The following is a 57,671-nucleotide window of genomic DNA, read 5'->3' on the forward strand; positions in this document are numbered from 1 at the left end:
AGGATAGCCTGGGAGTTAAAACATACTCTTAAACTTGGGTAAAACACATCAAAACGCGCTGCTTGCTGGCGTTTAAAGGCACCGCTTTTATGTTTGATCGGTTGCATTAATAAACAAGTAACTAAATCACCACCGAGAAGTGAAGGAGAAAACAAGGAGCAGTGACTAACCATTACTCGTGTTTGCTTGTTGAGCTCGGTAGTGAAATACAAGTAGCTTAGCCCTGTTCACTTTGGCTTCTCATTTACTTCTCATTTTCTTCTCTTTGTGCATTACGGTTTTAAAAGCCAATTACTGACAAAGTGGTTAAGAGGCGCTGCGCTTTTAGAGGATAGCGTGGGAGTTAAAATAACAAAAAATAATGAGACTTTGCGCTTCTAACGTCGACAAGCCCGAGTCTACAACAGATGATTTACGGTTGCTAAGGCATAAAAAAAGCCGCATAAAATGCGGCTTTGGAGGTTAGTCTCACTTCACTTTGGGCGTGTCTCCAAAACTTAGTGAATACGTTACCAAGGAACTGTTTGCTAATTTAATTCAATTGCTATGATTAGATAGACTCTAATGCAATTTTAACCATTTCGTTGAACGTGCTTTGACGCTCATCGGCTGGTGTTGCTTCGCCTGTAATTACGTGGTCACTTACTGTAAATAGAGCCATTGCTTTAGCGCCATATTCAGCTGCAACGCCATATAAACCGGCTGTTTCCATATCTACTGCTAGCATACCTAACTTATCTAAATCTTTATAGAACGAGTCATCCGCTTGATAGAATGTGTCGGTTGTAAATACGTTACCTACTTTTGCTTTAATGCCTAGCTCTTTAGCAGCGTTTACGCCATTTAAAAGTAGGTCAAAGTCAGCAATTGCAGCAAAATCACAACCACGAACACGTGCACGGTTTACGTTTGAATCGGTGCTTGCACCTTGTGCAAAAATTACGTCACGAATTTTAATATCTGTGCCAATACCGCCACAGGTACCAATGCGTATAATATTTTTAACGCCAAAGCTTACAATTAGCTCACGTGCATAAATAGACATTGATGGAATGCCCATGCCTGAACCCATAATGCTTACTGGTTTACCTTTGTAAGTACCAGTAAAACCGTACATGTTACGAACGCCTGTTACTTGCACTGCATCATCTAAAAAGTTTTCAGCAATATATTGCGCACGTAGCGGATCGCCAGGCATTAATACTGTTTCGGCGAAATCACCTACGTTTGCACTGATATGCGGAGTACTCATTAATTGTTTTCCTTTTTATTTGGCATTATTAGCTCATTTAAAAAGCTGTCGCCGTAATCAAGCGCAGATAAGTTAAACCACTGTGCCAGTGTTTGACCTATATCTGCAAAGCTGTTGCGCTCACCAAGTGGTGTGTTACGCATACCTGGTTTGTATGCAATAACCGGTACGTATTCACGTGTATGCTCTGAACCAGGAAAGGTTGGGTCACAGCCGTGATCTGCAGTGATCATTAACACGTCATCTGCGTTTAACTCATTCAGTATAGTTGGTAAATAGTCATCAAATTCTTTTAATGCTTTTGCGTACCCTACTGGATTACGGCGATGACCAAATTTTTCATCAAAATCAACTAGGTTAGTAAATATTAAGCTGCGATCTGGCGCGCTTTTCATTACTTCGCTGGTTTTTTCTAATAATTTAATAAGCCCAGGTGCTTTATGCTTTTGGGTTATGCCTTGGTGGGCATAAATATCTGAAATTTTACCTATACTAATTACTTCGCCGCCGTCTTTTGCGAGTACATCTAGCAATGTTGGTGCTGGCGGAAGTACTGAATAGTCTCGACGATTACTCGTTCGAGCAAAGTCTTGACTATTTGAACCCAAAAATGGCCGCGCAATCACTCGCCCTATATTCATTTCATCAAGTAGCGCCCGTGCGATTTCGCAAACTTGATAAAGCTTCTCTAGGCCGAATGACTCTTCATGCGCGGCTATTTGAAACACGCTATCAGCTGAGGTGTAACAGATTGGTTTACCTGTTTTTACGTGCTCTTCACCTAGCTGCTCTAAAATGGTTGTTCCTGAGGCATGGCAATTGCCTAAAATGCCAGGAATACCGGTACGAGCTATAAACTCGTCTATAAATTCTTGTGGGAAACTTGGTTGTGTTTTTGGGAAATATCCCCAATCAAATAACACCGGTACACCGGCCATTTCCCAATGACCTGATGGCGTGTCTTTTCCGCTAGAGATTTCTTTAGCGTAACCCCAAGCACCTTGAGGAGCTTGGCGGTCTGAAATTAAACATGGTTCGCCACCGGCCGCTTCACAGGCATCAACTAATCCTAGTTTTGATAAGTTAGGAAGCGATAATGCTGCGCCTGTTTCGTCATAATATGCTTTTAGTAAGTGAGCGAGTGTATTAGCCCCAAGATCGCCGAATTTATCTGCATCTGGTGCTGCACCGATTCCTAGGCTATCTGCCATTAAAATAATTGCTCTTGCCATTTTGACCTCACTTTGTTTCTAGGTGCTTACTTTATCCGCTCTTTGAATTTTCCGTACAGGACAAAAGTCCTGTTTCATAAAACCTAAACATTATAAATTTGCATTCTTGAGCGAAGCAAAAGAGATTAATCGTGTCTTTTTTGCTATTGTGATCTACCAACAATATATCCTTCTGTGTGGGTGAGAACTTTAGTGACACGAACTACTATTATAGCCATTGCGGGCGCATCTGCGTCGGGCAAATCTCTTTTTAGCCAAACTATATATAACGAGCTGGTTAACGAACTTGAACCTGGCGCTATCGCCATTATTGAAGAAGATGCTTATTACAAGGATCAGTCGCATTTGCCTATGGCTCATCGTACGCAAACGAATTACGACCATCCTGATGCATTTGAACATGCGTTAATGCTTGAGCATTTAACGCAACTTCGTTGTGGTAATTCTGTTGAAGTACCCACATATGATTATGCCCAGCATACACGAAGCGAAAAAACTCGCCGAGTACCAGCTGCAAAAATACTCATAGTTGAAGGTATTTTATTATTGAGTGATAAAGCGCTTAATAAAGAATTTGATATTAAGGTGTTTATAGATACACCCTTAGATATTTGTTTAATGCGTCGTATGCAACGTGATATGGAGCAACGAGGCAGAACGTTACAATCTGTTGTTGAGCAGTATCAAGCAACTGTTAGACCGATGTTTTATCAATTCATTGAGCCTTCGAAGCATAACGCTGATTTAGTGGTGACTCGAGGCGGCATGAATCGCGTTGCGATTGATATAATAAAAAGTAAAATTAAATATTTACTACAAGAATAACAACGGGAAACATTTGTATGACAACATTTATGAGCTTAGTGGGCATGTGTGTGCTGCTGAGCATTGCCTTTGCTGCGTCAACCAATCGCAAGGCAATTAATTTAAGAACCGTTGGTATAGCGTTTGCGATGCAAATTGTTATTGGTGGTTTTGTCCTGTTTTTTGAAGCAGGAAAAAATATGTTAACGAGCATGTCATCCGCCGTTTCGTCGGTTATTGGTTATGCTAATGATGGTATTGGGTTTTTGTTTGGTCCACTTGCATCACAAGACACATTAGGCTTTATTTTTGCAATTCAAGTTTTGCCCGTTATTGTGTTTTTCTCAGCGCTTGTTGCTGTGTTGTATCACCTTGGTATTATGGATTGGATAATCAGGATTTTAGGCGGTGGTTTACAAAAATTATTAAAAACCTCACGCACAGAATCACTTTCAGCAACAGCTAATATATTTGTTGGTCAAACTGAAGCACCGCTTATTGTTAAACCATTTATTGCAACGATGACAAAATCGGAATTATTTGCAGTAATGGTTGGTGGTTTAGCCACTGTAGCAGGCTCTGTAATGGCCGGTTACGTTATTATTGGTGTAGATCTTAAGTATTTAATAGCAGCGAGCTTTATGGCCGCTCCAGGTGGTTTTTTGATGGCCAAGATGATTGTGCCAGAAACTGAAACACCTAAAGATAATTTATCTGATTTAGATATAAATGACGACGATAAACCCGTTAATGTAATTGATGCAGCTGCATCAGGTGCAGCAAACGGTATGCATTTAGCACTTAATGTAGGTGCTATGTTACTTGCTTTTGTCGCGTTGATTGCATTATTGAATGGTTTATTAGGCGGTATTGGTGGGTGGTTTGATTATCCTACTTTAACGCTTCAAGAAATATTAGGTTATGTATTTGCTCCAGTTGCATGGTTACTTGGTGTGCCATGGGATGAAGCAATTATAGCCGGCAGTTTTATTGGTCAAAAGATAGTAGTGAACGAGTTTGTTGCTTACTTAGACTTTATAAATTATCGCGATACGTTAAGCGCGCACACACAAGCTATTGTTACTTTTGCTTTATGTGGGTTTGCTAACTTGTCATCGATAGCCATTTTACTAGGTGGGTTAGGCGGTATGGCGCCTAGCAGGCGGAAGGATATCGCACGCTTAGGGCTCAGAGCAGTGTTAGCAGGATCTATGGCTAACCTTATGAGCGCAGCAATTGCTGGGTTTTTCCTCTCGCTAGCTTAGAAACTTATTGAGATGAACACCGGTGTTGCAAAACAAGAGGATAGCGCTTTAAGGGGTTAAAGCTCTATCTGACTTGAACGATACTTCACCAAGGGCCGCAAGGCCCTTTTATCGTTTTAGGGCTTAATTTTTTAGCCACAACGACTTCAAACCTCAAGCTACTTATCTATTTAACCTTCTTTATGGTTATACATAACTTAAATAAACCAATATCTTAGTAACAAGTTCACATAAATAATTTTTGTGTTTTTCATATTTTCAGCCACACTTATTTTACCCAAACTAACCGAATGACGATTCGCTATTGTGAAATATATTCTTTATTCTCTTTTTTAATTTGCTCTGTGTATGTTCAAGCAAAGGAAGCCCTGCTTGTTGTTACAGAGTTAGCACCACCAAACCAAGTATTGATTAATGGCGAGGTAGCAGGTGAAGGTACTCAGTTTATTAGAGATATTTTTGCCGAGGCCAATTTAACTCCTGATATTCAAATGTATCCTTGGGCACGTGCTTATAAAATTGCTGACGAGTTAAAAAACACCTTTATATACAGCATTGCACGCACTGTAGAACGAGAAGACAAATTTTATTGGATTGGACCAGTGGGACGATTTGAGCTGGGATTTATCGGCTTATCAGAGCGAAATGATTTTATTATAAATAATACTGAACAAGCCAAAGTGTATAAAATTGCAATGCAACGCAATGACTTTTCAACACAAACCCTCACTGAACTTGGCTTTGAAGTTGTTTTAACCTCTGATATTCAAAAATCATACTCTTTATTACTAGCTAAAAAAGTAGATTTAATTGTAGATGATCCTTTATATATGCAGCAGATGAGCGACTATTTAAAGCTCAAACCAGCACACTTAAGGTTTATTTATAAAATAGATGAGCTAACAATTAATGCTTATTTAGCGGCGAATAAAAAAACTGACATACGTTTAATTGAAGTACTACAAGCTGCATTTTTAAAAATAAAGCAAAATAAAGGACTGCCTTATGAAAGATAAATCATTGGAGGTAAGCATGTTTATAAGTGGCAAAATCATCTTTCATTTTTAACTTTTTATACTCTTGGTTAAATCGCTTTATAATATGCCCAGGTACCGATTTGTTAAATGCGATATAATTGCCAGCAAGCTTAGGAAGCGGTAATGCTTGCAGCTTCACCACGTCATCGACTTTATATCCAAAAGGTTCTAGCTGATACTTTATTGTAAATTTTGAGCCTAAAATTAGATCTATTTTTCTTTTTAAAAACAAATCCATATATTGCTTTTCGTCTCCAAACATTAGTAAGTTTTCGCCCGCTTTAAAACCAATTTCATTTACTAATGACTCGTATATATCACCCCTTACAATTCCTAAAGAAAACTGCTTTGCATCTTTTAAATTATTTACACTCACTTGCTTATTAGATTTGAGCTTATAAAAAAAGTTTCGCTAGATGCCAACGGTCCAATCCAATTAAATAGAGGTTCACGTTCGGTGTTTTTAGCTATCGAAATAATGCCAGAGTGAGGGTCTTTTTGAACTAAGTTATAAGCACGTTTCCAAGGAAACAATTTAAACTCGCAGGTTATATCAATAGCTGTACAAATATCTTTTACAATATCGAGATTAATTCCAACAAGCTGATCGTTGTCGTTTTTAAAATTATAGGGAGAGAAATTATCGGTATAAATTACAAGCTTAAACTCACTTGCATTAGCACAATGACTTAGAAGAATAAAAAAAATATTAGTAGTGACTTAATAATAGCAATACCATTTAGTTAATTTACATTAATTATATGCGTTGCTTAGTTTGAGTCAAATTTCAGACACAAAAAAAGCGCCATAAGCGCTTTTTTTTATTTTACTTTAAAAAAGTAAAATTATACAGCTGTGATGTTATCAGCTTGAGGACCTTTTTGACCTTGTGAAAGAGTAAACTCTACACGTTGGCCTTCAGCTAAAGTTTTAAAACCTTCGCTTTTGATTGCTGAGAAATGTGCGAAAACGTCTGGGCCATTTTCTTGCTCGATGAAACCAAAACCTTTAGACTCGTTAAACCACTTAACTGTACCTGATACGATGTTAGACATTGTAATATCCTGATATAAAATAAAAATATGCTCATAAGAGCGGGTGTAGCAAAAAATGAGATGGTACTTTAAAAACTTCAGGACGGTACTACAAGTATTACTTATACAACATCGAAATGGAGATTTATAGCTTACATGCTTTCTTTCTAGCTGCAGCCCACTATATAGAATTAGAAAAATATGTCAAGTACTTATCCATTATAGAACAATAAACAACCAAAATAGTTTTATACTCACTACTAAAATTCAAATTCTAAAGCGAGCCTAAAGCTATGATTTTTTTCAGATTGACTGACTTCTGTAATAAAACCCGCTTCCCATTTTAATTGTTTTTGCCCATCAAAACGCTGTAAACCTATAAAGCCAGGGCCAATTCCTACAAAGTCTTCGCCTACAAAAACTTCAATAGAAGGTTGAAAAGCAGAACGATAACGGTATCTATATTGCGCTCTAAACTCACTTTCCCATTCGTTTTGAATATCCTGTCCCCATTCGTATACTAAAAAAGCATTCATGGTTAAGCTGGTTTTACCAAACTCTTTTTCAAGCACAAAACCTGTAGTCGCTTCGTATACATCGTCATCATGTTGTTTTTCTAACTCAAACAACGCCCCCCAATCAGCCCATAATTTACCTTGTTCAATCAGCTGCCAACGCAGCTCAATTTCATAAGCTTGAAGGCCGAAATCGCCGTTATCATCGCGCTCACCAACTAAATAACCCTCTATTGCCATTGTATCGTTAATAGCACCACCGCCACCTAAACGCTGAGCCAGTATATTGCCACTATCAGTTTGGTGCGACACTAATCGCCATTCAAACTCATGCTCAAAAGGTAAAACATAGGGGTGATATACCTTATCGACAACAATACCGTCAGCATTTGCTTGGGTCGGGAGTAACAACAAACAAAAAGCGATAAAACTAAGCGCTAAATATAGGTTGAGTGCTTTCATACACGTTCCTTAGTTATTAAAGCTGGAATAAAGTAACAAAATAATAAAAATAACAGGCTGCTTGTACTGTATATAAGTACACTCATTAAATCAGGCGTGGCCTCGTAACCAACAAGAGCACGCAGTACGCGGCCGAGCTCGGAGTTTTCACTTAATAAATCCCGTAAATCCCATACTGTGGTGGTATTTGTTATTAAATCAATTTGGCTTGCGAAATCCAGCGCGACCAATAACTTAGCCGCACAGTTTAAAGCAAGCAAAGTTAAAAGTGGGTACATGCCAAAGCGGTGCTTGATTGCGTTCATTAAAAAGTACAGTAATACACTAAAACTTAAACAAATCCCGACACCTAATAAAGTACCAATAAATAAGCTTTGCCCTGCATCATTATTTTGCCAAAAGCTGGTGAGATAAATAATATAATGGCTTAAATACAATGTTATTGTGCTTATAACAGCGATATAAAAAGCCGCTGATTTTTGCCTAATAGCAAATACTAATACAGCAATAAATATAGTGATACATAGCCCCATTTGTGAATACTCTAACCCTTGGTGTTCAAACCACTGGCTGATCCACGACGCACTTTGCATGTACAAAAACGACATTACCGCGCCGACTATTAAAGCAGACCATATTCGCAAAAAGCTCTGTTTTTTAACTACTTGTAGTAATACTAATAAAATAGCCACCGGTAATAATTGATTAAGGCTCATGACTAAACTAGTTATCAGCATGCTGCCCCTCCTCATCGCTAACTATTACAACGCCCCTTGCTGTATTTGGCGAAAACTCACCAAAAAATTCGTAATGCCCTTTACTTAGCGGTCCTATATAAATAATGCTTTTACGGTTTGGGTAGAGTACTTTTTCTCTGTTTAGATCAAAGCTATCAAACTCTTCTGGTGTGCTATCTTGATTTTCTATCAATAGTTTTACTTTTTTATTCACTGGGATAATAATTTGTGAGGGGTAAAACAAGTGATCTTTTAAAACAATAAGATACTCTTTGCTTGTTGCGTTAAACGACAACAATAATAAAAAGCACATACATTGATTTAGTAAGCGTTTAATCACATTTTACTCCAGCAAAAGTAACGTTTACTCTTAATCCACCAAGAGGGCTATCTGCTAACTTTATTTTTGCATTATATATAGCAATTATATGCTGTACGATTGCCATGCCTAAACCGGCACCTTGCTCTCCTGACGGATGCTGATCGCCACCCACTCGATAAAAGCGATTAAATACCCTATCTTTTTGCGCTTCAGTCATGCCCGAACCTGAATCATCGATTTGCCAACTATAGCGGTGACTACTTGATGCTAATTTAATAATGATTTGACCATTGTTGGGGGTGTACTTAATGGCATTGCTGAGTAAATTAGAGATAAGCGTGGTTAATGTAAATTCATCACCATTAATAACAAAATCATCACCTTCGAGGCTAATAGTTTGGTTTTTTCGTCTATTTTATCGTATTGTTCAGACACAGCCTGCTGAGTAATCGCTAGTAATGATTGTTCACTAAACTGCCTCTGCCATTGCTCTGGTTGAGTGCGCCCTAAAATTAGCATTTGTTCAACAATATTACTTAAGCGGTTAATGCCTTGCGACATGGCTTGTAGTTCTTGATGATTTTGCGGGTTGCTTTGCTTATTAGCTAAATTATGTACATTAATTTTTAAACTACTAAGTGGAGTACGCAACTCATGTGCTGCATCTGAGGCAAAAAAGCGCTCTCGTAAGTAGGCGGTTTCTACTCGTTTAAATAAGTCGTTTAAACGATTAATAACAGGTTTAATTTCTTCGTCGGTTACTTGCCAGTTGATAGGCGTAAAGTCGTTAGCTTGGCGAGTAGCCAGCTGCTTAGATAATCGGGTGAGAGGTGTTAATGCGTATTTAACAAAAAAACTTATAAAAATAGCAAGCAGAGGGACAGCCCATAACATAGGTAACATTGCAGATAAAATAACGGCTTCAGCTAATTGAAACCGCTTTGCCATAGGTTCAGCAACGATGACTTTGCGAGTATTTTTTCTCATCACAAACACTCGCATGCGTTGCCCTGCTACATTTGCAGTTTGAAAGCCTTCGCTAAAATCAACTTGGTTGTTTGATAAACTCGATGAGCCGCTAAGTAGACTATTATTTTGCCAAATTTGATACAACAACTGAGCACTGTTATTGCTTACTTGTAATGCATTAGTTGTTATTGCCAGTGGTTGTTCAATTAAAACGCCAGCCACTATTTTAAGCTCATCATCAAGCAAGTTTTCGCCGTGGTGCATGCTTTTTTGATAGCCTTTTACTAATGCTAAAAAACAAGTTAGCACCATCATTGAAAGTAAAATAAGCGTAAGGCGTTTACGAATAGACATTTTCAACCTCGAAAAATAAATACACCTTAACGCTTACCAACCACGTAACCAATGCCACGTAAGGTTTTAATAAAATCGCTAGGGAATTTTTTACGAAGATGATGAATATGCACCTCTATAGCATTGGAGCCGACTTCCTCTCCCCACTGATACAGCTTGTTTTCGAGCTGTTGTTTGGATTGCACCCTTCCCTGATTTTCCATCAGTGCTTTTAAAAGCATGTATTCTTTACGCGGCAATGTAAGTGATTCCCCACTAACTGTCACCGTATGCGCTGAGCTGTCTATTACGACTTCCCCGTATTGCAACAAACTAGATTGAGTTTGATTAACACGTCGACTTGCTACACGTAGTCGAGCAAATAACTCAGCAGGATCAAACGGCTTTGCAAGGTAATCGTCAGCGCCCATGTCAAGCCCTTGGACTTTGTCATCAATACTGCCGCGAGCAGTTAAAATAACCACCGGAATAACTTTTTTTTGCGCTTTAATATGCTTTAAAACTTGCGAGCCGTCGCCATCAGGTAATCCTAAATCGAGAATAACAAGCTCAATTTCACCACTAGAAAGGCACTCTAAGGCGTGTTTTACTGTGCCACTATGCTCTACGCTGTAGCCCTCTTGGCGCAAAGAGCGAATAAGCCCTTGCGCTACTAAATGATCGTCTTCAACAAGTAATAAATGCATTATGTGTTTATCTTTTTAGTTTTTTGTCTACTTTTGCTAAGAGCTGGCTTATTGCCTGTTGGCGATATTCATCTGCTTTTGCACGAGTATCACGAATGCCTGCAGCTTGTGCTACAAGTAGTCGAGCTCTCGCTTCTTTATAATCGCCTTCATCATACAAGTATTCACCGTATAAGTAATTAGTATCAATGCCTTCGAGATTAAAAGCGAGCGCTTGTTTAAATAATTTCTCAGCTTTGTCGTCATCACCAAAACCTATTGGCCAGCCAGGTACTTTACTGTAAAGCGTTGCAAGGCTTGCGTAAGCTGATCCATTTAATGCAGTGCCATCAATTGAGAGTGCATTTTCGAGTGACGTTTTTGCCTCTTTTGCTAAACCAAGTGCACCCAACCCGCCTTTTGCGCCAGCAAAACTGGCTAACACAATACCATTCCAAATATGTGTTTGTGCTGAGTTTGGGTAGTTTTTAACAAACAATGCACTTTGCTCACTTAGTTGTGTAAACGCATCTATTTGCGCATCATCTTCAAGTTCGTAGTTAGCAATTGCCCACTTTTGTTGAATAGAGGTTAAGTCTTGTGTTTCATCTGCGTGTACGGCGGTTGCAAATACAGTCGTTAGTACTAAATAAAATGCGAGTGTAAATTTATACATAATTTTGCCCTTGTGTGTTTGTTAACTTAAAAAGCGTTTAATTTTAGGAAGTTGTTTTGCAATAGCGTTATCAACAACGCTTGGGAATGCGCCATTTATGCGTGCAAATAATTTTTCAGGAAAACCAATAAAACGCCTTGTTTGATTCGAATTTATAAGCACTAATAACTCTTGAGCAACTAATTCTGGCGAGTCCATTTTATTACCGAGTTCTTTATTCATTGCACGCGCTTTACTGCTATTAATGGATGTATCTGTTGCTCTAGGCGCTAAATAGGTCACTTTAACGCCTGAGCCGTTAAGCTCACGCGAGAGCGCTTCTGTAAAACCACGTAAACCAAATTTACTGGCGCAATAAAGTGTTTGAAACGGGTAACCAATACTGCCAAACGATGAGCCCACGTTAACAATGGTGCCTTTGGTATACTGTAACTGCCCTAAAAATAGCTGGCATAATTTAATAGGCACCGACAAATTAGTAACGAGCATATTGTCTATTTGCTCAGAACTTGTGTGTTCTAAGCTTTGCATTGTATTTATACCGGCATTATTAATAAGTAACTTAACGCCACCGAGTTGCTTGGCTTTTATTGCTAAGTTAATGCGTGTTGTATCGTCGGTTAAATCGCCAGCAAATATCTCACTGTCTGGGCATGCACTACTGAGCTCTTCAAGGGCTTGCTTATTTCGCCCTACAAGCAGTAACTTCCATCCTTTTGCATGTAGAGCTTTAGCAATAGCTTGCCCTATTCCGCCGGTTGCACCGGTTAACACACATAAAGCGCTACTCATGCTAATTTACCTTGTGCACTTGCTTTAAAAAACGGTTCGTCATCGAGTCCACGAAATATATCGCCGTACAAACGATAAAAGCACTTTGCTCCATGGAGTATGGCTTGTTGATCCGCCTCGTCCGTTATTTGGTTCATTAGGTTTTCAAAAAACTTTACATGCTCTATATCAAGTGCGCCGTGAGAGGTTAAATAACTAAATGCTTTTTTAGGTAAGCCCACCGCATTTGCAATATTAGATGCGGCACCATCAGCAAGTGCTATAGAAGTGCCTTCAAGCACATGCACCATGCCAAAAAAGCTCAGTGGGTTTTTACGTGCAATACTGTCGTACGCATACGACACCATCATTTCCGTAGCATATTGCGGCTGACTGCGACGTACTGTTTCTTTGTCAAAACCACAAGCTGCAATATCATTAAGTACCCACTCTTGGTGGCCTATCTCTTCTTCAATATATTCTGCAACGGCTTCGCGCAGCCATTCTTGATCGTCAGTTAATCGTGCACCAACCGACATCATTAATGGCACTGTGTGTTTAACATGATGGTACGCTTGCGCTAAAAACGAGGCGTATTCCTCAAGTGATGCTTCGCCTTTAAAAACACGCTGAATAATAGGCGCTGCAAGCAGGTAGTTTTGTTCTTGTTTAGTTTGTTCTTTAAGGGTGTTAAAAAAATTACTCATTAATTACTTCTCCAAGTCGGTAAAATTGCTCAAACACATCATGGTACTGCTTACCTATGGCATCTCGTTTTGGGCGATTATTTGTTGTTAACAACCCTTGTTGCACACTTAATGGAGCAGCTAAACGATGCCATTTTTGAATACGTGCATAGTCGGGTAGTTGTTGATTAATTACGTTAATGTGTTGTTCTAACAGCGGGTTACTTAGCTTTAAATCAGCGTAAATAATGGCGGTTAAAAAAGGTCGACCTTCACCAAACACAACGGCTTGTAAAATACCGCTTTGGCTTAGTAATAGTGACTCAGGCCATTCGGCATTAATATTGCGACCCATGCTGGTAATAATTAGGTTTTTTAATCGGCCTTTAATAAATAAAGTACTTTGACGCTGCTCAACTAAATCACCGGTTGCATACCATTGGTCTTTGTCATGTGGTTGATGATTTAAGTATCCTAAAAACAAATCGCCTTTTATAAAAAGCTGGTCATTTTCAATTTTGGTTTGAATATGAGGTAACACAGAGCCAGCACTGTGCAGGTTATCGTTTGTAGGCGTATTTAAACTCACTACAGATGCCGCCTCAGAAAGACCATAACCTTGGTATACCGGTAAATTAAAGTTACGCGCTTTTGCTATTAGCATTTCGCTGACAAGCGCACCACCTACTGCAATAAACTGTAACGAACTAGGCGGCTGCCACCCTTGCTCAGCAAAAGCAACTAAGCAGGCTAATAGTTCAGGCACTAAAATAAGCGTATTTGGCTTAACGTTATCAATAGCAGAAATAAGCTGTGCGGGTTGTTTTAATACAGACCCAACAAAGCCTAATTCATTTAACGGCGTTAAGTGCACTGTACCGCCACTTTTTAAAGGGGCATAAACACCGGCTATATTTTCAAGCAATACAGCAAGCGGCAATAAACACAAATGAACAGGCTTTTTAACATTAATTTTGTCGCAAAGAGATTGAGCCACCTGCATTTGACTCTTTACAGATAAACACACGCCTTTAGGCTGCCCAGTCGAACCTGATGTAAATGTTACTTTTTGAGTTTCTGGAAAATAACTGACGGGTTTAGCTACAACCATTTCGTAAATATATAACGTATAAGATTCAAACAAAGTAATAGAGGCAGTCGGTTCACCCAGTGAGCGGGTCGCTGTGTCGCTAATAAATAAATTAGCTGCGCATTGCCCCAATACATACTGCGTTTGCTGTTCACTAAAAAAATGAGCAATAGGAACAGCCACTTTATTAGCGGCGATTGTTGCTGCATCTAAAGCTAACCATGCTGGTGTGTTATCTAATTTATAAGCAACAACATCGCCATTAAATGTTTGTAACAAATTAACTAGTTTTTTTACTTGTTGATCCAGCTCTATACCGCTAATTTTTTGTGCTTTATTATCACAGTAGGCAACAATAACAGGCGCACTAGTTTGTATATCATAAACACTCATACATTCACCAACGCATTCACAAGTGAGTTAATTTCAGCATGGTTTTGCTGCATTAAACTATAAAGCATTGGCGTATTTAATACTTGCTGATGTGCTTGCTCTAAGCTTACAACGCATACTGTTGGCTGATTAGCGTAGTAGCTACCCCAATTTAATGGATGCTCTACAACAAAACTATTTGCTACAGCAATTTCAATACAATTAACGCCTAATAAACGCAGTAATGCACGTACTTTTCTAGTGGCGCAAAAGACTAAATGTTTTGCTCCTATACTTTGCAGCGCTTCATTAACCACAATAAAATGGCCAAGAGTTGCTTTGCGATGTGTTGAGCATAAATTGCCAAGTTCAAAGACTTTATTACGTTGTGTATGCTCTGGTAAAAAGTGTTCGATAGGTTCAGCTAAATACTGCTCTATAAATAAAGGTGCAGTAGCTTGCCTTAAGCCTAAAGTACATTTTCCTTCACTAATACTGTACTGGCTAAGGAGTGGCATAAAAGATGTAAGCTTTGCGTTATAAGCGACTAAAAAACCTTCTTTAACAGTATCTTCTAGCGCTTTACGGTGCTCATCATTGAGCACTGCACTAACAATGCGTGATTTTTTTTGGATATAATCAGGTGATGAAGGTAATTGTGCTAATAACATAAACATCGCTCATATAAAGTGTATGTTTAGAATTTAGCGAGCGAAACTTAAAGAAAACTTAAGAAAGTGAATTTTAATAAAATAAAAAAGCCCCTAAATAAATTTAGGGGCTTTTGAAATCGATTTAATTAACCTATTTGTGCTACAGCGCACTGATTTCGGCCATGTTCTTTAGCATGGTACAACGCTTTGTCGGCACATTTATAAACTTGATCTATGTCGTTACTATGCTTAGGCCACGTTGCAATTCCGATTGAAACAGTAATAAACCCAACAACTTCCATATTTGTAGTCTCAACAGTTTTACGTAATCGCTCTGCTATTTTAAATGCACTTTCACTATCTTCGTTAGGAAGTACAAGTACGAATTCTTCGCCGCCAATTCGCGCAACGATGTCATCTTTTCGAGAGAGCGTTTTGATTATATTGGTAAGTGATTTAAGCGTTTCATCACCTTTATCGTGGCCAAAAGTATCATTTACACGTTTAAAAAAGTCGATGTCTATCTCAAGAATTGCAAAAGGGGTTTGTTTAAGCATTAATTGATTAAGTAACCCATTTAAGCTTCTTCGATTATGAATACCCGTCAGGGGATCGGTTTGTGCGTCATGGCGCAGTTGCCCTATCTGTGTCTGTAAAACATTTACCCCATGTAGCATGGCAAGTTTTAGCTTTTGACTTTCAAAATACCACGATTTAATACCTTTCAATCTTTCAATACTGTGAGGCTCATCCAAAGTATTAGCAATTGTTGAAAGTTGCTTTAATGGACGGGAGATAAAATGAGCAAACACGGCTATAAAAATAAATATCATAATAGCCATAGGTAGCGTCTTTTTAAACACTTCCATAATAAGCACATCCAATGACGCCAGCGTTGATTTAACAGGTCGTTGAGCAACGATCCCCCAATTGGCGTACTTCACTGGCGCAAAGCCTGCGAGCATTTCTTCATTTTTACTATTTATTACTGCAACTTGACCCGACTGCCCCGTTATAACTGCATTAATAACGGGATTATTTGTTACTATTGTCCCTATTCGCCCACTATCAGGGTGAAAAAGTATTTGCTTGTTTGCATCAACCACATAAATATATGAGCCACCTTCGTAGTAATGCTGTTCTAGCAAATCACTCAAAATATTACGTTCTTTTAAATATAAAGTGCCACCTACATACCCTAAGTAACCGCCCTTATTATCAAATAGTGGGTTTGAAATAAAAATAATTAAATTATCTGCCGCAGACATATAGGGCATGCTAATAAGGGGCTTTTTTTCTTCTAATGCCTGTAAAGCACCTGACGATGAAATAGATTGGCCGTTTATTTGAGGCATATTAGGGGACGTAACAGCAATTACGCCCAGTTTGTTAACAATAACTGAGTTAAAACTATTAGTCTGAAGATTTAGTCTAGTGACTTCTTTTTGTAAAAAAGCGTCGTCATCAATGTTGTTTTCAATTTCTTTTGCCGCATACGCTAATTGCTGTAAAGCCGCCTCTAAAAAGTTGTCGGTCGCAGATGCAAGCTTGTTAGCATACGCGTAATTACTTTTTAGTGTATAGCTCATTAGCTGCTCTTTTTGCACTTGATAAGTAGAGTAAAAACTACTGATAAACGTGGTTAAAGAAGCCGAAAATGCTAATAATAAAATAAGTAGCCTTAGGTTTAGCGCGGGTAGTAATCTGTTCAGCAAAAGTAAATCATCCACAGTACACAGCGGGTAAAGCGAGTACTCTTATTCTATATTGTGTCAATAATTATACCTGCTTAAAAACGTATTATCTAATCTTTAACCACCTTAAAATTAAACAGCTTAAGTTTTTAAATACCTAAATTGTATATTTAAAAATTTCATTTATTACAATGTGTTAAATATTATAATAAAGAAACCATTTTTGCAGTTACAGAAAAAAATAGATAAGCTGCATGTTCTTATTTGTTTTATTTAGCTATGGAGTGTGTTTTGCTAAATAAGTGTATTGTATCGTCTATCGTTTTTTTATCTGGGTGCTTAATGCCATTACAATCCTCATTTGCCAAACCAACGCTTACCCTTGAACAACAACTTGGGCAAAAGCTAATACTCGACTTTCGTTATTTTTGTCATCAAGGAGTAAGCAAAAAATGCAGAACCCCAATGACCGAGTTACCAAATGAGTTGAGCGCCGCTATTGCTAAATACGATATAGGTGGGGTTATTTTATTTTCTGAAAACACTCAATCTATAGAGCAAACAATTACGCTTAATAGCCAATTGCAAACAGCTGCAAGTAAGTCCAGTAGTAAGCTGCCGCTATTTATATCAATAGATCAAGAAGGCGGACGTGTAGCACGTTTGCCTCGCGATGTTGCCACCTCATTTACTGGTAATATGTCTATTGGCGCAACCTATGAAAAACACGGAACTAACTTTGCAATCAAAACGGCAACAGTTATTGCCAAAGAACTAAGATCGCTCGGTATTAATGTTAATTACGCTCCCACCGTTGATGTAAACATGAATCCGGACAACCCCGTGATAAACGTGAGATCGTTTGGTGAAAACCCGGCTTTAGTTTCTAAGTTAGGTGCGGCACAGGTTGCGGGGTTTGAGAACAACAGCGTTATTACCTCGTTAAAGCATTTTCCTGGTCACGGCGATACAAACGTAGATAGCCATACGGGTTTGCCTAAAGTTACTCATTCAAAAGAGGTTATTTACGAGCAAGATTTAGCACCGTTTAAACACATTATCGCCAAACAAAACCCTGGTATGATCATGACAGCGCATATTCAATATCCCGCACTCGATAGCACAACGTTTGTAAGTGTTAATGGTAAAACCATGATAAAGCCAGCAACAATGTCGCGTGCAATCATTACTGATATTTTACGTGGTGAGCTTAATTACCAAGGTGTTGTAGTAACTGATGCACTGGATATGGCTGGCATTAGTCATTTTTTCACACCAACTCAAGCGGTAATAAATACATTTGCAGCAGGGGCTGATATTGCCTTAATGCCCATTGAAATTAGAACACCGGATGATTTAAACAAGCTCGATGACCTCATTAAAGAGCTTGTTGCAGCGGTTAAATCAAACCAACTTGATGAGCAAGAAATAGCACAATCGGCGATGCGTATAATTACGCTTAAAAATAAATTTAGATTAAGCACTAATTTTGACCCTATTACCGCGCTCATAAATGCAAAGCAAACAATTGGCAGTGAAGCACATCGTGAAATAGAAGCGCAGCTTGCTGTAGAGGCAATAACGCAGGTTAAAAATAATAACAGTACTTTGCCGCTTAATTTAAAAGCAGAAAGTAATGTTCATATTATTATGCCCGACACGCGTAAATGTATGGCAATGCAGCAAGCGATTGAAGCTATCAGCCAGCAAAAAATTAACTATAGCTGTAGTAGCCTACAAGGGTTCGACCCTGCACTCGCAAAAGCACAAATACAGGCTGCAGATTTAGTTGTAGCAGGCAATGCAACACCTAATCAAAGTGCGGTCGAAATTGGCGGTATGGATGATTTAAAAGACGATTCAAATTTTGCACTTAATAACGCAGAGCAACCAAAAGCACTTGAGTCATTATTAAATATGGCAAAAGAGGAAAATAAAAGCACTGTGTTTATTAGCCTAAGAGCACCGTATGATATTGCTAAATTTGGTCAGTATGCAGATGCCGTACTTGCATCCTATGCATATAATATTGATGTAGATAAAAACGATATTGTATCTGGACCTGCTTTTACTGCACTTGCAAAAGTGTTACTAGGAGAAGCGCCGGCTAATGGCGTATTGCCTGTTACTATAAAACCGCAAAAGGCGCACTAATATGAAACTCAATTGTGATTTAGGCGAAAGCTTTGGCGCGTGGAAAATGGGGCTAGACGATGATGTTATGCCGCATATAGATATGGCTAACATTGCGTGTGGGTTTCATGCAGGTGACGCCGACGTAATGGCAAACACTCTTGTACTTGCCAAGCAACATAACGTACAAATTGGTGCTCACCCAAGCTACCCAGATAAGCAGGGCTTTGGCAGGCGCTCAATGGTACTTAGCGAAAAAGAGCTTACAAATTGCCTGCATTATCAAATAGCCGCAATTGAGGGCATGGCAAAAGTACAAGGTTTAACACTTAGCTATGTAAAACCCCATGGCGCACTTTATAACGACATGATGGCTGATGAGCAAATATTACAAACGGTTATAAGCGCTGTTGCTAACTACCCAAGTAATTTGAAATTAATGGTGTTAGCGACTAAAAATGCCAATAAGCACATTCAAATAGCTAAAAACTCAGGAGTTGAGCTAATACTCGAGGCATTTGCCGACAGACAGTACAACGACGACGGGCATTTAGTGTCACGAACACTTGAGGGTAGCGTTCACAACAAAGCTGTATTACTAAAACAAGTAACTCAGCTTTTATCCGATGGTAGCGTGACAACACGAACTGGAAAAAAACTAACGCTCAACGCCCATAGCTTATGCGTACATGGCGACAACGCTGATGGCATAGCACTTATAAAAGATATTAAAGCCCTGTGTAACTCAGCTAACTAAACTTTTACACAACCACAAATAGAAGCTGTAAACCCCCTTTACAGCTTTAACTCATAGAGTTAAATAAGAGCTTCATCGCATCCTACTGTTAATTTAATAATCCCTAACATATAACTACTTAGCAAATTAAAAAAAGTAACAACAGGGATAAAAATGAAAAAGCTTTTAACACTTAGCCTCATTTTAGGCTGTAGCAATTTAGCCTACGCTGAAACAAATACACTACAACTGCAAGACGTGTTTAATTTAGAATATGCTAATCAAATAGATATAACCGAAGACGGTAAAACTGTATATTTTGTGCGTAACCGCATGGATATAAAAACAGATCGCAAAGTTGGTAATATTTGGTCTGTTGATTACAAAACCAAACAAATGCAGCCATTAACCTCTGGCGTGCATATGGATTATTCGCCAGTACTCTCTCCTGATGGTCAACGCCTTGCGTTTATATCAACCCGCGATGGCAGCAGCCAAATATATATTAAATGGCTTAAAACAGGTGCTATGGCAAAAATTAGTAACTTAACGAGTAGTCCTCGTGCGATTACATGGAACCCTGATTCTAACCAATTAATATTTAGCATGTTTGTTCCAAGCGCAACTTCAGCGCCAGTGAGCTTACCGGGAAAACCAAAAGGAGCAACATGGGCCGAGCCTGCTAAATTTATTGATGATGTTTACTACCGTTCAGATGGTGGCGGTTACACACAAAAAGGTTTTAGCCAATTATTCACGATTGATGCTAACGGTGGTAATGCCAAACAACTCACTCATGATGAGTTTGATAACGCGGGCGATGTAAGTTTTAGTAACGATGGTAAGTTGCTTTATTTTTCAGCAAACAGGCACAAAGATAATCAGCTAAAACCTACTAATAGTGAAATCTATCAACTCGACTTAGCTTCGCAAAATATAACCGAAGTTACTGACCGAAATGGTCCTGACGAGCAGCCTAAAATCTCTCCCGATGGTCGCTACTTAGCTTACACAGGTTACGATGATAAACGCACTAACTACGAAAACACTCAGCTTTATATTCGTGATTTAAAAACAGGTAACACAACAAGTTTAACGCCTAATTTTGACCGCAGCGTAGGTCAAATAAAATGGAGTGCCAATTCAAAAGGCGTGTACTTTAGCTATTCAGATCAAGGCCAAACCGCCCTTGCGTATCAACCACGCAGCGGCAAGCGTAAAATAATAACAACCCAAATTGGCAGTGTTGCCTTTGGTCGCCCTTATTCTGGTGGCGACTTTGATATAAGTAAAGATGGCGAAATAGCCTTTACCCTTGCCGATACTCAGCGCCCTGCCGATATCGCAATAATTAAAGGCGGTAAAGCGCAGCGCTTAACATCACTCAATCAAGACGCTCTCGGTAATAAGCAGTTGGCTAAAGTGGAAGAAATTTGGATTAAATCAAGCCATGATGAGCTACCTATTCAGGGATGGATTGCCTATCCGCCAGAGTTTGACAGTAGTAAAAAATATCCGCTAATACTAGAAATACACGGCGGCCCTGTAGCTAATTACGGTCCACATTTTAGTGCTGAAATTCAACTCTTTGCAGCCAAAGGCAATGTTGTTTTATACATGAACCCACGTGGTAGTGATTCATACGGTAAAGAGTTTGCACAAACTATTCATCACAATTACCCAAGTAACGATTTTGATGACTTAATGACGGGCGTTGATGCGCTAATAGGTAAAGGCTTTATTGACGAGTCTAAATTGTTTGTAACCGGTGGCTCTGGCGGCGGCGTACTAACAGCTTGGATTGTAGGTCATACAGATCGCTTTGCTGCGGCTGTAGTTGCCAAACCGGTTATTAATTGGATCAGTTTTGTACTAACTGCCGACTTTTATCCGTTTTTTGCTGATTACTGGTTTCCGGGTAAACCGTGGGATCACATTGAGCATTACATGAAACGCTCACCAATTAGTTATGTTGGTAATGTTAAAACGCCAACAATGCTTCTTACTGGTGAATCTGACTTTCGAACACCCATTTCAGAAACTGAGCAATTTTATCAAGCACTAAAACTGCAAGGTGTTGATACCGCAATGGTCCGAATCCCTAATGCGTCACATGGTATAACAACTCGTCCATCTAACTTGATGACAAAAGTTGCCTATATTCAGTGGTGGTTTGATAAATACACTAAGTAACATACAACATATTAGATTAAATATAAGTCACTTTTTAGTGGCTTTTTTTTGGTCATAAAACTGTAAAGGGGGTTTACAGTTTCATTATATAAATTAATTTAAATAAGTATGGGCTTAAATAGTAGATTTGAAAAGTAGTTGAGTTGGTAAAATTTCGGTTTATAGCATTTTATAAGTATTGAGTTAGTAAAAAATCGGTTTGAGCCACTGTTTATGGTCTTTCAGTTAGTAAAATATTGTTTTATAGGAGAGTCAAGTTAGTAAAAAAACGGTTTATTATCTAATTACTTTACCGTCAAAAACTTAAAATCAGTGACTTATCGTTAGTTTTTTGACTAAAACCCCTAATTTACACTGTAAACGGAGCCAAAAAGGGCCTTTACAGTTAGGTTGGTTAAACTCTGATCCCTAATTTCTATATGCTAGTTAAATAGTGATCCGTAACTTAAAAGTTAGTTAAAATCTGATCTGTAGTTATAACTTAATACTTTCACATTGTTCACATCAATAAAAAAGGGCCTTTCGGCCCTTGCGTAACTCTATCTAGTTAGGAATTAAAATTGGTTCATGGTGTTATCTTCACCACCGGCTTTTAACGCGTTATCACCAGAGAAATATTCCTTGTGCGTATCGCCCATGTTAGAACCCGCTAAATCCTGGTGCTTAACAGAAGCTTGTTCTCGACGAATTTCTTGGCGCTGCACATCACGTACATAAGCCAACATCCCCATATCCCCAAAGTAACCTTCTGATAAAATATCAGTGCTTAGCGCAGCTGTATGGTATGTAGGCAAAGTAATTAAGTGGTGGAAAATACCTGCTTCACGTGCGCCATCACGCTGAAAGTTTTGCACGAGTAAATCGGCTGCTTGCGCAAGTTCTGTTGCATCCATCTCTGGTGCCATAAAACCTTTATTATCGCCAAGGCTTGGGTAAGCACTAAGGTCACGACCTGCTTCTTCCCACTCTTGATACACTTGCTCACGAAATTTAAGCGTCCAGTTAAACGAAGGCGAGTTGTTGTATACCAGTTTTGCATTTGGTACGTGTTCTTTTACACGATTTACCAGTTCTGCAATTTGTTTAACATGAGGTTTTTCTGTTTCAATCCACAGTAAATCAGCGCCCGACTGCAAGCTCGTAATACAATCTAATACTACGCGGTCTTTTTCAGTGCCTTCGCGGAATTGGAATAAACCGTTATCTAGGCGAGTTGGTTTACATAACTGGCCATTAATTTTCATTGCCGTATCGCCTTCGTTTAAGTCATCAACACCGTTAATTGGGGTGGTTTCTAAAAATGCATTGTATTGGCTTGCTAAGTCACCAGGTGTTTGCGACACAGGTACTTTTTGAGTAAGGCTGGCACCTAATGAATCTGTACGTGCCACAATGATACCGTTATCAATACCGAGCTCTAAAAAGGCGTAACGTACCGCGTTAATTTTTGCTAAAAAGTCTTCGTGTGGAACGGTAACCTTACCCGCTTGGTGGCCACATTGTTTTGCATCAGATACTTGGTTTTCTATTTGAATGGCACACGCACCGGCTTCAATCATTTTTTTAGCCAGTAGGTAAGTTGCTTCTTCGTTACCAAAACCTGCATCAATATCAGCAATAATTGGCACAACATGAGTTTCAAAGTTGTCAATTTTATCTATAACGGCTTGAACATCACCGCCATTCGCTTTTGCTGCATCTAGGTCGTTAAACAAGTGGTCTAGTTCGCGTGCATCAGCTTGCTTTAAAAACGTGTAAATTTCTTCAATTAGCGCAGGTACCGATGTTTTTTCGTGCATGCTTTGATCTGGCAGCGGACCAAATGCAGAGCGAAGTGCTGCAACCATCCAGCCACTTAAGTATACGTAACTACGTTTAGTTGTTTTTTGATGGCGCTTAATAGCCATCATCATCTGCTGCGCAGTAAAACCGTGCCAACACCCTAAAGATTGCGTGTACAGGCTTGTATCAGCGTCATATGCAGCCATATCTTCACGCATAACATCTGCTGTGTATTGTGCAATTTCAATCCCTGTACGAAAACGATTTTGTAAACGCATACGGCTTGCATATTCAGGGTTAATTGCGTGCCATGCGCTGCCTTGTGATTGGCAAAGAGTAGAGAGTGTGTCTGTTTCGCGTTGATATGTTGTCATAATAAAATCCTTCGAACGGGTGTGTAAATAATTTTAGTGTTGTGAGAGTGGCTAGGAGTGTGTGCTCCGTATCGCTTGCATAAACATTAGGCTTATTTTTTAGATTTAGTAAATTTATAGTTGTTATTACGGCTATACATTTTGTGAATGACTAAAATACACTCAACATTGCTTTTTTGCGCTATTGTTGCCTAACGCACACGTACACAACAACACAGCGACCGTTTAAGGAAGGCAATTATGACCCACACTCTCACACACTCAGGTTTAAGCGTAGATACTCAACTCGCTGACTTTGTTAAAAATCAATTACTACCAGGCACTCACTTAAGTGAGCCGCAATTTTGGCAACGCTTTGCACATATCGTTCAAACACTTACCCCTATTAATAAGGCACTGCTTGAAAAGCGAGAATTGCTTCAACAGCAAATAGATGACTATCATCTCGCTAATAAAGCGTGGGATAGCGCTAAATATCATGCCTTTTTGCACGATATTGGCTACTTGGTAAAAGAACCTGCCAGCTTTGAAATCGAAACCCAAAATGTAGAGCCCGAAATAGCTCTTACAGCAGGCCCTCAGTTGGTTGTTCCGGTAAGCAACGCACGCTTTGCACTTAATGCCGCTAACGCACGTTGGGGCTCGTTATACGACGCCTTATACGGTACAGATGTGTTAAGCGAAGATGACGGAGCTGAAAGAGGCAATACCTACAATTCAGTGCGTGGTTTTAAGGTAATGGCCTACGCTCGCCAGTTTTTAGATAAGGCATTGCCGCTGACTAATGGCTCGCATATAGAAAGCACTAATTACTCAGTGGTTGATGGTGCATTATCAATCACTTTACGTGACAGCTCTCAAACCACATTAGCTAACCCATCTCAGCTTATTGGCTATCAAGGTGAAGCACAGAACCCAACTGTCGTGTTATTAAAAAATAACGACTTACATATAGAACTACACATTGATCATCACCACCTTATTGGCCAAGCAGATAAAGCAGGCTTAAAAGATGTGGTGCTAGAGGCTGCTCTTACCACCATTATGGATTGCGAAGATTCAGTAGCTGCGGTAGATGCAGAGGATAAAGTACAAGTTTATAAAAATTGGCTTGGTTTGATGCAAGGTAACTTAGTTGAATCGTTTAAAAAAGGCGATAAAACCATAGAACGAACGCTACAAAGTGATAAAACTTATACTGCACTCAATGGTGAGGCTATTACTTTAAAAGGCCGAAGCATGATGTTTGTAAGAAACGTTGGCCATTTAATGACGAATCCCGCTATTACCGATGTGAACAATCAACCGGTATTTGAAGGCATTATGGACGCTATGTTTACAGCTACTGCAGCCCTGCATGACCTAAATAAAAAAACAGGTATAAAAAACACCAGTGCGCACAGTATTAATATAGTAAAACCAAAAATGCATGGCCCTGAAGAGGTTGCGTTTACTAATACTTTATTCAGCTTAGTAGAGGAAGCGCTAAGCTTGCCTAAAAACACCCTTAAAATGGGCATTATGGACGAAGAACGCCGTACATCGGTAAACCTAAAAGCGTGTATTCATGCTGCTAAAGAACGTGTTGTGTTTATAAATACCGGTTTTTTAGACAGAACAGGCGATGAGATTCATACCTCAATGCAAGCAGGTATTGTACTGCCAAAAGCACAGATTAAGCAGCAACCATGGATACAAGCATACGAAGATCGTAACGTGGATATTGGTCTTGCCTGTGGTTTAAGCCATAAAGCACAAATAGGGAAAGGTATGTGGCCAATGCCAGATCAAATGGCATTAATGATGGAGCAAAAAATAGCGCACCCTAAATCGGGGGCAAATACAGCATGGGTGCCCTCTCCCACTGCCGCCACATTACACGCAATGCATTATCATGATGTTAATGTATTTACTGAGCAGCAAAGTATAGCAAAGCGTACTATTGCAAACCTTAGCGACTTACTTACACCGCCATTAATAACTGATGCTAAAACGCTATCAAAAGAAGATATTCAAAGTGAGCTTGAAAATAACGCACAAGGTATTTTAGGTTACGTTGTACGCTGGATAAACCAAGGTGTGGGCTGTTCAAAAGTTCCTGACATTAACCACATTGGATTAATGGAGGATAGAGCAACGCTGCGTATTTCAAGCCAACATATGGCTAATTGGTTGCTTCATGGTGTTTGTAATGAAGCTCAAATTAAATCAACCATGGCTAAAATGGCTAAGGTGGTTGATGGCCAAAACGAACACGACATAGCATACACACCAATGGCAACCGATGAGAAAACACTGACGAATAGTATTGCGTATAAAGCGGCACTTGCGCTGGTTTTAGAAGGGGTAACACAACCTAGCGGATATACTGAACCATTATTGCATAATTACCGTATAGAATATAAGGCACAACATTGTTAATACACTCCAAATGTTTAACACGTGCCTGAGTCGTTTTTTCGTGTAAAACCAGCCTACGGGCTGGTTTTTTATTGCCAGAGATTAAAAAAGCAGCGCTTGTATAACGTTTTAAAGCTATATAGATAATTAGCATGAATACCTAGCATTTATTCAAACGTAAAAAGCGTGTTTTGCATACACAAAACACGCTTTTTTAGAGTGTTAACAACTAAAATTTAATTTTTTATAATGGCATTGTGATAAATGTTTTGCACATCGTCACAATCTTCAAGCATAGTTATAAACTTATCAAAGTTAGCAATAACTTCTTCGTCTTCAATTTCAATATTTACTTGAGGAATAAACGTAATTTCGTCTACTTCAAAGTTAATGCCTTCAAATGCGTCTTCAAGGGCTGTTTTTGCTTTAAAGTATTCTGTAGGCGGTGCAAATACCGACACTTTTCCATCCTCAGCTTCAACATCGCTTACATCAACATCAGCCATCATTAGCGCTTCTAATACAACCTCGTCGTCATCTCCTGCAAAGCCAAGTACCGCATAATGATCAAACATATGCGCTACACAGCCGGGTGTGCCAATTTTTGAGTCCGTTTTAGTAAACGGCAAACGAACATCTTTAATAGTACGATTTGGGTTATCGGTTAAACAATCAACAATAACCATGCAGTTACCGGGACCGTATCCTTCATATCGTGCAACAGAATAATCTTCCCCTGCTCCACCGGCTGCTTTCTCAATTGCCTTTTCGATAACGTGTGCGGGTACTTGATCTTTTTTAGCTTTTTCGATTAGGCGGCGCAATGTTTGATTTACTTCTGGATCGGGTTCGCCATTTTTTGCAGCAACGTAAATCTCTTTACCGTACTTTGAGTTTACTTTTGTTTTTGCATTAGCCGTTTTTATCATAGAACTTTGACGAACTACAAATGCTCTGCCCATTTTGTGCCTCTAATGAATACGTTACGTTTTGCAGTATTTTATCAACTCGCAACGTATAGGGCTAGATCAACAATGGGCAAAATTTAATTAATAAAAACTTTTATAACTACATCCTAATTTCAGAATAAATTAAATAACACGCTATTTAACATAACTCTATTTTTTCAGAGTAACTATCCACTAATCCCACTAATTCATAAAAGTCATGTAATACATAATCAGCTTGATCTGCGTAAGCAGGTGTTACATCTGGAGCGTATAAACATGCGCGCATGTTTGCATTATGTGCAGCTTGAATATCGTAAAGATAATCGCCCACATACAATAAATTGCTGGCGTTAATATGCCATAGCGTAGCAATGGCATTTAAAGCACTCGGATCTGGTTTTGCAGGTGCATCACTTCTTGTTAAAACCGTATTAATAGGTAATGGGTTATTTTGCAGCTTAATTGCAGCCGCTTTATCAAAATTACGAGTTACAATCGCCATAGGGATCCCTCTGGCTTTCAATGCATCTACTGCATCAAGTACGCCCGGTAAAAGACTTGCGTGCTGAGCATCTAATAGTTCATGTTGATGGACTATATTCATGGCCTCTTCTCGCATATAGGGTGAGGGTAATTGAGCTATATAATCAAGTAAGTCTTGATCGCAAGGACAACCTATCTGTTCTTTTATAAGAGAAAAATCGAGTTCAGACGATACCAGCGTACCATCCAAATCAAAAATAACACCGTGAATAGCCTCTACCTGAGTTGTCATATCATTCCTTGGTTGTGATTATAATTAGTTAAACGTACTTTAAACATAAAATTCTCTACTGCTTATACTCAAAATTTAGAGATAAATGACACCAATTATATTTAAATTAATAATGCGTAAAACACATCAATCTACTGATAACAAAGCAAAAACAAAAAGCTTAGCAGCTATCTCTAGAATGCGCAAAACAAGGTAAATATACAACATAACTTAACAACTTTTACGAAACTTTACATAGTAAAGATCAATTATGAATGTATCTTAAAAAAAGGGGAATACGCGCACATTAACTTTTGTGCGCGTAGTGTTGTTGGAAGGTATTATTTAAATAATAATTAACTTTAATCGAAGTAGGCTTTAAGCCAAGTATCGTTTTGAGCAAAGTTTAAGGTTTTAATTTTACCCTTGCCCTCAACATTAACCATATTTACTTGAGCTGGCCACAAATCTCGCAGTGCACCATTACTCATTTTTAATCCCTTCAATCCCTTGTGGAATAGGTGCTTCTTGATAGACCCAAAAGAATTTACCATCAACTTGTGCCCCTACAGAACTAAGTGGTATAGGTTCACCACTTAGTGTCTGTAGAGCAACATGCGATTCAACATACTTAGCAAAACGCTGCTGATCGACCTTATTACTAATAATATCGATTTTGCCTTCAAATAATGTTCCTACGGCATGTTCGGTATCGTGTAAATAAAAGCGATGCATTAACTCAACATTATTCGTTCGTTTATTAAAAAGCACGGTTGTAACTGATGATTTTAATTGATGCGCCTCAATCGGCGCAGCAACTAAAAGGCAAACAATAATAAGCAAAAAGCGCATTATTGCGGCTCCCCACCGTCATCTTTTTCGTCTTTCTTCTCATCAGTTTTAAGCTCAGTTTTAATATCTTGCATGATATCGCGACTTACTTTAGCTTTGCTTTTTTCCTTTTTAAACACTTCAATACGTGAAGGAATAATACGACGAGGGTAGTTGTTATTCTCAACGTCTACGTCAGCTGTTTCCCAACCTGGATCAACGGTAACTGATACAAGTGGCTTGTTTTTATCTGTAACAATCAGCTTTTGAACGTTTTTATAATTACGACGCCAAATTTCAGCAGGAATATAACGCTCTTCTTTACTACCATCTTCATAGGTTAGCTCTAATAAAATAGGCATTACCAAACCACCAAGGTTTGAAAATTCCATAACGTAGTAGTTTTTATTTTCCTCTAGAGCACGCTCAAGCGTTTTACGCTCCCACGGCTCTAAGCCTTTTAAAAACTTATTGTATGCGTTACGTTCTTTATTAGTTACAGTAAAGCGATCGTTTTCGTCATAAAAATCGGTAATATCTGGGTTTTTCTCAACCCATGTTTTTTTACCCTGTGCGCGATTACGCTCAACAAATAACGATGTTGGTTTGTCGGCTTCAATGTCGCGTAAACGACTGTAATCAATATCAGGATTCTTAGTATCTAAACGCAGTTGATACACTTTATCTACAGAGATATCTACATGGTCAGTGGTGTAAAACCAGCCACGCCAAAACCAATCTAAATCAACACCTGAGGCTTCTTCCATTGTACGGAAAAAATCAGCTGGAGTAGGGCGCTTATATTTCCAACGCTGAGCATACTCTTTAAAAGCAAAATCAAATAAATCACGACCTAAAATAACTTCGCGTAAAATATTAAGGGCTGCTGCTGGTTTTGTATAAGCATTAGGACCTAAACGTAATACACTGTCTGACTGAGTCATAATTGGGACTTGGTTTTGAGACTTCATGTAGCTCACTATATCGCGAGGCTCTACGCCCCAAGGAATAGTAGGATCCCACTCACGACCGGCAACGCCATCTAAAAAGCTGTTTAAGCCTTCATCCATCCACGTCCATTGACGCTCATCCGAGTTCACAATCATCGGAAAGTAAATATGACCCACTTCATGAATAACCACACCAATTAAAAAGCGTTTTTCTGATTGAGAGTAAGTACGTGTTCCATCATCTTGTAACTTAGTACGCGGGCCATTAAAGGTGATCATTGGGTATTCCATACCACCTACCGGACCATTAACAGACTGCGCAGTTGGGTATGGGTAGTCAAAAGAATACTTAGAGTACACTTCCATGGTGTGCACTACTGATTCAGTAGAGTACTTCTCCCATAAGTCACCACCTTCTTTAGGGAAAAACGACATTGCCATAACTAAAGGCTGAACGTCACCACCTTGCTGATAACCTTTAGCATCCCACATAAACTTACGAGACGACGCCCAAGCAAAGTCACGTACGTTTTGCGCTTTAAAGTGCCACGTTTTAGTTTTGTCGGTGCCTTCTTTTTCGTTTTCTAGCGCTTCTTCTGCGTTAACAATAAACACAGGACGCTTAGATGTTTCAGCTTCTTTTAAACGTTTACGCTGAGTACTTGTAAGTACTTTACTCGCGTTATCAAGTTTACCTGTTGCCGATACAATGTGATCTGCCGGAACAGTAATCTCTACATCGTAATCACCAAACTCAAGTGTAAACTCACCAGAGCCTAAAAACGGCTTGTTTGTCCATGCTTCATAATCGGTATAAGCAGCTAGACGAGGAAACCACTGAGCAATTAAGAATATGTCGTTGCCATCTTCTTCAAAGTGCTCGTAACCAGAACGTGCACCCACTGCATCTTCTTCAACAATGTTGAAGGCAAAGTTCATGCTAAATTCTACTTCTTTACCTGGTTTTAATGGCTCGTTTAAATCAATGCGCATTAAAGTATCAACTACAGTTACGCGTAGCTCTTTACCATCGTCATCTTTTACGCCACTGATTGTATAACCCAGTTCGTTGTCGCTCATAAATTGCTGACGACGTAAATCACCTAAACTTAATTTAGCCGGTTTTTGAGCCGGTAAGCTTTCTAAAGTGCTTTTAAATGTTTTTGTTGTTTCAGCAATAGAATCACTTTTAAAAATATTTTGATCTAACTGTAACCATAAATATTTAAGCGTATGTGGTGAGTTATTTTTATATTCAATACTTTGGCTTGCGGTAATACGACGCTTTTTTTCATCTAATTTTACGTCAATATCGTAATTAACACGTTGCTGCCAGTATTTTTCACCTGGTTCGCCGGCTGCACTACGGTATACATTGGGTGTTGGAAGCGCTTCATCTAGTTGACGAAACTTATCAACGTAAGCGCCCTTTGTTTGCTCTACTGAAGACGCCATAACGCCTGTTGACATTGCCAATGGCAATACAAAAGCGCTCAGCGTAAGAACTGTTTTTTTCATTGTTAGTCCTGATAGGTTTTAGTTATTGTACTGTGGCAAAATAATAGATTTTGTTCAATAAATTAACGATAAAGTGCAGCTTTTATAAGGTGGTATTCACTAAACCCTTACAGTACTTTTTTATGATTATAAATATAGTTAAAATGAACATAGGTAAAACTGTAAAGGGGGTTTACAAAAAATAAAGTTTGAGGATTTAAAAAACTCGAATTTAAAAGAGATTATCTCTAATTACTACAAAAATACACTAGCAAGTAGCTAGCTTGAGTTGCAATAACATCGAATTACATTAATAAAATACCTAAGACTGCTTTAAAGTTTTAATTATTAAGCAAACCTCTCAGTTATGCACAAAAATCACTCATTAAAAGTATCAAGCTAATACTATGTATAAATATTATTTCGCTATTCACTAAAACGATTTAAAATCATTCAAAAAGTAATAAAAAACAACTTATTATTGGCTCAAATATTGCCAGATTTCATTGATACTCACTATTTGTACGATAAATGAAAAATAATGCAACTTTAGGTTGATTTTTGGTGCTATTTATATTTAAAATCGCCCACCTTTTTATTTGAGGCAAATAAATTAGTCACATTTATCCTCAAATTAATATCGATTACTAGCAAGAAATGCGGTGAGCTTATGGATTTTTATATCCTAAAAAAACAACAAGAACTAATTGCTGTCCCAGCAACTGAAAACAACTGCAAGCGGTATCTTGATCTGGGTTACTTTTATATTGATAAAATTGCAGCATGTAATGAAAAAAATGCACTAAAAGCACTACACGCAAAGCAAACAAAAACGTTAAAAATTCCATTATTAATTGCACTTTTAGCATTACCGGTTCTTTTTTCGGCTTGGTACAGTTTAACCTAACGTAATGCATACCTTAGGCTTGCATCTTTAACTGCCTTGGGTATATTGGCGCTCTTACGGTTTAATTAAGAGCGCGACATGAAAGTCCTCCACACCTCAGATTGGCACCTTGGCCAACAATTTTACGAACACGACCGCCGTGTTGAACATCAAGCCTTTTTTACATGGTTATTAGCCACTCTTGTTGAACAACAAATAGACTTACTTTTAGTTGCTGGCGATATTTATCATACAGCGACTCCAAGCGCTAGCGCCGAAAATCAGCTTTACCAATTTATTAAAGACGCCAAAAAAGCATGTCCACTATTACACGTAGTAATTATTGCGGGTAATCACGACTCTGCAAATCGTATTTTGGCAGCTCAGCCATTACTAGCGCAATTTGATACACACGTAGTAGGGCGCTTTGATGTCGCAACACCTGATGAAACTGTTATTACCATAAATACCAATGGTAAACGCGCTGTAATCGTCGCTATGCCATTTTTACGTGCAAGCGATGTAAGTTTACTTAGCCAAACCGAAAGCGGCCCTAGTTATGCTCAAGGCGTTTCAAAAGCTTACGAGCTTGCACTAGAACAAGCTCTTAATGAGAATGAGCAAAACTCACCATTAATAGTAATGGGGCATTTACACGCAAAAGGCGGGGATATCTCAAGTGATTCTGAGCGTAACTTAGTAATAGGTGGGGAAGAGTCTATTTCAGCCAATGTATTTGGTAAACAAGCAAACTATGTTGCCCTTGGGCATTTACACAAAGCGCAACAAGTCGCTAAAAGCGATATTATTCGCTACAGCGGCACACCTATTCCTATGTCGTTTTCAGAGCGTAACTACACGCACCAAGTAAATGTTGTTGAGTTTATTACTGATGAAAAAAACATATTAGTACAACTGTAAACCCCCTTTACATTCCGCGCTCTGCCGATGTAATTATTTTACCAAAAGGGGAGTGTGTAGCATTAAGCGAACTATGCGAGCAAATTAAAGCGCTCGACACCGCACAAAATACAATAGCGCCTTATTTACGTGTAAGGCTTAAATCAAGCGATACCGACACCACCTTCAGAGAACAAATAGAGCAAGCACTTGAAGGCAAGCATATTAAATTTTGTGGTATTGAACGTGTACGTGAGCAATCGACTCAAAATGACGACAACACCGTATTTGAAGATTTAAGCGAAGTTGAAATGCTCAACCCACTAAACCTATTAGAACAGGCATTCGCAAACGATAAAGACATGGCAGGGCAAAGCGTACCCGATGAGCTAAAAGCACTTTTAAGTGACGTGATAAACGAACTTACGGAGCAAGAACAACTATGAAAATAACCGCAGTTCGTATTCATAATTTAGCCTCAATAGTTGACGCTGAAATAGATTTTACTCAAGCTCCATTAAAAGATGCAGGCTTATTTGCGATAACAGGCGATACAGGCGCGGGCAAAAGTACCTTTTTAGATGCGATATGTTTAGCGCTTTATACTAAAACAGCGAGGCTACGCGGTGATAAAGGTAACTTAATTGAGTTTAACGGCGACAGCATTAAGCTAAATGATGCGCGAAACTTACTACGCAGAGGTACGTGGGAAGGCTACGCCGAGGTCGACTTTTTAGGGCAAGATAAACAGCTTTATCGTGCGCGTTATACAATTGCACGCACCCATAAAAAAGTAACAGGCAAACTTAAAGTAGCAGAGCACACTTTATTAACCCTGCCAGACGAAACCCTTATAGCTGACAAAAGCCACACAATAAAAGAAGTCGAGAGTAAAATAGGGCTTAACTTTGAGCAGTTCTCCCGTGCCGTACTTTTAGCGCAACATGAGTTTGCTGCATTTTTAAAAGCCACTGGCGATGAGCGAGCGCAACTTTTAGAGTGCTTAACAGGCACCGATAAATTTAGCCGTATTGGCGTGCGTATTTTTGAACGCCATAAAGAGCAAATAGCAAAGCTTGAAGCGCTTAAAGCAGGCCTTCAAAGCTATACCTTGTTAACGAGCGAAGAACTTGAGTTACAACAAACCAAGTTAACCGATTTAAAAACGCAAACCGAACACACAAAAAAAGAGCTAACTAAAACCGAAAAAGCACTTAACTGGTATCAGCAAGCTACAGTGCTTGAGCAAAACTTACTGCAAGCACAGCAAACCCAGCAACAAGCAAGCTCAGCACTTGAAAGTATTACCTCACAAAGCGAGCAGGCAAAACAAGCTAAACAAGCGCTTGAAATAAAAGATAACCGCAGCCGTTTTACTTTGTTAACCGATCAAAATACGGCGTTAGAACAGCAAATAACATCACTTAAAAGTGTTGATCATTTAGCGGTAATTAACGAGCGTAATACCGCGCTTGCTAAGCATACCGAGCTACTTAATAACGCCAATGAGCAAAAACAAAATGCAGCGCCCGTTATAGCAAAAGCGAGAGAGCTCGACAGCAGCATTGCTTTGCAAACTCAAGCAGTAAAAGGCACAGAGTCTCAAATAACCAAAGAGCAAACTCAACTTGATGAGCTCACACAGCAGCTTAAACAAAGCAATAACGAGCTAGAACTCGCTAATACCGACTCAACTAAAAGCCAGCAATGGCTTAATGAGCATGCACAGCTGCATGTTTTAGCAAAAGACTGGAGCTACTATCAGCAAAGCTTTAATACTTACTTAAATGCACAGCAGCAATTAACCGCAAACCTTGCACAAAGCCGAACTCTTAATACCGAGCTTGCAGGTCAGAGCGAGCGTTTAAATATACAAAATAATAAAGTGCAGCAGTGCGAGGCGTTACTTACGAGCGAGCAGTCAGCTTTGCAGGTTTTAAATACTCAGCTTAATGAATTTAATGCAGAGCACTGCGACGCGCAGCTAAAAAGTATTGATTACTTAAAAGAGCAGCGAGAGCGCTATAAGCAATTTAACGCAGAGCTAAAACAAAGCACTCAACGCCTGCAAGTGCTCAATCAGCAGCTAAATGAAAGCCAGCAAGCCCATACTTTACTTAATCAGCATTTAATAACTAGCGAGCAAGCACTTAAAGGCAGCGAGTACGCACTTAACCAAGCGCGTTTAAGAGCTAGCGAAAACGTAGAGCATTTACGCACTGAGCTTCGCCCTAATGAGCCTTGTTTAGTGTGCGGCGCAACGGATCACCCGTATGCGGCAGCTCAAAATCAGCAATTAAATAACTTAATTATTGATTTTGAAAATGCTTTTAATATAGCTAAAAAGCAATTTGACCATGCACAAAGCGAGCTGCATAAGCACCAAACTCAACATGCTGTGTTAACTGCTGAACACGGACAACTTGAGCAAATAATACAAACAGCAAAAGCCAAACAGCTCGACATTAAAAATACCATGCAAGGCGCACGTAGTGAGCTTAACGACTTAACGCCTGATCAGCTTGAAGTAACTTATAAGCAATTAACGCAGCAAAAAACGCAATACTTTGAGCAGCAAAAACGCCAACGTACACTGCAAACCAAAGTAAACGAGCTACTAGCAGCACTTAAAGCAGAGCAGCAAGTACAGCAGCAACTGAGTAATAAACACCTTGAGCTTACACACCATCAAAACCAATTAACGAGTAAGCATAGTGAGCTAAGTACGCAAATTAACGAGCTCGGTACAATGCTTAATAGCCAATTTGAAAACAGTGATTTTTGGCAGCAACTACAGGCCAATAAGCTTGAGCTTACCCAGCTGCACGAGCATGTTACGCTGTACCAGCAAACTCAAACGCAACTTGAGCAAAGTCAAAAACGTCAAGACACAGCTAATGAACAAATAAAGCAACTCACACCGCTTATAAGTAACAACGAGCAATCGCTAAAAGCACTTAATGAAGAGCTTTTAAAAGCTAAAGCGCTATTAAACGCTTCGCAAAGTGAGCGCTTAGCTTTATTTAATAACGAGCAAATAAGCGCTGACGACTACCAAACAAAACTCACAAGTACGCAAGAGCAAATGCAATCGCAGGTTCAAGCGAGTCAAAAAGCCTATGACGACGCTATAAAACAACGAGATGAGCACACCATAACGCTTAAAAATGTAGAGCAACGCTTACTTGAAAACAGCCAAGAGCTAGCAACACTTGAAGCACGCTATAACCAGTGGTTTGCTGACTTTAAAGCGCAATACAGCGGTGCAACACACGAACAGATCAAAATTTTACTAACGCTTAGCAGCGAGACTATTAAAGCGCATTTAACTCAGCACGAGCAGTTAACCCAAGCGCTAACAGATGCAAACGCCGCATTAAAACAGCAGCAACTTACGCTTGAAAAACACAACAGTAGCGATAAACCAACACAAAGTGCAGAGGCTTTAAGTACGCAATTAAGCAACTTAAACGAGCAACAAACGCAGCTGCAAAATTTACTACTAGCAACTAATACCGCTATTGAGCAACACAACCAAAACGCAAAGGCGCTTGAAGGTAAGCAAGCTGAACTAACTACACTTAAAACGCAGGTTGAGCAGTGGCACTTGCTTAATAAAGTATTGGGCGATGCAACGGGTAAAACCATGCGTAACTTAGCACAAACACAAACGTTAAAAATATTACTGCACTATGCCAACAGTCATTTAAAAACGCTCAACAAACGTTACGAATTAACCGCCATAGCGCAAACGCTCGACATTGCGATTATCGACCGCGACATGGCCGACGAGCAACGCTCTGTTAATACGCTCTCAGGCGGTGAGTCATTTTTAGTATCGCTAGCGCTTGCACTTGGTTTAGCATCGCTTTCGTCAAACAAAGTACAAATCAATTCTTTGTTTATTGACGAAGGGTTTGGTACGTTAGACAGCGAAACCCTAAGCATTGCAATGGACGCTTTGGATTCTTTGCAAGCACAAGGCAGAAAAGTAGGCGTTATATCGCACGTAACACAAATGAGCGAGCGCGTAGCCACTCAAGTGCATGTAGCGAAAAAGCCAGGTGGATATTCCACAGTTGAAGTTTTATAACAACATTACTGCAAACAAGGAAATACAATGCCAACGTTTACAGGCGAGCAAGCAGCACAATACGATAGCCGTATAACCCGTTTAGTCCCTGGTTATGAATTATTACATCAGCTCACTAACGCGCAACTACAAGCAACACTAAGCGACAATGCACATATTTTGGTAGTAGGGGCAGGCACAGGCAAAGAAGTACTCGCATTAGCGGCACTAAACTCTACGTGGCAATTTACTGCGCAAGATACATCGGCCGATATGCTTGCTATTGCAAAGCAGCAATTTGACGAGCAAGGTATAACAAGCCGAGTAAATATTCATAATGGCCCAGTTGATAAACTATCGGTTAAAGCCGATGCTGTTTTATGTTTATTAGTCATGCATTTTGTAGAGGATAACGGCGATAAAAAAGAGTTATTAAAAGCGATTAAAGGCAGCCTTAAAAAAGACGCCAACCTTTATATTGCAGATTTAATGCGCCCCGAAACGTTATTTGAGCGCGAAGCCCAGCTTACAACGTGCGCGCAATTGGGTTTAACCGAAACAGGTAAAACACAAACAGGGCACGACTTAGAAAATGAGTTTTACCCGCTTGATAGAATGCGCTTTAGCGAACTGTTAAACGAGTGCAAATTTGGTATTCCGAAGCTGTATTTTAAAGCTCTAGGCTTTAGTGGGTATGTAATCAAATAGTTTTAAATTTAAGTAATATAGCCAAATAAACACCGAGTAAGCTTACTCGGTGTTTTTATATAAACCCCTCCACACCCCGAAGTTTCTCTAAGCGTAGGTCGGTTAAGCGAAGCGCCACCCGACGCTCTAATATTAACATTACTTGTACTAGCTCAGCTTCTTACTGTGTCAGTAAACTTAACCAATCTCTCCAAGTGCTTTCATCGCAGCTTGTGCTTTGTCTGTTTGTACAAAAATATGGTCGTGATAAAACGCAGCAACCACATTAGCGCTAATGCCATGCTCAGTTAGCTTTGCAGATACCGCAGCAGTTAGCCCAACGGCCTCAAGGCTTGAATGTACGTTAAGGGTAATTAAATTATATTTACCTTCATAGGTAATACCTGCTCTGTCGGCAGTTACAGCTTTTAAAATAAGGGTTAGCCCTTCTTCTTCAACATAAGTGGCAAGTGGCGCTAAGTGAACATAATCAGCAAGTGAGCCTGCTAAGCAACAAAAAATATACTCGCCTTGCTTAAGCGCTGGCTGCATTGATTTTAATAATTCGTTTAACTCTAAAATTCCGGCCATGGTCGATCCTTACAATGTGTTATTTAACCTGAACTCTGGTTATTTAGTCATTTTTAGCTGCGCGACTAGCTCGCTTAATCTCGCAATTTTTATATTACTTAGTTGCCTGTAATCAAAATATGGGCACACAATAATGTTGTTACTGGTGTCTATTGCAAACTCGTCGTCGAGCCAATCAAGCTGTACATGAAGCTTACCTTGTTGTAATAAGTTTTTAGCGTGCGTACGCCCTGCAATTATGTGTAACTGGTTTTTATTGCTAGAAGCTTTATTTGCACAAGTAATAGTAATGTTAGGCGCGCTAAATAGCAGGGCAGTTTTACTATTTTTTTGTAGTAAATACTCATCGCGATATTGTTGCCAAGTAGAGGCTTGTTTAGCAAATGAATAATGCTCACTTGGCAGGGAAAATAGCACTTTTGCGTACACGTTAAACACTTTGCGCCAACCATTACCACAGTGCTGGTTTATGGTATTTATTTGCTCATTTATAACCGGTTCTAGGCATTCAAGTGTTTCAAAAAACGGCATTGGCGGCGCTTTTGCTACGTATACCGCTACGCTAAATTGCGTATCACCTAAGCCAACTAATTGGGTATTCAAGTTAGTTAGCCTTGTTTTGCGCTAAAATACGGTCGAGGTTATTTGCAAAGTTTTGGCGATCGGTTTGGCTAAGTGGCGGCGGCCCACCACTCATTTCTACGCCACTTGAGCGCATGGTATCCATAAAGTCGCGCACGTTGAGTATTGAGCGGATATTCTCGGTGGTATAAAGCTCGCCACGCGGGTTGAGTGCTTGCCCGCCGTTATCAATTACTTCACTTGCTAGCGGAATATCACCAGTAATAACTAAATCGCCTTTTTCAATACGTTTTACTATTTCGTCGTCGGCTACATCAAACCCCGACGATACTTGAACGCGGCTTATGTATTTTGACGGCGGAATACGCATTGCGTGATTAGCCACTAAAATAGTCTCGATTTTCATACGCTCTGCAGCTCTAAAAAGTATTTCTTTTATAACAACAGGACACGCGTCTGCATCTACCCAAATTTTCATGCTATGGTCATTTTTATTGCTTTAGAATTAATATGATCCTATAGCAAATTTTTTTAATCGGCTAGCAAACTTTATATCCATCTATATTTAGATAATACGTACTATTTATGTAATTTAAAAAGGAGCTTACATGACGGCTATAAAATACGGTTTACTTATTACAGGGCTATTTTTTCTTAGTGCTTGCACCAGCCCTCCTGAGGGAATAACACCCGTTAAAAACTTTGATATACAAAAATATAAAGGCAAGTGGTTTGAAATAGCGCGGCTCAATCACTCATTTGAAGAAGGTATGGAGCAAGTTACTGCTACGTATTCAATTAACGACGATGGCACGGTAAAGGTCCTTAACAAAGGGTATTTAACAGATGATAAAAAATGGGATGACGCCGAAGGCTTAGCCAAGTTTGTTGAGGGCACTGACACAGGGCATTTTAAAGTCTCGTTTTTTGGCCCATTTTATGGCGCTTACGTCATTTTTGAGCTTGACCAACCCGATTATCAATATGCATTTATAACCAGTTACAACAAAGATTACTTGTGGTTTTTGTCGCGTACACCAACGGTTAGCAAAGAGCTTAAAGAGCACTTTTTAACTAAAGCAAATCAGTTGGGTTTTGCTACCGATGAAATTATTTGGGTAAACCATTAGGGTCTGTTTATCTTTTGAGGCTAAATGTGTAGCTCTGTGTTTGGTGTTAAAACAAGGCTGAGTCTATGAAATGTGGTTTCTCCACATGAATAGGCTGTAACGCAGCACAAATAGATGCCAAACATGCGCTGCCGGTTTGGTCTAGGGCCGATATACACTTTGTTACTTGATTTTTACTTATTCTTACATGGATGTAAGCCAGTAGGGTAACGCAGGAGCAGTTACTTATCCCACTAGGTTACACACCTCGCGCCGCAATTAAATCGCCCCTGAATAGAACAAATTTTAATTCGGGAAGGTCAACAGTACTTGGTATGTAAAGGGGCTTTACAGTTACTAAACAGCTAATTGTTACAGCTGTAATTAAATGATCATATCACTGTAAAGTAATTTAAATATACCGTTGCTAAATTACTTACACTTGCTACAAGACAGCGAGTAATTGGCATACTGAATATCCCCCTATTTTTGGCAGGCTTTATAGCTTGCCATTTTTTTTGCTAAATTTAGATAACCAATAACAGATCACGATTTTACTAACTGAAGCTAATTTAGCGCTAAAAACGGCAACGCAGTACAAATAATATGTTATTTAAAACACTAAACTATTTTGAACAATCTATAATATTTTATAAAAAATCCTTAAAATTTATATGCTTATATTAATATAGCCAAAATAAATAACACTTCATAGCCTCTTTAAATTATTTTACAAAGTAGCACACTTAGTAAAATATTGATCCAAGCAGTTAATAACAGCATTTTATTTTGTTATTTAGTAGTGCATTTTTTAAATACATTTTTAAAATAATTAAATTTGCGACTTAAAAACAGTTAAAAATATGCAAATAGAGTCCAAAAAGTAGCAAATAAATTATGTATTTAGCTCCGTAAACTTATTAATTACTGTTTGTTTAATCTGCTTTTTAAATTGTTCGTGAGTACGTAATTTTTCGGTTTATCTACGTTAACTTTATATTTTTACATTATATACAGTAAGTTAGCCCATTCCCAAAAGCTGATTTACCTTTAAAAAATCATCAATACTATCCAGAAAATAAATTAATAAAAATTAATCCATTAATATTAGTATAATAATGATCCAAGTCATTTACCATCTAGCAAGACAGAACCTATGATGTGTGGTTGCTCCTCATAAATAGGCGATAACGCAGCATAATACCAAACATGCGCTGCCCTTTGGTCCCTCTAGTGACAGTTGACTCTTTGTTGCCTAAATAGATGTGGGTGAGGGATATGAGCAAAACGTGGAAACTTTGCTCGGTTTTTACTTATTTTTACGCAGATGTAAGCCAGTAGGGTGACGCAGGAGCCGTTACCGAGCTCTCTCGTTTACAAACTTCGTATCGCGATTAAACCTCCCCTAGATTGAACAAATATTAACTAACAAAGATCAACACGCCCTCGTTATTATTTTTAATCATTGCGTGTATAACTACTTAGTAAAATAATGATCTTAAATAAACAACCATATTTGCCCGTTTACCTATAATATTTAAGCTTTTAAGTACTTTAAAATACAAAGTAAAAATGACAATGAGCGATCAGAGAAAGCTAAACTACGTAGAGTTGCAGCATATGACTTATCGCCTATGAAAAAATTTTAGTAATGTATTTAACTGTGAGTTTACTGACTATGGACCAGAGTACACGGCTTTTAGCGGATAAGGCTTAGACGGTGGGATTTTTTAGGCTCCATTCAAATCACTGACTCAACACAGAGCAGCACGACTTATTTTTACAGCGACGACATACATACAACGTTAAAAAGTAACCTTATTTGGTGGCACAATATTAAAGCCTATTTTTTAGCTCCCTGGTGGTTGTCGGTCTCACTTTACAGAGCCAAGTGGTAACAAATTTGCTGTATGGGCGGAAGAACACTAGGTTTTATAGGGGCTGCAGGTCATTAATACGCAAAGATCAGAATTTTACTAACTAAACTCGATTTTAGTTAAAATAAACCGATTTTTTACCAACTCATTAAGCAAAAGCATCAAAATAGAGTGTTTTTTAGGCATTTAAGGCCAAAAATAGATGAATACGTGTAAATTAATAGAGCAAGTTAGTAAATGCGTGATCTGTAAATCTCATTTACCTTTAGGCGCTCGTCCCGTAATACAATTTAACCCAAACGCACATATTTTAATTGCAGGTCAAGCACCTGGTATTAAAGTACACAAAACAGGCATACCCTTTAACGATGCAAGTGGTGACCGCTTACGAGAGTGGCTAGGGCTAACAAGTGATGAGTTTTATAACGCCAATAATATTGCTATTTTACCTATGGGTTTTTGTTACCCTGGTAAAGGAAGGTCGGGCGACTTACCACCACGAAAAGAGTGTGCACCGGCGTGGCGCGAGCAACTACTGACTGCATTACCCAATATTGAGCTAACAATAGTGCTTGGTAAATATGCACAGGCTTACCATTTACCACATACTAAAAACCAAACATTAACCGAGTTAGTAAAATCATGGCGTGAGTATTGGCCAACTCATTTAGTGCTTCCTCATCCAAGCCCACGCAATAATATTTGGCTTAAAAAGAATCCATGGTTTGAACACGATGTATTACCCGCACTTAGCATTCGCGTCGCGACTATTTTAAATAAGTAAAACGACTGGGCGTAACAAGCTCTCAGGATTAGAATTTATTTAATTTACGAGCTACTCAATGGCGGAGCAAGATTTATAACGCAGTTCTATTATCGTAAAACAAACCTTAATATTTACCGTAAAGGGGCTTTACAGCCAGCTTAAACTTTAATTAACTTACAAAAAAATAGATTTTGTTTATAGTTCTACTTCTCAGTACACACTATTAAAAATAAAAATCGAGGTTACCTAATTTGAATGCATCTATATTAACCGAAGTAATACTTCCTTTAGCCCTTGCGCTTATCATGTTTGGTATGGGTCTTGGGCTTACAATAAATGACTTCACTCGATTATTTAAAAGCCCACTTGCTATTGTTATGGGGTTAATTGGTCAACTTGTAGCAATGCCTTTATTAGCATTAGGGTTATGTTATTTAATGAACTTGCCAACACCCATAGCCATTGGACTAATGATATTAGCTGCATGCCCTGGGGGCACTATGTCAAATGTGGTAAGCCAACTCGCTAAAGCTAATTTAGCGCTTTCGGTGAGCTTAACGGCAGCTTCTACAGCTATTAGCATTGTAACTACACCGTTTATTATTGGCTTTGCTATGAATCAATTTGCACCGGCAGACGATACTAGTTTTTCTATTTTAACTACATCACTTGGGTTATTTGCTATTACCTTGGTGCCTGTTGCTATTGGTATTTGGTTACGTCACTCTAGAAGTGATTTTGCTATAAACATTGAGCCGTTTTTTAGGCGCTTCTCTTTATTTTTTATGCTTGCGATGATTGCGGCATTGGTAATAAAAGAGCGTAACTTATTAGTTAGCTCATTTAACGATGTATTTTGGGCGTGTATAGCGCTTAATATTGGCTCTATGATGTTAGGTTGGTTGATTGCTAAAAGTTCAAAATTAGATTTAACTGATTCGCTGACGCTTTCTATTGAAGTAGGGATTCAAAATGCATCGTTAGCCATTTTAATCGCTATTAGCTTTTTAAATAAACCAGCATACGCAGTAACTGGCGGCGTATATGGTCTTGCTATGTTTATAGGCCCACTTTTATTAATTGGCGCATTAAAACTTAAAAATAAACGCACTATGAAAGTTATACATGGAAATAAATAAACACCCACTTGTAACGATAATAGTTAACTATTAATTTTTCTTAAAAATATAAAATTTAGGCATCAAAAAAGGTGGCAACAGCCACCTTCTTTTATAAAATAATAAATTTATAGTAGTGCAAAAAGCTTTTTAAGTTGTGGCATATATTCGCTCACAAGCTCAAGGTTACTCTCACTAACAACTGGTTCGCTTGATTCAACAGCGCTTAATGTTTTTCCAAAAGAGCCCATTGACGAACTAGCACTACTGTCTTTAGCGCTTTTCATGCTGCTTAAACCACCCATAACTTTACTGGCTGTTTCTTTATTTTTTTCAGATAAACCAGATTTAAGGTTTTCGATGTAAGCCATAGAAACTTCAGAACCAACCGTAATTAACTGCTCTGGAGTAAAACCATAACGACTCGTTACACCTTCAAAGCTCTTGTACAGGTCTTGGTCTTTAATCATGCTCAGTGCACTGTTAGCTAAAGAACCTTGCTCTGATGTTGTTTGATCAGCAGAAGCGCCCAACATACTACCTAAATCAAGACCTTGTAAAGAGTCTTGGGCGCTCGCCCAGCTTGTTACTGCTGGTAATGCTTTCATGTAGTTTTGTAAGTCACCTTCAGTAATGTCTTTTGCAAAACCAGAAAAGCTCATTGCTAACAAACTAAGTGATACGAGTATTTTTTTCATGTAGGCGTTTCCTATTAATATATGAAGCCCTAAAAGCTAGAGCTGCGCAATTAGAAACTAAATAATTGCATATGCCAATACAAAAAAATGTATTAGCCGGTTTTACAGTACAAATTATGGCAAATGGATAAATATCTAAGATTTAAGTTGATTCACCACAAGTCAATGTACAGATGATATAATGCATTTTTGATAATTAGAGCTGAACACAATGTTAACAATTTCAAATACTGTCACTATAGATGAATGGGAGCTGGAGCTTACTGCAATTCGCTCGCAAGGTGCCGGTGGTCAAAATGTTAACAAAGTAGCGAGTGCTATTCATTTACGTTTTGACATTAATCGCTCTAAGCTTCCTGACTTTTATAAAGAACGTTTACTTGCCCTAAACGATACGCGTATTACTAAAGATGGCGTTTTAATAATTAAAGCGCAAAGTCATCGTACGCAGGAGCTTAACCGTGACGACGCCCTTAAACGTTTAAAAGACCTAATTTTAAGCGCAACAAAGGTAAACAAAGCGCGAAGAGCTACCAAACCAAGCCGTAATTCGCAACGCAAACGCATGGATAAAAAAACCAAGCACGGGCAAAACAAAGCTTTACGCGGCAGTGTCAAAATTTAAACCTTAACAATTGAAGCTATGCTTAACCATTAAGGAATGATCCAATGTGGGAGGGGTTGCGAGTCTAACAAAGTATGGGCTCCTCTACCTTGCAGCATGCCAAGTGTGGCTAACATACCCGCCTGAATACATTGTGGTGCAGCCACAGTAATAGAGCGCGGTGCATCAATCACCGACCAACCCGTTTTTGGGTCAAGAATATGACTGTAACGAACCCCGTTATTTAATAAGTAACGTTTAGCGTCGCCGCTTGTTGCAAGCGCACCACTGCGAAGCGAAACCACCATGGTTTTTTGTTGCTCAAAACCAGGGTGTTCAATACCGACTTGCCATGGTTGAGCATCATTTCGCTCACCGGTTACGGCTAAATCGCCCCCTAAATTAACCAATGCCGGAACATTACTACGCTGCTTGAGTAACTGAATACATTTGTCAACCGCGTACTCTTTGCCTATACCACCAAAATCAAGCTCCATTGCTGCAGGTAAGGTAATGGTGCTCTCATTAAAGAGTACTTTATCAAAGCCAATTTTAGGCAGTAGGGCGTTTATTTGCGAGCGGGTAGGGAGTGTATCTGAGCCGTCAAAATGCCATACTTGGCGTAAAATACCTGAACTTATGTCAAATAATCCTTGGCTTAAATTAAAGCATTGCTGGGCAAAGCTCAGTAAAGCAAAAGTTTCATTATCAATAGAAACAGCTCTACCTTGGCTGTTATTTATAGCCGTGCACACACTATTTGGATTATATCGGCTATATTTTTGCTCTATTCGCCAAACCTCATTAGCAACCAGGTTGCCAAGCTGCTTAGCTAAATGGGTATCGGTGCTGTCTAGCAATAATTCGCAAGGGCTTGCCATGGCATTAAATTGCACACTCAAACCCGCACCTTGCGAATGTACTGATATTGCTTGTTTACCCACGTTAGTCGCTCAAATTATTAAAATGAATAACTAAATTGTAGCACTACCGCATCTACGCTTGGAAATAAATCAAGCGATGACAATGCGCCTGGTTCTGCAAAACCATTATTAGTAGGCTGTTGAGTGTAATACTCAGCACGTAAAGATAACGCATGACCATTACTTAACTTAGTGCCGTATTCTAGTCCTAGCGTGTAAGCATCCATTTCACCAATACGGTAATCAGCGCTAGCATACTGTGGTAATGCCTCTGCAGCGTTTAAAAATGGTTGATAAAACTCAGCAGCAGACTGCTGATAATATCTAAAGTGGGGCTCTAAGTAGCTGTCATCCCAAAGTAGTAAGCGCCAACGCGTATCAACTGTATGAGAATTAATTTCCCAGTCATCCCACATATAACGATACGAAACATCAACAATACTGCTGTCTAAATGAACTTTAGATTGTAAGTACACACTTTGCTTTGTGCGCTTATCTGGGCGGTTTTCGTAAAGGTAATCTTGTGCTAAGCCCTCACTATTGACCACACTTAATACTTTAAACGGGTCGGATTGATAACCATCTACAATGGAGTGCGAATAGTTTAATTGCACCAACATGCGACGGTTAATAATTTGCGTCACCCCGATGAGTAAATCGGTCGTGGTTTTATCATCTTGATCGGTTAAACGCGTAGAGTTAAAAGTATCGTCCCACGTTGCGGCTTTACTATCGCCCACAGGCATGGAAGTAAACGCAATAGGTATACCACCTTCAGGGTTAAAAGTATCATTAAAGTAACTGCCACCTAACGAGAGGGTGGTGTTCTTTTTATTAAAATCAATCGCTAGACTACCATTAACACCCAGTGATAAGTAATCATATTCTTTTGAAATATGCACACCCGAACTAAATGTGTAATCACGCGCTAATGGCTGAGTCCACTGCGCATTAAGCTGAACACGCGTATCGCGAAAAGTATCATCTAACGGCGTTTCGCCAGGTTTTACATCATACTGACCATTGCCCGAAGGGCGTGTAAACGTTTGCACATCAGGTTGCGCTACGGCGCCATTGGCTGATGCACCGGTAAGCGTGTCTAAGGTTAACCGTAAATTTAAAAAGTGATCATCTGCAAATTCTTTTTTACCGTTGATCATGGCCTCGGTTGCCATAACTCGGTCGGTTTCACCATAATACAAAACGGCGGTGTCAAACTGCCAGTCTTTGTTTATTTCGGCCTGTGCAGTTGCTGAAGTGCCCAGCAATGCACACGCTGCTAACCCTAATGCAGAGGCAATATTAGGCGCTTGGTTTTTATGCATTTTAGATTCGATTAATTGCATCCGCAACCTCCGCCACCAAAGCTGCGACCCCCACTAGACGCTTCTTTGCTAAAGTAAATATGATCGTCTACCGCGGCATCTAAATCACTGCTCATAAGCATTTCATCTTTGGCAAGCAAATCGCGCTCCCACGGCTCCACGCCTAAACTAGCACACCCTGTTGCCGATACGACTAGCAAAATTATTACACTATTTTTTATTAATTTTTTCATTTAGACCTCTTAAGGCTGCGCCGCAAGTAGTTGATTTATTTCTTGCTCATAGTTAGCTTTTTTACTGCTGATAAAACCAACATGACGATATTTAATTTTTCCATCACGTCCAAAAACATAGCTACTTGGCATACCAATTAAATCGTATTTTTTGCCAATAGTTGCCTCTGGGTCGTAAATAATAGGGAAGTCCGCCGGTGTTTGATCCAAAAACGACAGTGCGTCTTTATGCTCAACATCTAAGTTAATTGCCAACACAGTAAAACCCTGCGCTTGGTACTTAGCCTGCATTTCATTGAGCCACGGAAATGATTTACGACACGGTGCACACCACGACGCCCAAAAGTCTAAAAATACAACCTGACCTTTTAACTCTGCTAGTGTGTTATTTAGTTGTTGCTCGCTAGAGATACGTAATGGTTGTGGATTAGCTTGCTCTGTCGCTGCAGTCACACTGCTTGCAAACATTATTGCAAACATAACCATAAGGCGAATAAAAATAGGCACTTATTAACGCTCCGTTTGTGGTTTTTATTATCGAATTTAACTGTATTAGCTAAACCTTAAGGAAGTCTTAAGAAAAGGTAATAAACCCACAAGGAGCGATTAAAATAAGAGAAAAATGCCTGATAGGGCTATCAGGCATTAAAAAGGCTAAAAGTTTAGCAAGTTAGCAGGAGAATATTGGTCAGTCAGCACCTTGGTATTAGCAGGCCAATCTTGCCCGTCTTTAGTGAAGTCCATAAACTCACTAATTACTTTTATGTCTATATCGTATTTTCCTAGTCGCGATGCTAACGCTTTTACGCGAACGTTTATTTGCTCGTTGGTTGGCGGTGCTTTAAGCCCCGCTAAAATAATACGGTTACTACGATTTTCACGACTCACATTTATAAAGTCGCCAAATACAGCGTGGTACGTTGCCGACTCATGCTCGTAAAGCTTACTGCTTGAAAACGTATTGGCCGCAATGACACCGTCCTCAGCTAAAACACTTTGCACTTCTTCAAAAAACTCTTTGGTAAGTAAATGCTCAGGTATATAGTCGCCATTAAAGGCATCTAAAATAATCCAATCGTATTTTTCTTTTTTAATCGCAGCGCGCTTTATAAAAATACGACCGTCTTGCACACTTGATGTAACCACATTGTTTTCAATAAAGTTAAAGTAATCACGTGCCACCTTTGTAACCGCTGGATCAATTTCTACGTTATGAATTTTTGCAGCAGGGTATAGCTCGTGAATAACATTAGAAAGCGTACCGCCACCTAACCCTATAATAAGTACATTTTTAGGATCGTCGATCACTAAAAGGCTCGCAAAAGTAAGCTTGGTATAATTAAAAACAAGTTTGTCGGGATCATTTTTATACATACAGCTTTGGCTAGTTTGAGAACTTTTAGTATTAAACTTAAGACAACGTAAATTACCCGTTTCTTCAACAATAATATTACGATAAAGCGAGCGTTCTTCATGAATAACCTCACTAAACGTAAAGCTCGAAAACACTATTAACGGCAGTAGCAAGTATTTAAACATGAGCAACTTCCTTTTTATTAACCAAAGTGTTAATAACAATAGCCAGCAAGCCAAGCGATCCAAGCGTTAAAGCAAAGGCGCTAATAATTGTGTTTACGTCGAACGCCAGTACAAAGTAAAAAGAGGTGATAATAGTACCCAGTGCACTACCAAGCGTACTTACAAAGTATAAACGGCCAGCCACTTGACCACTTTTATCGCTATCGGTTACCAGTAAGCGCACAGAGTAGGGCGAAATCATTCCTAAAATAATTGTTGGAATGAAAAATAATGCAGTTGAAGCTAACAGCGAGCCATAGCGGCTATCTTCAATATGGGTGAATATAAATTCCATTATCGGCTGCGAAAACAGCGTAATTGGCACCACCATGATACTGGCGACTAAAAATATTAAACCATATTTAGTCAGCGATGCATTTTGAGTACTTAACTTACCACCAAGTAAATAACCAAATGATAAGCTGAGCATAAACACAGTAATAATACTGCCCCAAATATGTACACTGCTTCCAAAAAAAGGCGCAAGTATTCGCCCGCCTAAAAGCTCAATTCCCATAATGCAAAAACCACTGCAAAAGGCTAAAAAATAAATTAATGCGTTTGTATTTAAAGTCATGTAATTATCGTTTGGTAACTTAATAGAGTTCCATACTAACGTGATGTAAACATGCCCGCCAGTGTAAAAACCACTCAGGAAGAACCTTTTAAAAACAAATTAGCCGTATTTAATAATTAGCGGTATACAACAAAGTAGCTCAGCAATGACTTAAATTTGCTATGTATAAACGCACAGCGCAGGCTAAAAGTGACTCGTAGTAAAATTTAGGAGGTCGCTAGTTGATGAAAAATACAATCACGTTGAACTACCCAGCACTTTGCATTTTTTAATAACCTTTATGTAGCGACTCTCAGCTAAAGGGTATTCCACTTTGCGAGATAAGCGAACATTAAAAAATTATGATATATGAACCTATGGGACGGCTATTGAGCGCACTGTCAAAATGTGGACTCATTGGCGTTATAATTGCCTATTTTTTAAAGCAAAAATTTGTAAAATGGGCTGGCTTTTATATTCGTTATTCGTTTTGGGCTAAGGCGTATTATGCGCAACACAAAGACAAGGGGAAGCCACATAACGGCATTATTAAATCACTGGCATTTAAATAGATAAGGATTGTATTTAGGTGTGGGAAAAAATACTCCTTATGATGAGTCGACGTATTTAGTACTCTTAAAACCCAGACGCTCACCACGGTTAAAATTTGCTATTAATAGCTAAATTTTACTAGTCGTCCACCTCAGGGCATGTTGTTATATGCCGTTGCCGAGTAAAGCCACAGCACCTTCTTTAACTTGTTCGTTTGTTAGAAAAATACCGCTTTGTGGTTCAAAAACTGCGGATTGCTTTTCGTATCCAAGTAGGTACGCAGAATTTAAAGCGATAGCCATTTCATTTAGATCTCCTCCCCAGCGAAATGTAATAACAACTGGTTTTTTATATAAGGAAGAATCAAAATTGGGGAAATAGTCAGTAAACTCTGAATAAGATGATATATAAGTTTCCACACCCGAGTCCTCCGTTTTTAATTTAACAGGAAGAAAGCCTGTGTGGTTCTTTAACTCTACGTTTTTCACATAATAAACAGGAGTATTTAACTGCTTTGCTAAATCATTAAGATCATTTGTATTTGGAACATCACTGAGTGATAAAATTACATAAAGTGTCATAGACATAGCAAGATCCTTTTATATTAATTTAGGCATATAACAGTCTAATTACAGCTGGTTAAAATTAGCGGCGAAGGAGCAAAACCAATTGTTTTTTGTCCTTTTGTCATGAGTTTGTTAGCGCGTACTTTGCTGGACACTTGGCTTTTCCCAACCAAAAATGCTTACACAATAATTGACACCAACCACTAAATATTCCGTTACTTCTGAATTACCCGATAGCAAAAAACCATTACGCTTACTCTCTAAGTCAAACCAACCACCCGAAGTTATTTCGTAAAACTAGACTAAACTAGATAGCCACTTTAATTAAATAAACAAAACGCTGCCATTGAATTTGATTTATAGGTTAAGAATTTATCTTTTATTACTCGGTTATTTACATTTCATCCATAAAAAACAAATTAGCACGCTTAAACCTAAATTCGGCTCATAAAAATGACTGCATGGTGCAGTTGTGATTTATTACTGAACAGTTTTACTGAGTAATTTAAATTTTATGCCAGTAGTTTTTCGCAGTTACTGATATTCGCCCGCCGCTTTCTGTTTAAATTTTTACAGTAACTTGCTTGTGAACTTGGCCTGCCTACTGCACCACGAAATACGCGCGTAAATTGCGTGGTGAGTTTTAACCAGTTTTCGGGGGATATATTCACTCTTTCGAGCAAGGGAAGGTTCATATTATCAATATGCCCGCGTTTGTCCTCTCGCATTATTCGCCCTGTTAGCTCAACAAGTTCTAGGTACGATTTAAGCTCAAACGGGAGCCCTTTTGGCATAATTTGGCGTGGCATGCCTGCAAAGCGAAGGAGCTGTTTTGGTTGTTTGCCTTCTTTTGCATATGTTAGACGTTGTTGGACACTGGTATGGTCTGACTCCTCTGGGGTGTTAGCCATTTTCACTCTAATGGGGTTTAAATCTACATAGGCCATACAAGCCGCAAGAGCTGCTTCATCTAATAATGCTTGAGACGTAAAGCGCCCCTCCCAAAAGCGGCCTGTGCAGTTATCTTCTTTATTTGCTCTGCGGGCAATATCTTCATTTAGTAATCGCATAAACCAGCTAATACTTGATAGACGCTCGCGGTATTGGTTTACTGTTTGGTTAAAAAAGATAAGTTCAGCTTTACTTAGCTTTTCGCCCTGTATGTATTTTTGTGCAAGAGCGGTGCCTTTACAAAGCTTATGCCAACGAATAATAATGGCTTTATCATTCAACCGATTCGCTTTTTTGTCATCAACATACAGTACTAAATGCGCATGATTACTCATTACAGCGTAAGCACACACATCAATACAAAATACCTTGGCTAACTCAAGTAGTTTATCTTCAACCCAGCCTCTGCGGTGCTCGTAAGATTGGCCAGTAAAACGGTCTTCGCCACATAAAAATGCACGGCGCACGCAACGCGAAATACAGTGATAATATTTTGTATCAACCAAACTTATTTGACGCTTTCTTGCAATTGCCATATGACACTCTGCTTACTTTTTACACTATATAAAGGCTAGCCTCTAACTTCGAAAAGTACAAAATTTAAAGTGGGTGTCTTGTTAATTGTCCTTGTTAATTGTCACACAAAATTTAAAGTGGGTGTCTTGTTAATTGTCACAAGGCGACAACAGTTAAGCATAGAGCTATTCCACTGCTGCCAACTTTTCGCTTTAGTTTGAAAGGTCGCGTTGTCGGTATCAATACCTTGCTGATATATGTTTTGAACGGCTAAAAAATCGTTCTTTGCAAATGGCCTTATGATGGCTGTTACTCCAATTTGAAGTTGTTTAGGACTCATATTGAGAAATCAATTCGTTGATTTTTCTTCTTACCGGTGACACTACATCTGACTGATTAGCTAAAATAACAACAATGAAGTCATCGTCTAAATATATGTCTAACCGCGCATCAACACCTAAATATGCACCGCCATGCCCTATAATTCTATTAGTATCGGTTCCACCGATTGAAAAACCATAACCATACCAAGGCGCTGAATTATGTTGTGTTTTTTCACTATAAGCTGATTGTGTTAACTCTTTATTTAATAATTTAAATTGTGTTAACGCCAAAGAAAAACGATGTAAGTCCCCAACCGTCGAAAAACCTCCACCGGCAGGGCTGCCTTTAATAGCTCTGGTGTAAATACTATTCACCCAACCATTGCTATGCATTCGTTTTAAATAACCCGTTGCTAGGTTATTGTTTACATCATCTAATGCAAAGCTCCCCGAATTTTGCATACCCGCTTTTTTATAAATATGCTTATCTACATAGCTGTAATAAGATTCCTCGGATACACTTTCAACTATAAGCCCAAGCATGAGCATTCCTGAATTACTGTATCGATTTCGTGTGCCCGGTTTAAAAAGAAGAGGGGTACTTGCCACTAGGGGTTTATAAGCTGAAAGGTCACGATATGCCTCTTTGTTACTGGCATTAAATTCTTCATTAAAAAAGTTACCTAATCCAGACGTGTGTGTTAAAAGGTGCCTAACAGTAATTAAATCTGTATCGCCTTCAGGGAGCCAGCTTTTATCCACAAAGTTAACTAGCTTATCGTCGAGTTTGAGTTTGCCTTTTTCAACAAGTTGCAACGCCGCTATAGCGGTAAACATTTTATTCATAGAGCCTAAAGAAAACTTAGTCTCTAAATTATTTTTAACCTGCCACTCTTTGCTGGCATAACCTACCGCCTTTTGAAATAAAACATTTTGGCCTTTAGCGACTAATACAGCACCAGAAAACGCGTTGTTACTATCTAAGTGATCAATAAATTGTGCTAATTCTTGGCTAAGGCTTTTTGTGGTGAGTGAAGCATTTTTTATATTTTTTGACTCAACATCATTAAAACTGCTGTAGTTAATTTTGTGAGGAGGTGAGCTTTGTTTATTTATAACAAGCTCATATTCAAGGTTATTATTTTGAGAAATAACACGTATACGATCATTATTATTTTTTTCTGGTAAGTATTCTAATACTTTTAGTTTACCGTAAGTATTTTTCTCGTTTAAAAATACTCCAACATAAGCATCGAGGCCGTAGGTCTCTATTCTACTCTGAGACATATTATTTGAGAGAAAATCAATAACTTCACTCTGCTGCCCCTCGTTAAAAACAGTAATGAAATTTTGCGCTGTATTTTCATTACTATGAGCCGTATAAGATAGGCAAAGTACAACTAAACCAGTAATAAGATGCTTCATAAAAATCCCTTTTTAATAATTAAAATTATAGCTTAATAACCGCTAACATATCGTCGTCATCCTCATCGAAGCCAACTTCTTCAAACCCAAAACTTGTATAAAAGTCTTTAGCTATTGGGTTTTGCGGGTTATAACAAATTTCAATTTGTTCAAGCTTAGAAGTCGTTTTAATCTCTTCAATAGCCATATTGAGGGCTTTGCGCCCAATGCCTTTATTTTGATGAGTTTGATCCACCATAAAGCGCCAAATAGAAACCTTTGTAGGGGTTTCTTGTACCCACATAAAAAAGCCTACTGGCAGAGCATTTAGGTAAATAGCTTTACAGGTATACCCGCCATTGTAGTGAGCCTCAACTAACGACCACATATTACACGCTACGTATTCTTCTTGTGTTTTAGCAACCTCTAAATCGCATATCGCTTCGTAGTTATCGGCGGTGATATCTTCCAATGACAGTTTCATGCTTTTCCTTCAGTACAACTTTGTGTGATTAGTAAGCTATCAGTGTATGTACCTATAATCAAATAAATGAAGAAATTGATTTTTATACACCCTTAAATTTGCCTAAATAACGACCTACACACCTATTTAAAACAACAAGGCCGCAGTAATAAATACTGCGGTCTTTGTTTTTAGCTAAGTGCTTTAAACTAGGTACGTTTAGTAAGCGCCTGCGCTGTAAATAAGCTCGTAGCTGTGGCTGTAAATCTCAAGGATGTTGCCAAACGGGTCTTCCATGTAGATCATGCGGTACGGCTTTTCACCCGGGTAGTAATAACGAGGGGCTTGCATACGTTTTTTACCGCCAGCTTCTACAATACGCTCTGCTAGGCCTTCTACATCTGGGTCTTGAACACAAAAATGAAAGATGCCTGTTTTCCAGTATTCAAAGTTGTTTTTTGGGTTTTCTTGGTTTTTAAATTCAAAAATTTCGACACCAATACGATCCCCTGTAGATAGGTGCGCTATTTTAAATTTTTCCCACTTTTCGCCAAATACTTCGGTACACATTTCGCCAATGGGGCTTTTGTCTTCAGTAATTAAAGTGGGTTCCATTATGGTGTACCAACCCATAACCTTAGTGTAAAACTCGACTGCTTTTTCAACGTCGGGAACCGAAATCCCTATGTGCGAAAAACTACGTGGATATGTATGACTCATAATACTTCCTCTTTAACTTGTGACTTAGCTAGTGACTAATCTTATGACTAGTTGATGGAGTTAGTTTACGAACAGGGAAGCATTGAGTAAAATTATCATTAATCATCATTTTGAGTACGTTTTGTAATGATAAACCCTACATGGTTAAACACATTTTGCACCTTAGTTGAGGTAAATCATTTTACCCAAACCGCCGAGCGCCTTTATATGACGCAGTCGGGCGTGAGTCAGCACATTAAAAAGCTAGAGCAACAAGTTGATTGTGCTTTACTTGAGCGCCACGGTAAGCAGTTTTCACTCACGCCTCAGGGCCAAAACTTATATCAGCAGGGCAGTCAACTTCTTAAAGATTGGCAGTTTTTAGAACAACAATTAAAAGATGATTCGCCGTACAGCGGAGCGGTAAAGATTCAATCGCCGGGTAGTTGTGGTTTAAAGTTTTATAATCAATTATTAGCACTGCAATCTGAGCATAAAGAACTGATTATTGATTACCGTTTTGCGCCAAATGTGAGTGTGGAGCAAGCTGTGGCAAACCACAGCGCCGATATTGGCTTTTTAACTCATCCACCTACGCTTAGCGAAATAACAAGCCACAAAATTGGTAAAGAAGCGCTATTACTCATAACACCCGCAACAATTAAAATTCCAACGTGGCAAATATTATGTAATTTAGGATTTATAGGTCATCCCGACGCGAAACACCATGCGCAGTTGTTATTGAGCGAAAACTATAGTGAGTTTGAGCATATTAACCAAATAAAGCAGACGGGATTTTCTAACCAAATTAGTTTAATACTAGAACCAGTAAGTTTAGGGCTTGGCTTTACGATATTACCTGCCAACGCGGTAGGTGCTTTTAATAAGCCTGAGCTTATTAAAACGCACTATTTAGCAAATCCCGTTAATGAGACTATCTATGTGTGCCACCACCGAAAGAGGCCGCTGGCAAAACGGATGAATACAGTGATTGAGCTAATTAAGTCAAGTTAAAGGTCTTATTTTTGTCTTTCGTCATATTGGGTATTGAGCTGAATACCTTTTTCATAGCGCTTATTCATCGCTGTATCTGAACGGTTAAAATAATATAGCCATTTCATGTACTGATTAGTTAAAGCTTGTCGATAGAGTCCGTTAACTTGAAAACGTATTGCAGAGGTTTCGCTGAAAAACGGTAAACGCCTTGCTTTACATTTGAGTTTAAGCCGTAAACATAGCTCTGTATCTTCAAAAATATCTATTAGCGGCAACATACCTACGTCGAGTAGAAGTTGTTTTTTTGCAAATAAACAATGGTCTAAATAATACACTCCCCGTTTATCACCGCGAATATAATTAGAATACCAAGAGGTAAACTGAAGTAATGGATGGCGTATATTAAATTTATGGGTAAATGCCCCCCACGACATCTGATCTGCGTGTTTGTTTAACGCATTCAACCCTGCAATATCAATTATGCTACGAGGGTGATGAAGCACAATTGTGTCAGCATTTGCTTGCACAATACCCGCATTGAGCCGGCCTGCTCGTGATGCTATATCGGTTTTAATTAAGCACACGCCCGCAGCATTAATTATATCGATGGTGTTATCGGTGCTTCCCCCATCCACACAAATTATTTCGCAGTTTTTTAAATGTTGATACGCCTTGAGGATCCGTTGTAAATACCCTGTTTTTTCTTCATTTAAAGTAGGAATAATAATACTTAACATACTTTTATAACCTCATAGTTCAGAATATTACTCATGAAAACTCACTTTAGCGAGCGAGAATAGTTCATTAATTGTACGTAATAGTGCTTTACGTGCTGGGCGAGTATCTGACTGTAGATCAATCAATAATTTTTTAAGATCGCTAACATAATCAATATCGTAACCAGGTAAGCAATATTTCACCGATAATTTATTCTGCCTACACTGATGTGATAATGATTGCGATAATTCATTCGTGCTCCAAGGTAAATGGGTTAATACTGGCCAAGGTACTTTGTTAGCCATAATGATGACGCCACCATCATCAGCGTGATGCAAAGCTACGTCATTACTTTGTAATGCACTAATTGTTGCCTCAAAATATTGATGATTGAGTATTGGGGCGTCAGTACCTATGAACACTAATTGGTCATGCCCTTGTTCTCGTAGCTGATTATCAACATAGTTTAATCTATCGCCTAAGTTACCTAATTGCCCAAGCGGTAACTGCGCTATTACGTGAGCATTACTTACTAAAGAATGTGCCCACTGCGTATCGCTTTCGTTTGAACAAGCAATAACAACAGGCCCTTGCCAATTATTGGCATCCTCTATTGCGCATGCTAACAATGCATGTGCAATTTTAAGTGCGCATTGTGCATTCGACCCTTCAACAAGCCGCTGCTTACCTTGATTGAGTTTAGGCCGCTTACAAAAACAACTAACGTCGCTTGGTTTAAAACTAATTTAATTGTTTGTTTTGACGCTTTATTACTTTGGTTTATTTTAT

The 57,671-nt window shown here is 38.9% G+C and carries 54 protein-coding genes and 3 pseudogenes; 17 read left to right on the forward strand and 40 right to left on the reverse strand.

The annotated features are described in order from the left end of the window. The 3 genes from P20652_RS20755 to P20652_RS13195 form a co-directional block, all read right to left on the reverse strand. On the reverse strand, window positions 1-212 hold a 212-nt coding region (locus P20652_RS20755), incomplete at its 3' end, for a hypothetical protein (protein ID WP_237707100.1). Window positions 213-550: 338 nt separating this feature from the next. Then, window positions 551-1,252, reverse strand: a complete 702-nt coding sequence (gene deoD / locus P20652_RS13200; RefSeq protein ID WP_008166941.1) for a purine-nucleoside phosphorylase — start codon at window positions 1,250-1,252, stop codon at window positions 551-553. Next, window positions 1,252-2,484: a phosphopentomutase gene (locus tag P20652_RS13195; RefSeq protein WP_008166942.1), complete on the reverse strand. Its 1,233-nt coding sequence runs from the start codon at window positions 2,482-2,484 to the stop codon at window positions 1,252-1,254. The genes deoD and P20652_RS13195 overlap by 1 nt, the downstream gene beginning before the upstream one ends. 192 nt (window positions 2,485-2,676) lie before the next feature. Here P20652_RS13195 and udk point away from each other — a divergent pair, with 192 nt between their 5' ends. The 3 genes from udk to P20652_RS13180 all read left to right on the forward strand — a co-directional run bounded on the left by udk (window position 2,677) and on the right by P20652_RS13180 (window position 5,569). Beyond that, window positions 2,677-3,309 carry a uridine kinase gene (gene udk, locus P20652_RS13190; protein ID WP_007376640.1) on the forward strand — a complete coding sequence of 211 codons (633 nt, stop codon included), beginning with the start codon at window positions 2,677-2,679 and terminating at the stop codon, window positions 3,307-3,309. A gap of 17 nt (window positions 3,310-3,326) precedes the next feature. Next, window positions 3,327-4,553 (forward strand): NupC/NupG family nucleoside CNT transporter, encoded by a 1,227-nt coding sequence (locus P20652_RS13185; protein WP_008166945.1) that lies wholly within the window; start codon window positions 3,327-3,329, stop codon window positions 4,551-4,553. A 290-nt stretch (window positions 4,554-4,843) separates the two neighbouring features. Beyond that, a complete protein-coding gene (locus P20652_RS13180; protein ID WP_008166947.1) occupies window positions 4,844-5,569 on the forward strand; it encodes an ABC transporter substrate-binding protein in 726 nt (241 codons plus the stop codon). A gap of 1 nt (window position 5,570) precedes the next feature. Here the strand turns inward: P20652_RS13180 and P20652_RS20760 are convergent, their stop codons facing one another. The 15 genes from P20652_RS20760 to P20652_RS13125 form a co-directional block, all read right to left on the reverse strand. Further along, complete coding sequence (locus P20652_RS20760; RefSeq protein ID WP_008166948.1) at window positions 5,571-5,966, reverse strand: hypothetical protein; 396 nt, start codon at window positions 5,964-5,966, stop codon at window positions 5,571-5,573. Further along, window positions 5,963-6,298, reverse strand: coding sequence for a substrate-binding periplasmic protein (locus P20652_RS20765; protein ID WP_370587424.1), 336 nt, complete (start codon window positions 6,296-6,298; stop codon window positions 5,963-5,965). The genes P20652_RS20760 and P20652_RS20765 overlap by 4 nt, the downstream gene beginning before the upstream one ends. Before the next feature lie 137 nt (window positions 6,299-6,435). Beyond that, a complete protein-coding gene (locus P20652_RS13175) occupies window positions 6,436-6,645 on the reverse strand; it encodes a cold-shock protein (RefSeq protein WP_002959120.1) in 210 nt (69 codons plus the stop codon). Between the two features lie 239 nt (window positions 6,646-6,884). Beyond that, entirely contained in the window at window positions 6,885-7,601 is a 717-nt protein-coding gene (locus P20652_RS13170; RefSeq protein WP_008166952.1) for a hypothetical protein, read from the reverse strand. Beyond that, the gene (locus P20652_RS13165) at window positions 7,598-8,338 is read right to left on the reverse strand and encodes a hypothetical protein (protein WP_008166954.1); all 741 of its coding nucleotides are present in this window, start codon (window positions 8,336-8,338) and stop codon (window positions 7,598-7,600) included. Before P20652_RS13165 ends, P20652_RS13170 begins: the two co-directional genes overlap by 4 nt. Next, the gene (locus P20652_RS13160; protein WP_008166956.1) at window positions 8,325-8,678 is read right to left on the reverse strand and encodes a cupredoxin domain-containing protein; all 354 of its coding nucleotides are present in this window, start codon (window positions 8,676-8,678) and stop codon (window positions 8,325-8,327) included. The genes P20652_RS13165 and P20652_RS13160 overlap by 14 nt, the downstream gene beginning before the upstream one ends. Next, complete coding sequence (locus tag P20652_RS20770) at window positions 8,671-9,054, reverse strand: sensor histidine kinase (RefSeq protein WP_370587425.1); 384 nt, start codon at window positions 9,052-9,054, stop codon at window positions 8,671-8,673. Before P20652_RS20770 ends, P20652_RS13160 begins: the two co-directional genes overlap by 8 nt. After that, window positions 9,003-9,983, reverse strand: coding sequence for a histidine kinase dimerization/phospho-acceptor domain-containing protein (locus tag P20652_RS17640; protein ID WP_008166959.1), 981 nt, complete (start codon window positions 9,981-9,983; stop codon window positions 9,003-9,005). The genes P20652_RS20770 and P20652_RS17640 overlap by 52 nt, the downstream gene beginning before the upstream one ends. Window positions 9,984-10,009: 26 nt before the next feature. Further along, window positions 10,010-10,669 carry a response regulator transcription factor gene (locus P20652_RS13155; protein ID WP_008166960.1) on the reverse strand — a complete coding sequence of 220 codons (660 nt, stop codon included), beginning with the start codon at window positions 10,667-10,669 and terminating at the stop codon, window positions 10,010-10,012. Window positions 10,670-10,676: 7 nt separating this feature from the next. Next, window positions 10,677-11,324: a hypothetical protein gene (locus P20652_RS13150; protein ID WP_008166962.1), complete on the reverse strand. Its 648-nt coding sequence runs from the start codon at window positions 11,322-11,324 to the stop codon at window positions 10,677-10,679. A 21-nt stretch (window positions 11,325-11,345) separates the two neighbouring features. Then, window positions 11,346-12,116, reverse strand: coding sequence for an SDR family oxidoreductase (locus P20652_RS13145; protein ID WP_008166965.1), 771 nt, complete (start codon window positions 12,114-12,116; stop codon window positions 11,346-11,348). Then, window positions 12,113-12,802 carry a TenA family transcriptional regulator gene (locus P20652_RS13140; RefSeq protein WP_008166966.1) on the reverse strand — a complete coding sequence of 230 codons (690 nt, stop codon included), beginning with the start codon at window positions 12,800-12,802 and terminating at the stop codon, window positions 12,113-12,115. The genes P20652_RS13145 and P20652_RS13140 overlap by 4 nt, the downstream gene beginning before the upstream one ends. Further along, on the reverse strand, window positions 12,795-14,264 hold the full coding sequence (locus P20652_RS13135) for an AMP-binding protein (RefSeq protein WP_008166968.1): 1,470 nt from the start codon (window positions 14,262-14,264) through the stop codon (window positions 12,795-12,797). The genes P20652_RS13140 and P20652_RS13135 overlap by 8 nt, the downstream gene beginning before the upstream one ends. Continuing rightward, complete coding sequence (locus P20652_RS13130) at window positions 14,261-14,914, reverse strand: thermostable hemolysin (RefSeq protein WP_008166969.1); 654 nt, start codon at window positions 14,912-14,914, stop codon at window positions 14,261-14,263. The genes P20652_RS13135 and P20652_RS13130 overlap by 4 nt, the downstream gene beginning before the upstream one ends. A 128-nt stretch (window positions 14,915-15,042) precedes the next feature. Further along, window positions 15,043-16,485, reverse strand: coding sequence for a sensor domain-containing diguanylate cyclase (locus P20652_RS13125; protein WP_083832849.1), 1,443 nt, complete (start codon window positions 16,483-16,485; stop codon window positions 15,043-15,045). Window positions 16,486-16,932: 447 nt separating this feature from the next. Between P20652_RS13125 and P20652_RS13120 the strand changes: the two genes are divergently transcribed. The 3 genes from P20652_RS13120 to P20652_RS13110 all read left to right on the forward strand — a co-directional run bounded on the left by P20652_RS13120 (window position 16,933) and on the right by P20652_RS13110 (window position 21,652). Further along, window positions 16,933-18,744 (forward strand): glycoside hydrolase family 3 protein, encoded by a 1,812-nt coding sequence (locus P20652_RS13120; protein ID WP_008166971.1) that lies wholly within the window; start codon window positions 16,933-16,935, stop codon window positions 18,742-18,744. 1 nt (window position 18,745) lies between these two features. Next, entirely contained in the window at window positions 18,746-19,480 is a 735-nt protein-coding gene (locus P20652_RS13115) for a 5-oxoprolinase subunit PxpA (RefSeq protein ID WP_008166972.1), read from the forward strand. Window positions 19,481-19,633: 153 nt separating this feature from the next. Then, entirely contained in the window at window positions 19,634-21,652 is a 2,019-nt protein-coding gene (locus tag P20652_RS13110) for a S9 family peptidase (RefSeq protein ID WP_008166973.1), read from the forward strand. Between the two features lie 554 nt (window positions 21,653-22,206). Here the strand turns inward: P20652_RS13110 and P20652_RS13105 are convergent. Continuing rightward, a complete protein-coding gene (locus tag P20652_RS13105) occupies window positions 22,207-23,808 on the reverse strand; it encodes an isocitrate lyase (protein WP_008166975.1) in 1,602 nt (533 codons plus the stop codon). A gap of 240 nt (window positions 23,809-24,048) precedes the next feature. Between P20652_RS13105 and P20652_RS13100 the strand changes: the two genes are divergently transcribed. Then, on the forward strand, window positions 24,049-26,229 hold the full coding sequence (locus P20652_RS13100) for a malate synthase G (RefSeq protein WP_008166977.1): 2,181 nt from the start codon (window positions 24,049-24,051) through the stop codon (window positions 26,227-26,229). Window positions 26,230-26,444: 215 nt separating this feature from the next. On the opposite strand, the gene P20652_RS13095 is transcribed toward P20652_RS13100, so the two are convergent. The 4 genes and pseudogenes from P20652_RS13095 to P20652_RS13085 form a co-directional block, all read right to left on the reverse strand. Beyond that, complete coding sequence (locus P20652_RS13095) at window positions 26,445-27,170, reverse strand: YebC/PmpR family DNA-binding transcriptional regulator (RefSeq protein WP_008166979.1); 726 nt, start codon at window positions 27,168-27,170, stop codon at window positions 26,445-26,447. Between the two features lie 145 nt (window positions 27,171-27,315). After that, entirely contained in the window at window positions 27,316-27,933 is a 618-nt protein-coding gene (locus tag P20652_RS13090; RefSeq protein WP_008166980.1) for an HAD family hydrolase, read from the reverse strand. 341 nt (window positions 27,934-28,274) lie between these two features. Then, a pseudogene (locus tag P20652_RS17645) lies at window positions 28,275-28,764 on the reverse strand (DUF6702 family protein). Beyond that, window positions 28,764-31,211: a M1 family metallopeptidase gene (locus P20652_RS13085; protein ID WP_008166986.1), complete on the reverse strand. Its 2,448-nt coding sequence runs from the start codon at window positions 31,209-31,211 to the stop codon at window positions 28,764-28,766. The pseudogene P20652_RS17645 and the gene P20652_RS13085 overlap by 1 nt, the downstream one beginning before the upstream one ends. A 649-nt stretch (window positions 31,212-31,860) precedes the next feature. On the opposite strand from P20652_RS13085, the gene P20652_RS13080 reads away from it, so the two are divergent. From P20652_RS13080 to P20652_RS13070, 4 genes and pseudogenes are all read left to right on the forward strand, one after another. Then, window positions 31,861-32,097: a hypothetical protein gene (locus tag P20652_RS13080; RefSeq protein WP_008166988.1), complete on the forward strand. Its 237-nt coding sequence runs from the start codon at window positions 31,861-31,863 to the stop codon at window positions 32,095-32,097. Window positions 32,098-32,175: 78 nt separating this feature from the next. After that, a pseudogene (locus tag P20652_RS17650) lies at window positions 32,176-33,422 on the forward strand (exonuclease SbcCD subunit D C-terminal domain-containing protein). After that, window positions 33,419-37,069, forward strand: coding sequence for an AAA family ATPase (locus tag P20652_RS13075; RefSeq protein WP_008166995.1), 3,651 nt, complete (start codon window positions 33,419-33,421; stop codon window positions 37,067-37,069). The pseudogene P20652_RS17650 and the gene P20652_RS13075 overlap by 4 nt, the downstream one beginning before the upstream one ends. A gap of 27 nt (window positions 37,070-37,096) precedes the next feature. Next, window positions 37,097-37,756, forward strand: coding sequence for a class I SAM-dependent methyltransferase (locus tag P20652_RS13070; protein ID WP_008166997.1), 660 nt, complete (start codon window positions 37,097-37,099; stop codon window positions 37,754-37,756). Window positions 37,757-37,933: 177 nt separating this feature from the next. On the opposite strand, the gene P20652_RS13065 is transcribed toward P20652_RS13070, so the two are convergent. From P20652_RS13065 to P20652_RS13055, 3 genes are read right to left on the reverse strand one after another with little or no spacing between them, the layout of a single operon-like run. Beyond that, on the reverse strand, window positions 37,934-38,326 hold the full coding sequence (locus tag P20652_RS13065) for an ACT domain-containing protein (protein WP_008167000.1): 393 nt from the start codon (window positions 38,324-38,326) through the stop codon (window positions 37,934-37,936). A gap of 39 nt (window positions 38,327-38,365) precedes the next feature. Continuing rightward, on the reverse strand, window positions 38,366-38,929 hold the full coding sequence (locus tag P20652_RS13060; protein ID WP_008167002.1) for a hypothetical protein: 564 nt from the start codon (window positions 38,927-38,929) through the stop codon (window positions 38,366-38,368). Between the two features lies 1 nt (window position 38,930). Continuing rightward, a complete protein-coding gene (locus P20652_RS13055) occupies window positions 38,931-39,386 on the reverse strand; it encodes a YaiI/YqxD family protein (protein ID WP_007376692.1) in 456 nt (151 codons plus the stop codon). A 130-nt stretch (window positions 39,387-39,516) separates the two neighbouring features. Here P20652_RS13055 and P20652_RS13050 point away from each other — a divergent pair, with 130 nt between their 5' ends. From P20652_RS13050 to P20652_RS13040, 4 genes and pseudogenes are all read left to right on the forward strand, one after another. Then, window positions 39,517-40,038, forward strand: a complete 522-nt coding sequence (locus P20652_RS13050; protein ID WP_008167004.1) for a lipocalin family protein — start codon at window positions 39,517-39,519, stop codon at window positions 40,036-40,038. Window positions 40,039-41,595: 1,557 nt separating this feature from the next. Further along, window positions 41,596-41,946: pseudogene (locus P20652_RS20775) on the forward strand (VOC family protein). 150 nt (window positions 41,947-42,096) lie between these two features. Continuing rightward, the gene (locus P20652_RS13045) at window positions 42,097-42,678 is read left to right on the forward strand and encodes a uracil-DNA glycosylase family protein (protein WP_008167006.1); all 582 of its coding nucleotides are present in this window, start codon (window positions 42,097-42,099) and stop codon (window positions 42,676-42,678) included. A 233-nt stretch (window positions 42,679-42,911) separates the two neighbouring features. After that, on the forward strand, window positions 42,912-43,799 hold the full coding sequence (locus P20652_RS13040) for a bile acid:sodium symporter family protein (protein WP_008167008.1): 888 nt from the start codon (window positions 42,912-42,914) through the stop codon (window positions 43,797-43,799). 107 nt (window positions 43,800-43,906) lie between these two features. Here P20652_RS13040 and P20652_RS13035 read toward each other — a convergent pair whose 3' ends face one another. Next, complete coding sequence (locus P20652_RS13035; RefSeq protein WP_008167010.1) at window positions 43,907-44,476, reverse strand: hypothetical protein; 570 nt, start codon at window positions 44,474-44,476, stop codon at window positions 43,907-43,909. A gap of 211 nt (window positions 44,477-44,687) precedes the next feature. On the opposite strand from P20652_RS13035, the gene arfB reads away from it, so the two are divergent. Further along, window positions 44,688-45,101 carry an alternative ribosome rescue aminoacyl-tRNA hydrolase ArfB gene (gene arfB, locus P20652_RS13030; protein ID WP_008167011.1) on the forward strand — a complete coding sequence of 138 codons (414 nt, stop codon included), beginning with the start codon at window positions 44,688-44,690 and terminating at the stop codon, window positions 45,099-45,101. A gap of 29 nt (window positions 45,102-45,130) precedes the next feature. Here the strand turns inward: arfB and P20652_RS13025 are convergent, their stop codons facing one another. The 11 genes from P20652_RS13025 to P20652_RS12970 all read right to left on the reverse strand — a co-directional run bounded on the left by P20652_RS13025 (window position 45,131) and on the right by P20652_RS12970 (window position 55,190). Next, window positions 45,131-46,024, reverse strand: coding sequence for an FAD:protein FMN transferase (locus tag P20652_RS13025; RefSeq protein WP_008167013.1), 894 nt, complete (start codon window positions 46,022-46,024; stop codon window positions 45,131-45,133). Window positions 46,025-46,041: 17 nt separating this feature from the next. Beyond that, the gene (locus P20652_RS13020; protein WP_008167014.1) at window positions 46,042-47,349 is read right to left on the reverse strand and encodes a DUF3570 domain-containing protein; all 1,308 of its coding nucleotides are present in this window, start codon (window positions 47,347-47,349) and stop codon (window positions 46,042-46,044) included. Further along, the gene (locus P20652_RS13015; RefSeq protein WP_008167016.1) at window positions 47,340-47,561 is read right to left on the reverse strand and encodes a DUF4266 domain-containing protein; all 222 of its coding nucleotides are present in this window, start codon (window positions 47,559-47,561) and stop codon (window positions 47,340-47,342) included. The genes P20652_RS13020 and P20652_RS13015 overlap by 10 nt, the downstream gene beginning before the upstream one ends. 9 nt (window positions 47,562-47,570) lie before the next feature. Next, the gene (locus P20652_RS13010) at window positions 47,571-48,068 is read right to left on the reverse strand and encodes a TlpA disulfide reductase family protein (RefSeq protein ID WP_008167018.1); all 498 of its coding nucleotides are present in this window, start codon (window positions 48,066-48,068) and stop codon (window positions 47,571-47,573) included. A gap of 147 nt (window positions 48,069-48,215) precedes the next feature. Then, on the reverse strand, window positions 48,216-49,100 hold the full coding sequence (locus tag P20652_RS13005; protein WP_008167020.1) for a spermidine synthase: 885 nt from the start codon (window positions 49,098-49,100) through the stop codon (window positions 48,216-48,218). Then, a complete protein-coding gene (locus P20652_RS13000) occupies window positions 49,093-49,716 on the reverse strand; it encodes a fused MFS/spermidine synthase (protein WP_008167021.1) in 624 nt (207 codons plus the stop codon). Before P20652_RS13000 ends, P20652_RS13005 begins: the two co-directional genes overlap by 8 nt. A 695-nt stretch (window positions 49,717-50,411) precedes the next feature. Further along, window positions 50,412-50,834 (reverse strand): hypothetical protein, encoded by a 423-nt coding sequence (locus tag P20652_RS12990; RefSeq protein ID WP_008167025.1) that lies wholly within the window; start codon window positions 50,832-50,834, stop codon window positions 50,412-50,414. 491 nt (window positions 50,835-51,325) lie between these two features. Beyond that, the gene (locus P20652_RS12985) at window positions 51,326-52,300 is read right to left on the reverse strand and encodes a transposase (protein ID WP_008167029.1); all 975 of its coding nucleotides are present in this window, start codon (window positions 52,298-52,300) and stop codon (window positions 51,326-51,328) included. A 309-nt stretch (window positions 52,301-52,609) separates the two neighbouring features. After that, complete coding sequence (locus P20652_RS12980) at window positions 52,610-54,028, reverse strand: serine hydrolase (protein ID WP_008167031.1); 1,419 nt, start codon at window positions 54,026-54,028, stop codon at window positions 52,610-52,612. Window positions 54,029-54,053: 25 nt separating this feature from the next. After that, a complete protein-coding gene (locus tag P20652_RS12975) occupies window positions 54,054-54,491 on the reverse strand; it encodes an N-acetyltransferase (RefSeq protein WP_008167034.1) in 438 nt (145 codons plus the stop codon). Window positions 54,492-54,689: 198 nt separating this feature from the next. Continuing rightward, window positions 54,690-55,190, reverse strand: a complete 501-nt coding sequence (locus tag P20652_RS12970) for a lactoylglutathione lyase family protein (protein WP_008167036.1) — start codon at window positions 55,188-55,190, stop codon at window positions 54,690-54,692. 126 nt (window positions 55,191-55,316) lie between these two features. On the opposite strand from P20652_RS12970, the gene P20652_RS12965 reads away from it, so the two are divergent. Further along, window positions 55,317-56,183 carry a LysR family transcriptional regulator gene (locus tag P20652_RS12965; RefSeq protein ID WP_008167038.1) on the forward strand — a complete coding sequence of 289 codons (867 nt, stop codon included), beginning with the start codon at window positions 55,317-55,319 and terminating at the stop codon, window positions 56,181-56,183. A gap of 5 nt (window positions 56,184-56,188) precedes the next feature. On the opposite strand, the gene P20652_RS12960 is transcribed toward P20652_RS12965, so the two are convergent. Both P20652_RS12960 and P20652_RS17660 read right to left on the reverse strand, forming a co-directional pair. Further along, entirely contained in the window at window positions 56,189-56,902 is a 714-nt protein-coding gene (locus P20652_RS12960; protein WP_008167040.1) for a glycosyltransferase, read from the reverse strand. A 27-nt stretch (window positions 56,903-56,929) separates the two neighbouring features. Continuing rightward, on the reverse strand, window positions 56,930-57,511 hold the full coding sequence (locus P20652_RS17660) for a DUF2064 domain-containing protein (protein ID WP_008167042.1): 582 nt from the start codon (window positions 57,509-57,511) through the stop codon (window positions 56,930-56,932). Between the last annotated feature and the right edge of the window lie 160 nt (window positions 57,512-57,671).

The organism is Pseudoalteromonas sp. BSi20652, assembly GCF_000239855.1.
Classification (GTDB): Bacteria; Pseudomonadota; Gammaproteobacteria; order Enterobacterales; family Alteromonadaceae; genus Pseudoalteromonas.

What these genes read in the sequence shown, in the direction of transcription:
- P20652_RS13125 (WP_083832849.1), bottom strand. Translation starts at nt 16,485, where the DNA reads ATGAGCTATACACTAAAAAGTAATTACGCGTATGCTAACAAGCTTGCA.
- P20652_RS12970 (WP_008167036.1), bottom strand. Translation starts at nt 55,190, where the DNA reads ATGAGTCATACATATCCACGTAGTTTTTCGCACATAGGGATTTCGGTT.
- P20652_RS13110 (WP_008166973.1), top strand. Translation starts at nt 19,634, where the DNA reads ATGAAAAAGCTTTTAACACTTAGCCTCATTTTAGGCTGTAGCAATTTA.
- P20652_RS13095 (WP_008166979.1), bottom strand. Translation starts at nt 27,170, where the DNA reads ATGGGCAGAGCATTTGTAGTTCGTCAAAGTTCTATGATAAAAACGGCT.
- P20652_RS13165 (WP_008166954.1), bottom strand. Translation starts at nt 8,338, where the DNA reads ATGCTGATAACTAGTTTAGTCATGAGCCTTAATCAATTATTACCGGTG.
- P20652_RS13075 (WP_008166995.1), top strand. Translation starts at nt 33,419, where the DNA reads ATGAAAATAACCGCAGTTCGTATTCATAATTTAGCCTCAATAGTTGAC.
- P20652_RS13080 (WP_008166988.1), top strand. Translation starts at nt 31,861, where the DNA reads ATGGATTTTTATATCCTAAAAAAACAACAAGAACTAATTGCTGTCCCA.
- P20652_RS13100 (WP_008166977.1), top strand. Translation starts at nt 24,049, where the DNA reads ATGACCCACACTCTCACACACTCAGGTTTAAGCGTAGATACTCAACTC.
- P20652_RS13180 (WP_008166947.1), top strand. Translation starts at nt 4,844, where the DNA reads ATGACGATTCGCTATTGTGAAATATATTCTTTATTCTCTTTTTTAATT.
- P20652_RS13055 (WP_007376692.1), bottom strand. Translation starts at nt 39,386, where the DNA reads ATGAAAATTTGGGTAGATGCAGACGCGTGTCCTGTTGTTATAAAAGAA.
- P20652_RS13145 (WP_008166965.1), bottom strand. Translation starts at nt 12,116, where the DNA reads ATGAGTAGCGCTTTATGTGTGTTAACCGGTGCAACCGGCGGAATAGGG.
- P20652_RS12965 (WP_008167038.1), top strand. Translation starts at nt 55,317, where the DNA reads ATGATAAACCCTACATGGTTAAACACATTTTGCACCTTAGTTGAGGTA.
- P20652_RS13140 (WP_008166966.1), bottom strand. Translation starts at nt 12,802, where the DNA reads ATGAGTAATTTTTTTAACACCCTTAAAGAACAAACTAAACAAGAACAA.
- P20652_RS13135 (WP_008166968.1), bottom strand. Translation starts at nt 14,264, where the DNA reads ATGAGTGTTTATGATATACAAACTAGTGCGCCTGTTATTGTTGCCTAC.
- P20652_RS13035 (WP_008167010.1), bottom strand. Translation starts at nt 44,476, where the DNA reads ATGAAAAAAATACTCGTATCACTTAGTTTGTTAGCAATGAGCTTTTCT.
- P20652_RS13050 (WP_008167004.1), top strand. Translation starts at nt 39,517, where the DNA reads ATGACGGCTATAAAATACGGTTTACTTATTACAGGGCTATTTTTTCTT.
- P20652_RS12975 (WP_008167034.1), bottom strand. Translation starts at nt 54,491, where the DNA reads ATGAAACTGTCATTGGAAGATATCACCGCCGATAACTACGAAGCGATA.
- P20652_RS13175 (WP_002959120.1), bottom strand. Translation starts at nt 6,645, where the DNA reads ATGTCTAACATCGTATCAGGTACAGTTAAGTGGTTTAACGAGTCTAAA.
- P20652_RS12980 (WP_008167031.1), bottom strand. Translation starts at nt 54,028, where the DNA reads ATGAAGCATCTTATTACTGGTTTAGTTGTACTTTGCCTATCTTATACG.
- P20652_RS13090 (WP_008166980.1), bottom strand. Translation starts at nt 27,933, where the DNA reads ATGACAACTCAGGTAGAGGCTATTCACGGTGTTATTTTTGATTTGGAT.
- P20652_RS13065 (WP_008167000.1), bottom strand. Translation starts at nt 38,326, where the DNA reads ATGGCCGGAATTTTAGAGTTAAACGAATTATTAAAATCAATGCAGCCA.
- P20652_RS13020 (WP_008167014.1), bottom strand. Translation starts at nt 47,349, where the DNA reads ATGCAATTAATCGAATCTAAAATGCATAAAAACCAAGCGCCTAATATT.
- P20652_RS13115 (WP_008166972.1), top strand. Translation starts at nt 18,746, where the DNA reads ATGAAACTCAATTGTGATTTAGGCGAAAGCTTTGGCGCGTGGAAAATG.
- P20652_RS13005 (WP_008167020.1), bottom strand. Translation starts at nt 49,100, where the DNA reads ATGTTTAAATACTTGCTACTGCCGTTAATAGTGTTTTCGAGCTTTACG.
- P20652_RS17640 (WP_008166959.1), bottom strand. Translation starts at nt 9,983, where the DNA reads ATGTCTATTCGTAAACGCCTTACGCTTATTTTACTTTCAATGATGGTG.
- P20652_RS13170 (WP_008166952.1), bottom strand. Translation starts at nt 7,601, where the DNA reads ATGAAAGCACTCAACCTATATTTAGCGCTTAGTTTTATCGCTTTTTGT.
- P20652_RS13195 (WP_008166942.1), bottom strand. Translation starts at nt 2,484, where the DNA reads ATGGCAAGAGCAATTATTTTAATGGCAGATAGCCTAGGAATCGGTGCA.
- P20652_RS12985 (WP_008167029.1), bottom strand. Translation starts at nt 52,300, where the DNA reads ATGGCAATTGCAAGAAAGCGTCAAATAAGTTTGGTTGATACAAAATAT.
- P20652_RS13085 (WP_008166986.1), bottom strand. Translation starts at nt 31,211, where the DNA reads ATGAAAAAAACAGTTCTTACGCTGAGCGCTTTTGTATTGCCATTGGCA.
- P20652_RS13000 (WP_008167021.1), bottom strand. Translation starts at nt 49,716, where the DNA reads ATGACTTTAAATACAAACGCATTAATTTATTTTTTAGCCTTTTGCAGT.
- P20652_RS13070 (WP_008166997.1), top strand. Translation starts at nt 37,097, where the DNA reads ATGCCAACGTTTACAGGCGAGCAAGCAGCACAATACGATAGCCGTATA.
- P20652_RS13045 (WP_008167006.1), top strand. Translation starts at nt 42,097, where the DNA reads ATGAATACGTGTAAATTAATAGAGCAAGTTAGTAAATGCGTGATCTGT.
- P20652_RS13185 (WP_008166945.1), top strand. Translation starts at nt 3,327, where the DNA reads ATGACAACATTTATGAGCTTAGTGGGCATGTGTGTGCTGCTGAGCATT.
- P20652_RS13105 (WP_008166975.1), bottom strand. Translation starts at nt 23,808, where the DNA reads ATGACAACATATCAACGCGAAACAGACACACTCTCTACTCTTTGCCAA.
- P20652_RS13155 (WP_008166960.1), bottom strand. Translation starts at nt 10,669, where the DNA reads ATGCATTTATTACTTGTTGAAGACGATCATTTAGTAGCGCAAGGGCTT.
- P20652_RS12990 (WP_008167025.1), bottom strand. Translation starts at nt 50,834, where the DNA reads ATGTCTATGACACTTTATGTAATTTTATCACTCAGTGATGTTCCAAAT.
- P20652_RS13015 (WP_008167016.1), bottom strand. Translation starts at nt 47,561, where the DNA reads ATGAAAAAATTAATAAAAAATAGTGTAATAATTTTGCTAGTCGTATCG.
- arfB (WP_008167011.1), top strand. Translation starts at nt 44,688, where the DNA reads ATGTTAACAATTTCAAATACTGTCACTATAGATGAATGGGAGCTGGAG.
- P20652_RS13120 (WP_008166971.1), top strand. Translation starts at nt 16,933, where the DNA reads ATGCCATTACAATCCTCATTTGCCAAACCAACGCTTACCCTTGAACAA.
- deoD (WP_008166941.1), bottom strand. Translation starts at nt 1,252, where the DNA reads ATGAGTACTCCGCATATCAGTGCAAACGTAGGTGATTTCGCCGAAACA.
- P20652_RS13130 (WP_008166969.1), bottom strand. Translation starts at nt 14,914, where the DNA reads ATGTTATTAGCACAATTACCTTCATCACCTGATTATATCCAAAAAAAA.
- P20652_RS13150 (WP_008166962.1), bottom strand. Translation starts at nt 11,324, where the DNA reads ATGTATAAATTTACACTCGCATTTTATTTAGTACTAACGACTGTATTT.
- P20652_RS12960 (WP_008167040.1), bottom strand. Translation starts at nt 56,902, where the DNA reads ATGTTAAGTATTATTATTCCTACTTTAAATGAAGAAAAAACAGGGTAT.